59 protein-coding genes (2 of these 59 cut by a window edge) are annotated in these 57671 nt (G+C 38.0%); 22 read left to right on the top strand and 37 right to left on the bottom strand.

The window, feature by feature from the left end; all coding sequences use genetic code 11:
- From CZ487_RS05465 to CZ487_RS05425, 9 genes are all read right to left on the bottom strand, one after another.
- On the bottom strand, positions 1 to 296 hold the 5' portion of the coding sequence (locus tag CZ487_RS05465; RefSeq protein ID WP_077211129.1) for a M48 family metallopeptidase. Its footprint begins 979 nt before the window's first position; only the first 296 of its 1275 coding nucleotides appear in the window; the start codon lies at positions 294 to 296; its stop codon lies beyond the left edge, outside the window.
- A 143-nt stretch (positions 297 to 439) separates the two neighbouring features.
- Positions 440 to 745: an AzlD domain-containing protein gene (locus CZ487_RS05460; RefSeq protein ID WP_077211128.1), complete on the bottom strand. Its 306-nt coding sequence runs from the start codon at positions 743 to 745 to the stop codon at positions 440 to 442.
- Entirely contained in the window at positions 735 to 1466 is a 732-nt protein-coding gene (locus CZ487_RS05455) for an AzlC family ABC transporter permease (RefSeq protein ID WP_077211127.1), read from the bottom strand. Before CZ487_RS05455 ends, CZ487_RS05460 begins: the two co-directional genes overlap by 11 nt.
- A 161-nt stretch (positions 1467 to 1627) precedes the next feature.
- Positions 1628 to 2422, bottom strand: a complete 795-nt coding sequence (locus tag CZ487_RS05450; protein WP_077211126.1) for an ABC transporter ATP-binding protein — start codon at positions 2420 to 2422, stop codon at positions 1628 to 1630.
- Complete coding sequence (locus CZ487_RS05445; RefSeq protein WP_077211125.1) at positions 2397 to 3431, bottom strand: ABC transporter permease; 1035 nt, start codon at positions 3429 to 3431, stop codon at positions 2397 to 2399. Before CZ487_RS05445 ends, CZ487_RS05450 begins: the two co-directional genes overlap by 26 nt.
- A 93-nt stretch (positions 3432 to 3524) precedes the next feature.
- Positions 3525 to 4535 carry an ABC transporter substrate-binding protein gene (locus CZ487_RS05440; RefSeq protein WP_077211124.1) on the bottom strand — a complete coding sequence of 337 codons (1011 nt, stop codon included), beginning with the start codon at positions 4533 to 4535 and terminating at the stop codon, positions 3525 to 3527.
- 403 nt (positions 4536 to 4938) lie between these two features.
- Positions 4939 to 6492, bottom strand: a complete 1554-nt coding sequence (locus tag CZ487_RS05435; RefSeq protein ID WP_077211123.1) for a fatty acid--CoA ligase family protein — start codon at positions 6490 to 6492, stop codon at positions 4939 to 4941.
- A gap of 177 nt (positions 6493 to 6669) precedes the next feature.
- On the bottom strand, positions 6670 to 7659 hold the full coding sequence (locus CZ487_RS05430) for a lipoate--protein ligase (RefSeq protein WP_077211122.1): 990 nt from the start codon (positions 7657 to 7659) through the stop codon (positions 6670 to 6672).
- A 14-nt stretch (positions 7660 to 7673) separates the two neighbouring features.
- Positions 7674 to 8408 carry an MBL fold metallo-hydrolase gene (locus CZ487_RS05425; protein WP_077211121.1) on the bottom strand — a complete coding sequence of 245 codons (735 nt, stop codon included), beginning with the start codon at positions 8406 to 8408 and terminating at the stop codon, positions 7674 to 7676.
- A gap of 200 nt (positions 8409 to 8608) precedes the next feature.
- Between CZ487_RS05425 and yhfH the strand changes: the two genes are divergently transcribed.
- A complete protein-coding gene (yhfH, locus tag CZ487_RS05420) occupies positions 8609 to 8743 on the top strand; it encodes a protein YhfH (RefSeq protein WP_077211120.1) in 135 nt (44 codons plus the stop codon).
- A 285-nt stretch (positions 8744 to 9028) separates the two neighbouring features.
- Here yhfH and hemY read toward each other — a convergent pair whose 3' ends face one another.
- From hemY to CZ487_RS05390, 6 genes are all read right to left on the bottom strand, one after another.
- Positions 9029 to 10444, bottom strand: a complete 1416-nt coding sequence (hemY, locus tag CZ487_RS05415; RefSeq protein WP_077211119.1) for a protoporphyrinogen oxidase — start codon at positions 10442 to 10444, stop codon at positions 9029 to 9031.
- 29 nt (positions 10445 to 10473) lie between these two features.
- Entirely contained in the window at positions 10474 to 11406 is a 933-nt protein-coding gene (hemH, locus tag CZ487_RS05410; protein ID WP_077211118.1) for a ferrochelatase, read from the bottom strand.
- Positions 11407 to 11496: 90 nt separating this feature from the next.
- Complete coding sequence (gene hemE / locus CZ487_RS05405; RefSeq protein WP_077211117.1) at positions 11497 to 12543, bottom strand: uroporphyrinogen decarboxylase; 1047 nt, start codon at positions 12541 to 12543, stop codon at positions 11497 to 11499.
- Positions 12544 to 12736: 193 nt separating this feature from the next.
- On the bottom strand, positions 12737 to 14479 hold the full coding sequence (locus CZ487_RS05400) for an ABC transporter ATP-binding protein (protein WP_077211873.1): 1743 nt from the start codon (positions 14477 to 14479) through the stop codon (positions 12737 to 12739).
- Between the two features lie 55 nt (positions 14480 to 14534).
- Positions 14535 to 16304 (bottom strand): ABC transporter ATP-binding protein, encoded by a 1770-nt coding sequence (locus CZ487_RS05395; protein WP_077211116.1) that lies wholly within the window; start codon positions 16302 to 16304, stop codon positions 14535 to 14537.
- A 197-nt stretch (positions 16305 to 16501) separates the two neighbouring features.
- Positions 16502 to 17887: a cytochrome P450 gene (locus tag CZ487_RS05390; protein ID WP_237562806.1), complete on the bottom strand. Its 1386-nt coding sequence runs from the start codon at positions 17885 to 17887 to the stop codon at positions 16502 to 16504.
- Between the two features lie 260 nt (positions 17888 to 18147).
- Here CZ487_RS05390 and CZ487_RS05385 point away from each other — a divergent pair, with 260 nt between their 5' ends.
- The 3 genes from CZ487_RS05385 to CZ487_RS05375 all read left to right on the top strand — a co-directional run bounded on the left by CZ487_RS05385 (position 18148) and on the right by CZ487_RS05375 (position 20897).
- Positions 18148 to 18708, top strand: a complete 561-nt coding sequence (locus tag CZ487_RS05385; RefSeq protein ID WP_077211115.1) for a hypothetical protein — start codon at positions 18148 to 18150, stop codon at positions 18706 to 18708.
- Positions 18689 to 19705: an alpha/beta fold hydrolase gene (locus tag CZ487_RS05380; protein WP_237562805.1), complete on the top strand. Its 1017-nt coding sequence runs from the start codon at positions 18689 to 18691 to the stop codon at positions 19703 to 19705. The genes CZ487_RS05385 and CZ487_RS05380 overlap by 20 nt, the downstream gene beginning before the upstream one ends.
- A gap of 130 nt (positions 19706 to 19835) precedes the next feature.
- Complete coding sequence (locus CZ487_RS05375; RefSeq protein WP_077211113.1) at positions 19836 to 20897, top strand: lactonase family protein; 1062 nt, start codon at positions 19836 to 19838, stop codon at positions 20895 to 20897.
- Positions 20898 to 20946: 49 nt separating this feature from the next.
- Here CZ487_RS05375 and CZ487_RS05370 read toward each other — a convergent pair whose 3' ends face one another.
- Complete coding sequence (locus CZ487_RS05370) at positions 20947 to 21594, bottom strand: phosphatase PAP2 family protein (protein ID WP_077211112.1); 648 nt, start codon at positions 21592 to 21594, stop codon at positions 20947 to 20949.
- A 121-nt stretch (positions 21595 to 21715) separates the two neighbouring features.
- Between CZ487_RS05370 and CZ487_RS05365 the strand changes: the two genes are divergently transcribed.
- Positions 21716 to 22882 (top strand): M20 family metallopeptidase, encoded by a 1167-nt coding sequence (locus tag CZ487_RS05365; protein ID WP_077211111.1) that lies wholly within the window; start codon positions 21716 to 21718, stop codon positions 22880 to 22882.
- Between the two features lie 18 nt (positions 22883 to 22900).
- Here the strand turns inward: CZ487_RS05365 and CZ487_RS05360 are convergent, their stop codons facing one another.
- The 3 genes from CZ487_RS05360 to CZ487_RS05350 all read right to left on the bottom strand — a co-directional run bounded on the left by CZ487_RS05360 (position 22901) and on the right by CZ487_RS05350 (position 25664).
- The gene (locus tag CZ487_RS05360; protein WP_077211110.1) at positions 22901 to 23623 is read right to left on the bottom strand and encodes an EcsC family protein; all 723 of its coding nucleotides are present in this window, start codon (positions 23621 to 23623) and stop codon (positions 22901 to 22903) included.
- A gap of 96 nt (positions 23624 to 23719) precedes the next feature.
- The gene (locus CZ487_RS05355; RefSeq protein ID WP_077211109.1) at positions 23720 to 24931 is read right to left on the bottom strand and encodes an ABC transporter permease; all 1212 of its coding nucleotides are present in this window, start codon (positions 24929 to 24931) and stop codon (positions 23720 to 23722) included.
- Entirely contained in the window at positions 24924 to 25664 is a 741-nt protein-coding gene (locus tag CZ487_RS05350; RefSeq protein ID WP_077211108.1) for an ABC transporter ATP-binding protein, read from the bottom strand. Before CZ487_RS05350 ends, CZ487_RS05355 begins: the two co-directional genes overlap by 8 nt.
- A 605-nt stretch (positions 25665 to 26269) precedes the next feature.
- On the opposite strand from CZ487_RS05350, the gene CZ487_RS05345 reads away from it, so the two are divergent.
- The 3 genes from CZ487_RS05345 (at position 26270) to CZ487_RS05335 (ending at position 28778) form a co-directional block, all read left to right on the top strand.
- Positions 26270 to 26689, top strand: a complete 420-nt coding sequence (locus CZ487_RS05345; RefSeq protein WP_077211107.1) for an HIT family protein — start codon at positions 26270 to 26272, stop codon at positions 26687 to 26689.
- A gap of 281 nt (positions 26690 to 26970) precedes the next feature.
- Entirely contained in the window at positions 26971 to 28047 is a 1077-nt protein-coding gene (gene serC / locus CZ487_RS05340) for a 3-phosphoserine/phosphohydroxythreonine transaminase (protein ID WP_077211106.1), read from the top strand.
- A gap of 203 nt (positions 28048 to 28250) precedes the next feature.
- Complete coding sequence (locus CZ487_RS05335) at positions 28251 to 28778, top strand: tryptophan transporter (RefSeq protein ID WP_077211105.1); 528 nt, start codon at positions 28251 to 28253, stop codon at positions 28776 to 28778.
- Between the two features lie 29 nt (positions 28779 to 28807).
- Here CZ487_RS05335 and yhzF read toward each other — a convergent pair whose 3' ends face one another.
- Positions 28808 to 28999: a membrane protein YhzF gene (gene yhzF, locus CZ487_RS05330; protein ID WP_077211104.1), complete on the bottom strand. Its 192-nt coding sequence runs from the start codon at positions 28997 to 28999 to the stop codon at positions 28808 to 28810.
- Positions 29000 to 29165: 166 nt separating this feature from the next.
- On the opposite strand from yhzF, the gene CZ487_RS05325 reads away from it, so the two are divergent.
- A complete protein-coding gene (locus CZ487_RS05325) occupies positions 29166 to 29531 on the top strand; it encodes a YtxH domain-containing protein (RefSeq protein WP_077211103.1) in 366 nt (121 codons plus the stop codon).
- A 271-nt stretch (positions 29532 to 29802) separates the two neighbouring features.
- Entirely contained in the window at positions 29803 to 30375 is a 573-nt protein-coding gene (locus CZ487_RS05320) for an HTH-type transcriptional regulator Hpr (RefSeq protein WP_077211102.1), read from the top strand.
- Between the two features lie 2 nt (positions 30376 to 30377).
- On the opposite strand, the gene CZ487_RS05315 is transcribed toward CZ487_RS05320, so the two are convergent.
- On the bottom strand, positions 30378 to 30713 hold the full coding sequence (locus CZ487_RS05315; RefSeq protein WP_077211101.1) for a DUF1878 family protein: 336 nt from the start codon (positions 30711 to 30713) through the stop codon (positions 30378 to 30380).
- Positions 30714 to 30917: 204 nt separating this feature from the next.
- On the opposite strand from CZ487_RS05315, the gene CZ487_RS05310 reads away from it, so the two are divergent.
- A complete protein-coding gene (locus CZ487_RS05310) occupies positions 30918 to 31469 on the top strand; it encodes a DUF3267 domain-containing protein (RefSeq protein ID WP_237562804.1) in 552 nt (183 codons plus the stop codon).
- A gap of 422 nt (positions 31470 to 31891) precedes the next feature.
- On the opposite strand, the gene CZ487_RS05300 is transcribed toward CZ487_RS05310, so the two are convergent.
- On the bottom strand, positions 31892 to 31978 hold the full coding sequence (locus CZ487_RS05300) for a YjcZ family sporulation protein (RefSeq protein ID WP_077211100.1): 87 nt from the start codon (positions 31976 to 31978) through the stop codon (positions 31892 to 31894).
- A gap of 250 nt (positions 31979 to 32228) precedes the next feature.
- Between CZ487_RS05300 and CZ487_RS05295 the strand changes: the two genes are divergently transcribed.
- On the top strand, positions 32229 to 33134 hold the full coding sequence (locus tag CZ487_RS05295; RefSeq protein ID WP_077211099.1) for a peptidylprolyl isomerase: 906 nt from the start codon (positions 32229 to 32231) through the stop codon (positions 33132 to 33134).
- 32 nt (positions 33135 to 33166) lie between these two features.
- Here CZ487_RS05295 and CZ487_RS05290 read toward each other — a convergent pair whose 3' ends face one another.
- From CZ487_RS05290 to CZ487_RS05270, 5 genes are all read right to left on the bottom strand, one after another.
- Positions 33167 to 33352, bottom strand: a complete 186-nt coding sequence (locus tag CZ487_RS05290; RefSeq protein WP_077211098.1) for a sporulation YhaL family protein — start codon at positions 33350 to 33352, stop codon at positions 33167 to 33169.
- A gap of 121 nt (positions 33353 to 33473) precedes the next feature.
- Positions 33474 to 34418, bottom strand: a complete 945-nt coding sequence (gene yhaM, locus CZ487_RS05285) for a 3'-5' exoribonuclease YhaM (protein WP_077211097.1) — start codon at positions 34416 to 34418, stop codon at positions 33474 to 33476.
- Positions 34419 to 34528: 110 nt separating this feature from the next.
- The gene (locus CZ487_RS05280; protein WP_077211096.1) at positions 34529 to 37519 is read right to left on the bottom strand and encodes an ATP-binding protein; all 2991 of its coding nucleotides are present in this window, start codon (positions 37517 to 37519) and stop codon (positions 34529 to 34531) included.
- Positions 37520 to 37542: 23 nt separating this feature from the next.
- Entirely contained in the window at positions 37543 to 38763 is a 1221-nt protein-coding gene (locus CZ487_RS05275; protein WP_077211869.1) for a metallophosphoesterase family protein, read from the bottom strand.
- Between the two features lie 173 nt (positions 38764 to 38936).
- Positions 38937 to 39137 (bottom strand): cold-shock protein, encoded by a 201-nt coding sequence (locus CZ487_RS05270; protein ID WP_077211095.1) that lies wholly within the window; start codon positions 39135 to 39137, stop codon positions 38937 to 38939.
- Positions 39138 to 39415: 278 nt separating this feature from the next.
- On the opposite strand from CZ487_RS05270, the gene CZ487_RS05265 reads away from it, so the two are divergent.
- Together CZ487_RS05265 and CZ487_RS05260 are read left to right on the top strand one after the other, a co-directional pair.
- Positions 39416 to 40291, top strand: coding sequence for a manganese catalase (locus CZ487_RS05265; protein WP_077211094.1), 876 nt, complete (start codon positions 39416 to 39418; stop codon positions 40289 to 40291).
- Between the two features lie 153 nt (positions 40292 to 40444).
- Positions 40445 to 40630 carry a YhzD family protein gene (locus CZ487_RS05260; protein ID WP_077211093.1) on the top strand — a complete coding sequence of 62 codons (186 nt, stop codon included), beginning with the start codon at positions 40445 to 40447 and terminating at the stop codon, positions 40628 to 40630.
- Between the two features lie 76 nt (positions 40631 to 40706).
- Here CZ487_RS05260 and CZ487_RS05255 read toward each other — a convergent pair whose 3' ends face one another.
- From CZ487_RS05255 to CZ487_RS05230, 6 genes are all read right to left on the bottom strand, one after another.
- Positions 40707 to 41498: an enoyl-CoA hydratase gene (locus CZ487_RS05255; RefSeq protein WP_077211868.1), complete on the bottom strand. Its 792-nt coding sequence runs from the start codon at positions 41496 to 41498 to the stop codon at positions 40707 to 40709.
- Between the two features lie 151 nt (positions 41499 to 41649).
- Positions 41650 to 43263 (bottom strand): long-chain fatty acid--CoA ligase, encoded by a 1614-nt coding sequence (locus tag CZ487_RS05250; RefSeq protein ID WP_077211092.1) that lies wholly within the window; start codon positions 43261 to 43263, stop codon positions 41650 to 41652.
- Between the two features lie 142 nt (positions 43264 to 43405).
- Positions 43406 to 44920: a coproporphyrinogen III oxidase gene (locus tag CZ487_RS05245; RefSeq protein WP_077211091.1), complete on the bottom strand. Its 1515-nt coding sequence runs from the start codon at positions 44918 to 44920 to the stop codon at positions 43406 to 43408.
- 157 nt (positions 44921 to 45077) lie between these two features.
- Complete coding sequence (locus CZ487_RS05240) at positions 45078 to 45944, bottom strand: Cof-type HAD-IIB family hydrolase (protein ID WP_077211090.1); 867 nt, start codon at positions 45942 to 45944, stop codon at positions 45078 to 45080.
- A gap of 134 nt (positions 45945 to 46078) precedes the next feature.
- Complete coding sequence (locus tag CZ487_RS05235) at positions 46079 to 46432, bottom strand: YlbF/YmcA family competence regulator (protein WP_077211089.1); 354 nt, start codon at positions 46430 to 46432, stop codon at positions 46079 to 46081.
- A 68-nt stretch (positions 46433 to 46500) separates the two neighbouring features.
- Positions 46501 to 47646, bottom strand: coding sequence for a DUF445 domain-containing protein (locus CZ487_RS05230; RefSeq protein WP_084783130.1), 1146 nt, complete (start codon positions 47644 to 47646; stop codon positions 46501 to 46503).
- A gap of 118 nt (positions 47647 to 47764) precedes the next feature.
- Between CZ487_RS05230 and CZ487_RS05225 the strand changes: the two genes are divergently transcribed.
- The 6 genes from CZ487_RS05225 to CZ487_RS27040 all read left to right on the top strand — a co-directional run bounded on the left by CZ487_RS05225 (position 47765) and on the right by CZ487_RS27040 (position 53284).
- Positions 47765 to 49153, top strand: coding sequence for a YheC/YheD family endospore coat-associated protein (locus CZ487_RS05225; protein WP_077211088.1), 1389 nt, complete (start codon positions 47765 to 47767; stop codon positions 49151 to 49153).
- Positions 49150 to 50214, top strand: a complete 1065-nt coding sequence (locus tag CZ487_RS05220) for a YheC/YheD family endospore coat-associated protein (RefSeq protein ID WP_077211087.1) — start codon at positions 49150 to 49152, stop codon at positions 50212 to 50214. The genes CZ487_RS05225 and CZ487_RS05220 overlap by 4 nt, the downstream gene beginning before the upstream one ends.
- Position 50215: 1 nt before the next feature.
- Positions 50216 to 51586, top strand: coding sequence for a YheC/YheD family endospore coat-associated protein (locus CZ487_RS05215; RefSeq protein ID WP_077211086.1), 1371 nt, complete (start codon positions 50216 to 50218; stop codon positions 51584 to 51586).
- Entirely contained in the window at positions 51583 to 52773 is a 1191-nt protein-coding gene (locus CZ487_RS05210; protein WP_077211085.1) for a YheC/YheD family endospore coat-associated protein, read from the top strand. The genes CZ487_RS05215 and CZ487_RS05210 overlap by 4 nt, the downstream gene beginning before the upstream one ends.
- A 55-nt stretch (positions 52774 to 52828) precedes the next feature.
- A complete protein-coding gene (locus CZ487_RS05205) occupies positions 52829 to 53041 on the top strand; it encodes a YheE family protein (RefSeq protein ID WP_077211084.1) in 213 nt (70 codons plus the stop codon).
- A gap of 69 nt (positions 53042 to 53110) precedes the next feature.
- A complete protein-coding gene (locus tag CZ487_RS27040) occupies positions 53111 to 53284 on the top strand; it encodes a hypothetical protein (RefSeq protein ID WP_202617788.1) in 174 nt (57 codons plus the stop codon).
- A gap of 74 nt (positions 53285 to 53358) precedes the next feature.
- Here CZ487_RS27040 and CZ487_RS05200 read toward each other — a convergent pair whose 3' ends face one another.
- On the bottom strand, positions 53359 to 53619 hold the full coding sequence (locus tag CZ487_RS05200; RefSeq protein WP_077211083.1) for a metal-sensitive transcriptional regulator: 261 nt from the start codon (positions 53617 to 53619) through the stop codon (positions 53359 to 53361).
- Positions 53620 to 53787: 168 nt separating this feature from the next.
- Here CZ487_RS05200 and CZ487_RS05195 point away from each other — a divergent pair, with 168 nt between their 5' ends.
- On the top strand, positions 53788 to 54882 hold the full coding sequence (locus CZ487_RS05195) for an ABC transporter ATP-binding protein (RefSeq protein ID WP_077211082.1): 1095 nt from the start codon (positions 53788 to 53790) through the stop codon (positions 54880 to 54882).
- Between the two features lie 34 nt (positions 54883 to 54916).
- Here the strand turns inward: CZ487_RS05195 and CZ487_RS05190 are convergent, their stop codons facing one another.
- Positions 54917 to 55159 carry a hypothetical protein gene (locus CZ487_RS05190; RefSeq protein WP_077211081.1) on the bottom strand — a complete coding sequence of 81 codons (243 nt, stop codon included), beginning with the start codon at positions 55157 to 55159 and terminating at the stop codon, positions 54917 to 54919.
- 310 nt (positions 55160 to 55469) lie between these two features.
- Here CZ487_RS05190 and CZ487_RS05185 point away from each other — a divergent pair, with 310 nt between their 5' ends.
- On the top strand, positions 55470 to 55685 hold the full coding sequence (locus CZ487_RS05185) for an alpha/beta-type small acid-soluble spore protein (protein ID WP_077211866.1): 216 nt from the start codon (positions 55470 to 55472) through the stop codon (positions 55683 to 55685).
- Positions 55686 to 55767: 82 nt separating this feature from the next.
- Here CZ487_RS05185 and fumC read toward each other — a convergent pair whose 3' ends face one another.
- A complete protein-coding gene (fumC, locus tag CZ487_RS05180; RefSeq protein ID WP_077211080.1) occupies positions 55768 to 57147 on the bottom strand; it encodes a class II fumarate hydratase in 1380 nt (459 codons plus the stop codon).
- Positions 57148 to 57531: 384 nt separating this feature from the next.
- Positions 57532 to 57671, bottom strand: partial view of a YbjQ family protein gene (locus CZ487_RS05175; RefSeq protein WP_077211079.1) — the end only. It continues 175 nt past the right edge of the window; the window shows 140 of its 315 coding nt (coding positions 176–315); the start codon falls outside the window, past its right edge; its stop codon occupies positions 57532 to 57534.

Raw genomic sequence — 57671 nt, 5'->3', positions numbered from 1 at the left:
TATTTTGAAGACTGCTCAGACCACCGCTTAAATGCAGAGGATAAGCCTGTCACCAAAATCAACACATAAAAAATCCACTCAAACGGTGTACTAATGAAAAACAAGAAATTCCGATATTTAGAATACTCTTCACTCAGCATGAGCTCTCGTTCATTCAAGAAAGTCTCTGGGTCTGCTTTTGACCCTGTGTATTCAAAAGGCAGACTAGAATCTGCAAAGAAAAACAAATACCAATAAAAAAATAGTCCGTAAATGACATATGCTAAAATTCCATATAGACCAATTTTTCTTGCCATTTCACTCCCCCTCCTTGTTGTACAACCTCTATATCCATTTTAGTAAGTATCCCATCTATTTAGAACTATATGTTAGCATCTCTTAAAATTAACATTAGTAAACAAAAAGCTGGTTCTCTGTGAGAACCAGCTCCATGCAGGTATTAGAAAAAGTAAGAATACACCGATAATACGGCGATCGCCCCTAGGATGACTACAATAATATTTGCACCAAGAAAAGCAGCAATAAATGCCGCTGCAGCTCCAAGAATCCCGTACCAAATATCTTCTTGGATAAAAAAAATACCTGGAAATATCAATGCACCTAATGTAGCGTAAGGAACATTTTTTAAAATCCCCTGTAAAAAGGCTGGTAATTCCTTACCTTTAAATAACACGAAAGGAAGCATTCTTGGAATGTATGTAACAACAGCCATCCCTGCGATCATCCACACTATCTCAGGCTTCATGACCACTCCCCCTTTCTTTATGTCTCATTGTCACAATCATCTCTACTATAATAGCTGACAGCAAGGTGGAAAGAACAATCGCCCATCCGCTGGAAAGGAGTTCAGTACTCATAAATATAATATTGAAACATGCTGCTAACACAGCTAAAAAAACGACTTTCATGCTTTTCTTCATAGAAGGGACTAACAAACCAATGAACATCGCGTATAAAGCAACAGACATACTTTCCTGCAAAGTTTGAGGCAAACTGGAACCGATTAAAAAGCCTACACCTGAAAAGATCCCCCAGCTCGCATATGCAACCAAATTAAGACCAAACATATAACCGGTTGAAATGGTTCCTTCTTTAACGGCAGCAACAGAAAAGGTCTCATCCGTTATCCCGAACGCATACAGCGCCTTTACGAACGGTTTATCGTCTTCTGTTTTTTCATTTAAGGATGCAGACATAAGGAAATGCCGTATATTTACAATAAATGTACTGAGAATAATTTCAAAGATCCCTGTTCCAAGGGCCAGCAGACTTAAGCTCATATACTGTGCCGCACCAGCATAAACAGCAAGGCTCATTAGCAGGGTTTCCCCAATAGATAGTCCCGTTGTTTTTGCTAATAAACCAAAGGTTATCGCCACTGGAAAGTAGCCAATTCCAATGCTGATTCCTGATTGAAAGCCTCTCCGGAATTCAGTAGCCGATTTTTGCAGAATCATTTCAGACATGGTCGCATCACCTCATTCGTTTCATTAAATAATATGTAAAAAATCCCCAATAAATAATAGTATAGTAATCTTATAGAAAATATCAACCATAATTTAGCATTAAAAGAAAACACATGGAAAACCATGTGTTTGAATGACCAACTTTTTAATAAAAAAGTAATTTAAATCAACACAGCCCGATCGCTGTTCATTTTCTCTCCACGAATTCGCTGGAACTCTTCTAACAGCTTTTCAACCGTTAATTGCCGTTTTTGTCCTTCATTGGCTTGGAAAATAATCTGTCCTTTGTCCATCATAATTAAGCGGTTCCCAAGGTCCAATGCTTGCTGCATATTATGTGTAACCATTAGTGTGGTTAATTGGTACTCTTTAACGATTTCCTTCGTTAAATGCGTTATTAGCTCAGCTCTAGAAGGGTCTAATGCTGCAGTATGTTCATCCAAAAGAAGGATTTTAGGTTCAGTAAAAGTCGCCATTAATAATGACAACGCTTGACGTTCCCCTCCTGAAAGAAGCCCTACCTTTGCTTGGAGACGATTTTCAAGATTTAGATGGAGCATTTCTAGCTTTTCCTTGAAAAAATCGCGTTTCTTTTTGGAGACTCCTTTTCCAAGTCCTCTCGATTCTGTTCTAGCATAAGCAATCGCCAAATTTTCCTCAATGGTCATCGATGGAGCTGTTCCTGCCATTGGATCCTGAAATACTCGCCCAATCAATCTGGATCTTTTATGTTCTTTAATATTTGTTACATCATTTCCGTCAATTTTCACTTCACCGATATCAGGAGTGAGTTTTCCAGATATCATGTTCATTAAAGTGGACTTCCCTGCCCCGTTACTTCCAATGACGGTTACAAAATCCCCTGGTTCAAGCGCTAAATTGACATGATCAAGCGCAATCTTCTCGTCAGGTGTTCCCTCATTAAAAACTTTATAAATCTGATTTAACTGTAGCAAGATTTTCACCACTTTTCTCGTTAGCTTTTTCGTTTACGCTTTGTTTGAAAGATACCATTCTCTTTTTCTTTCTTTGTTTTTCACGCTGAAAATCAATAATTCTAGGAATAACAAGTGCACAGACCACAATGAATGCTGTGATTAATTTCATATCGCCTGTTTCTAAGAATTCTACTCGTAACGCCAATGTAATAATAATTCGGTAAAGGATCGCTCCGCCAATAACAGCTAGAGTAGCTCTAATAATATTCTTTGCTCCAAAGACAGCTTCACCAATAATAACGGAAGCAAGACCTGTAACAATCATCCCGATTCCCATTCCAACATCTGCAAATCCGCCAAACTGTGCAATTAGTCCTCCAGAAAGAGCAACTAAACCGTTAGAAAGACCTAGACCAAGAATTTTTAAGTTATCTGTATCTGCTGAAAAGCTTTTGATCATTGTTTCATTGTCACCAGTAGCTCTGATCGCCAACCCAATATCTGTCTTCAAGAAGAAATCAATCGCGAACTTAATAGCAAATGCAAGAACAAGCATAAAGATAAGAATTCCCCAAGTCTTAGGAATAAAACCAGCTAAGCCGATAGAAGTAAATAAAGATGAGATTCCTTCATCAATCTTTAGCCCTTTCCAGAAATCTGTGATCATTGTAATAACCGTTGATTCCTGTAACAAAGGAACATTTGATTTACCCATAATACGAAGATTAATAGAATAAAGAGCAATCATCATCAGGATCCCTGATAGCAATGGGTTAATCTTTCCTTTTGTATGCAGTAGTCCTGTAAAACATCCGGCAATAAAACCAGCAATCATCGCAGCAATCGTAGCAAGAAACGGGTTCGTTCCGCCAACAATTAGGATAGATGCTACAGCGGCACCTGTTACAAAGCTTCCATCTACTGTTAAATCCGGAAAATCTAGTATTCTAAATGATAAGTAAACACCTAGAGCCATTAATGCATATATAGCACCGGCTTCTAAGGAGCCAAAAATCGCAGTAAACATCGTATCTTCCTTTCTATAAAAACTTCAGTAGAAAATAACTGTTAAGAGTAGAATGAAGGGCTTCTGAACATCATTTTAGAAGCCCTTTTTGTTTTACTCAATAAATTCAGCTATATCGTTCCACTCATCTTTCAATTCAACATTCATTTCCTCTGCTGCTTTTTTATTAATAAGAAGCTTTAAGTTTTGCGGATATTGAACTGGAAGATCAGCAGTCGTCTTTTCACCCTTTAAGATTTGAACGGCCATCTGCCCTGCTTCATAGCCAATATCTTCATAATTAAATCCGTAAGCTGCGAATCCGCCTCTATCGACAGAGTCAAGCTCACCAACAAATAACGGCATATCATTATCATTAGCAACCTGCACTACTGATTCTAAAGCAGAAACCACTGTGTTATCCGTAATAATATAAAAAACGTCTGCTTTTCCAATTAAGGATTCAGCAGCCTGCTTTACTTCTGCAGAAGTCGAAACAGTTGCTTCAGCTAATTCTAAATCCGTTCCTTCCATCGCTTTCTTAATAAGATCGATTTGTGAATTTGAGTTTTGTTCACCTGAATTATAAACAACACCAATTGTCTTAGCCCCAAGTTGTTCATCGATAAATTTAACCGTGTTTGGAATAGCTTCAGGATGGTTATCAAGAGTTCCTGTAATATTTTCCCCTGGTTCATCCATTGCTGTTACAAGACCGGCTCCAACTGCATCTGTTACTGAAGTAAAAACAATGGGAATTTCTTTCGTTGCGTTCAGTGCACTTAGTGCACTTGGCGTAGAATTAGCAAATATCAAATCTACATTGTCTCCAACAAAGTTGTTGGCAATAGTTGCGGCATTATTTTGATCATTCTGAGCGTTTTGGATATCAAATTCCACTTCTAACCCAGCTTCTTCTAAAGCCTTTTGAAATCCTTCCGTTGCTGCATCAAGCGAAGGATGCTCAACAATCTGAGTAATTCCTACCGTATAAGCTTCTGTTTTTTCCTCACCGCCAGATGTAGTTGATTCCTGATTTTCAGGTTCTTCTGTCGATCCACATCCGCTTAAGAAAAGCGCACTCATTAAACCAAAAGCAGCTATTGATTTTACATTCTTCAACATTGTATTTATCCCCCTAATTTTTCTCTTTGTCGCTTTTATGCTTTTGTGTACTAAAATAATAATAATTATCTAGAATTATATAATTATTCACTAGTATATTTCAAGTATTTTCGCATAAAGTTTAAAATTTTTCGACAATAACTTTTGAAATAGGACAATCTGATATTTTTCCAGAAAAGTAATATTGTAACTTTTTACCATTAAAATCATATAAAAAAACCCTTTAGATTACTCTAAAAGACAATTCAACTCGTTTACCTTGAATAGAGAGAATTTAATAGATAATAAGGATACAGAAATTTGTGATTCTACCAATTAATTGGGTGGCAGATTCGTGAATTTTGTTAAGTAACCAAACAGAAGAGGGCAAAAAACAATGTTTATGCCCTCTCAAGATATTTCATTAACTGCTCACTACTTGTTCTTTCAATGCTCTTCTTAAGATTTTACCAGTTGTATTTTTAGGCAGCTCTTCTAAAAAATCCACGGATGAAGGAATTTTGTATTTAGCTAAATGCTCACTGCAGTAATTCAGCACGTCAGTTTCTGTTAAGTCAGGGTTTTTACTGACTACATAGCTTTTAACCACTTCACCTAAATTAGGATCAGGTACCCCGAGCACTGCTGCTTCTACAATGTCTGGATGCTGATAAAGCACCTCTTCAATTTCACGTGGATATACATTGTATCCCCCAACTAAGACAATATCTTTTTTGCGGTCAACGATATAAAAATAACCTTCTTCATCCATTGTTGCAATATCTCCAGTATAAAGCCAGCCATCCCTGATTGCCGCTTGCGTTTCCTCCGGCATTTTATAATACCCTTTCATTACATTTGGTCCGCGAACAATAAGCTCTCCTGCTGTCCCAACCGGCACTTCTTCACCTAATTCGTTCACAACCTTATTTTCTACGTTAACAATCGATTGTCCAATCGATCCTGGTTTTCTAGGTCTGTCTAACGGGTTGAAACAGGTAACTGGTGAGGCTTCTGATAATCCATACCCTTCGGAAATTCTCACATTAAACTTTTTCTCGAAATTTTTAAGCAACGCTACAGGCATGGCTGCTCCGCCTGAAATGCAGAGCCTCAAAGACTGCAGGTCCTGTGGATCTCCCTCTGGGTATTGAAAAAGGAAGTTATACATAGTCGGAACACCAGCAAATACAGTAGGCCGATATTCTTTTCCTAATCTGAAAATTTCTTTCGGACTGAACTTTGGATCGATTAAAATCGTTGCTCCACACAAAAGCGGAGCATTAAGAGCCACTGTCATACAGAACACATGGAACATTGGCAATGTGGTAATCACCCGATCCTCTTCATTCATACGTAAATAACTACCCACATCACTAGCATTAGAATAAAGGTTTTTATGTGTTAGCATGGCTCCTTTTGGCTTACCCGTCGTTCCCGAAGTATATAAAATGACAGCAGTCTCATCCTCTTGCAAATCTGGTCCTTGATAACTTAGCTCGCCAGTTGCGACAACATCTGTAAATTTTTTCAGTTTTGGATAAACAGATAGCTGTGTGATATCAAGATTGCTTTCCTTTCCCTGTGGTGTTTCGCAGATAATGTAATGCTCAACCTTAGGCAGCATATTATGCATTTTTTCTGCTAGAGGAACTAATAAATCCAATGCAATAATCGCTTTTACATCACCATTGTTTAAAATATAGCCAATCTCATCTGGTGTATAGATCGGATTGATAGGAATCACCGTTGCCCCAAGACGAAGGGCACCATACATTCCTATTACAAAAAAAGGAGAGTTCCCCAAAATCAAACCAACGTGATCTCCTTTTTTTACCCCGAGACTTTCTAACCCTGAAGCAAATTTCGTAATAGCACCATCTAATTCAGCATATGTACTCCATTGATCCATGAAGTGATACGCCGGTTTTTCAGGAAGCCTTTTTGCAGTTTCATGCAATTGCGAAGATAAATCCATTTCTCCATCCCCTTTACTTCTGAATGAATAGTCATTCATAGTACGTTTTTTAAAAAAATTTCATAAATAAATTATATTAGAAAAAGTCTGTCTATACAAGTGAAACCGTATACATACAAGAATTTTCGAAAAATTCTGTACTAAAACTCAAAAAAACAACGATGCCATAAGACATCGTTAGTAAAGTAAGTTCGCAAAATCCTCTTTCGTAATATTTCCAAAATAATGTTTTATGTCAATACCTTCTACTATGCGGTCTATTTCACCCTTTTCATAGCGGATGCCGACTAATTTTTGTTCAAGGTCCGCAACGTCTCCTACACCAAAAAAATCGCCAAATATTTTACAATTTTCAATAACTCCTTTATTTACCTCGAGACGGACATCAATTTGCCCTACCGGGAAGCGGTGCGAATTTTGATAATTGAATTTAGGTGATTTCCCATAATTCCAATCCCAATTTTGATAACGTTCTTTCGAGATCCTATGAATAGAATCCCAATCATCTTCCGTTAGTACATTTTCCTGTATATGTTCCTTCCCACCAAAAATCCCTTCTAATAAAATCATTCTAAAATCTTCAATCGAAATTTTTTCTTTGAGAAATTCTGAAATATTGGCCACTCTGCTGCGGATTGATTTAATACCCTTTGATTCAATCTTATCTTTCTTCACCTTTAGAGCTGATACAACATTTTCAATTTCTGAATCTAACATTAGAGTACCATGACTGAACATTCTTCCTTTAGTAGAAAACTGAGCATTTCCAGAGATCTTTCTTCCTTCCACAACAATATCGTTGCGGCCGCTAAGTTCAGCTTCAACACCAAGCTGCTTTAATGTCTTGATAACAGGCTCTGTGAACTTCTTAAAGTTATGGAAACTATCGCCATCATCTTTAGTAATAAAACTATAATTCAAATTCCCTAAATCATGGTAAACTGCCCCGCCACCAGAAAGCCGCCTTACCACTTTAATATTGTTATCTTCTACATATTCAGTATTTATTTCTTCAATAGTGTTTTGGTTTTTACCAATGATAATGGAAGGGCCATTTATGTAGAAAAGAAGATAATTTTCATTAATGTCCAGATTTTTTACCGCATGTTCTTCAATAGCAAGGTTAATACTTGGATCTGTAATCCCTTTATTATCTATAAATAGCATGATCTTTTCTCCTTTTAAATGTTAATCACTTTCCCATATTCCGCTAATGTAATCGGACCTTTATATTTCTGACCTGCTTCGTTTACAAGATTCTCAATATCACCATGATGTGGTAAATGAGTTAAGAGAAGTTGTCTTGACTTTGCGTTTTCAGCTAATGTGCCAGCATCAATACTGTTCATATGACCCGCATTTTTTCCATCCTGCCCGCTGTAAAAGTTACACTCACAGATAAGAAGGTCACAATCTGCACTAAAATCAACAAGTTCATCTTTGAATGATGTATCGGCTGTATATACAATAGATTTTCCATCTGCTTCAAATCTCATGGCAAAACATGCTGCAGGGTGGTTTGTCCTTAAGAAAGTCACCTTAAAAGGTCCAACCTGTAATGGAAGAGATGGGTCATATTCTACACCCTTTGTTACTTCTTTATAAGTCAGCTTTAGGAACTCCTGTTCATCCAGCCTGTGGCCATATACTGGCAAGCGTTCAGGTTTTTTTCCTAAGAATCCTTGAATGTATCGTGCGTGTTGTAACACCCCAATGTCAGCGATATGATCTGGATGATAATGAGAAAGAAGGACAGCATCAATTTTCTCTGGTTTCAAAAAATTTTGCAGCTTCGATAATACCGCACTTCCAAAGTCAATCATGATATGAAAGCCGTTGTGTTCTAGCAAATATCCAGAGCTCGCCCCATCTTTTTTAGGATATCCTCCCCAAAATCCAATGATCGTTAATTTCATAAATTCGCCTCCTTATGAATAGATTACACCTGTGCATAAATAATTATTGAGTCATTCGCAAAATTGTCAAAAAATAATTAAAACAATCGTTGACTTTATTAATCTGTTATAATACAATAAAAACAAGTTAACTGTTATATTACAAATTAAAAATAATACTATCTGTACTACACACCCAAATTATAAGGAGGCTATTTTCAATGATTGAAAGCATCGTAGAATTCTTTAAAAACTTACCTGCAAAAGAGTGTGCTGAGTGTGGAAACAAAATCGAAGAACAGCATGAATGCTACAGCAACAAGTGTGACAACTGCTTACACGTAACAAACCTTTAATTTTGTTAAATTCCTATTTTCATAGGTTTTATAATTACATGTTTGTGGATTCAGAATGCCTGATATTGCGTTTTGCTCCATAATCCCTTCCAAGTTTGAACCAGCTATCCTATCCAGATAGCTGGTCTTTTTTATGTTCTTGTTATGTAACAGTTTAAAAAACACCATTTGCCGCCGCTAAGAATGGCAGAAATCGTCTTTTTTTCTTATCCTTTAAATCCTTTAGAGACGTCACACTCTTTTAAAGTATAAAAAGAAGATCTTTTTAAGACCTTCTTTTTAAGGTTATAATGCTAAATAATTTAATACCTTAGTAACGGCCGCTTCCCCTTGGTCAATACAATCAGGCACTCCCAAACCTTCAAAAGAACTGCCTGCCAAAAAGACTCCAGGTAATTCCTTTTCTGTCTGTTCTAAACAATAGGATATTCTTTGCTTATGTCCTACCGTATATTGAGGCATCGCATCTTTCCATCTCGAGATGACCGCATATTCAGGTTCCATCGTAATATTCATTGTTTTATTCATATCTTCTAACACCAGTTTTATAATTTGATCATCAGATAAATCAACGATCGTATCATGACCTGCTCGGCCAACAAAACATCGAAGCAGTACCTTATCTTCAGGACATGAATGAGGCCATTTTTTATGAAGCCATGTACAAGCTGTAATCGAATAGTCACTGTTTCTTGATACAACAAATCCCGTTCCATCAATATCTTTCTTGATTGCTTCTTTTGGAAAAGCTAATGCAACATTTGCCACTGACGTAGCCGGCATTTTTTCAAACACTTGAAAAAATGAGTAGTCCCGGAAAATGTCTTTAAGAACATGGTGCGGTACGGCAGAAATCACAGAGTCCGCCTGAATCACTTCATTATTGTTGAATTTCAGGCAGTAGCGCTCTTGGTCTTTCCATACTTGTTCAACACGATGACCTTTTAAGACTGTGTGATCTTCAAGTTTATTCTCAACAGCTTCAATAAGGGACTGCAATCCATTTCTTGGAGTTAAAAACATCCCCATTTTCTTTTCTTTTTGTGCCCCGCTTTTTTTAGGTGCAGGAGCCATCTTTTTCATCCCTAAGACGAGACTTCGATATTTTTGTTCAGCTTGGTAAAATTGTGGAAAAGTTGACATTAAGCTCATTTGATCAATATCACCAGCATAAATACCTGATAATAACGGCTCAATTAAATTCTCTACCACTTCATCACCTAACCTGCGGCGAAAGAACTTCCCAAGTGATTGGTCTTCAGCAGGTTCTGACCTAGGCATAACAAAGTCACCCGCAGCTCTCATTTTACCTGAGAAGGAAAATAAACCTGTTGTAACAAAGGGGAGGATTTGAGTAGGAATACCCATAATGGACCCTCCAGGCATTGGATGCAGCCGGTTCCTTGCCAGCACAAAGGATTTCCCAGCGGTGTTGCTCACCAGTGTATCCTCAATTCCTACTTGTTTGGCAAGTCTAGAAGCACTTTGTTTTCTCGCTAAAAAAGAATCTGGCCCCTTTTCAATCACATAACCGTCCTTAACTACAGTTTGGATTTTTCCCCCTAATCGATGCGATGCCTCGATTAATAAAACCTCAAGCGGTAGTTTTTTCTCCCTTGCTTCTTTCTGTAAATAGAAAGCTGCTGTGAGTCCCGTAATTCCTCCCCCAAGAATTACAACCCGTTTCTTTCCCTCGGACACTTTTTATCGCCTCTTTATCTTAGATTCAATTACTTTTTAGACAGCAAATCTAAAATCACAGTTCCCATTGCTTCTATAAATAGCGGGTTTGTATTAGGCATTTCAGGTCTGTAGTAGCCTACTCCTAGTTCTTCTGTGACAACCTTACATTCGTAATCATTGTCGTACAGCACCTCTAAATGATCAGCTACGAAACCAACCGGCGTGTATACAAACGCTCTAAAACCATGCTTTTCGTACAGTTCTCTAGTTAGGTCTTGAACATCTGGTCCTAACCATGGCTCTGGAGTGTTTCCAGCACTTTGCCATCCTAAAAATACATGGTTTATCCCAGCACCTTCTGCGATCAGATCAGCAGTTTCTTTTAGCTGTTGTGGATATGGGTCACCTAATTGCAATATTTTTTCAGGTAAACTATGTGCAGAAACAATTAATGCAGCCTGTTCTCTTTCCTCTGCTGGCATTTTTTCAAACGTATCTTTCACTTGTTCTACCCAGAATTGTATAAATTTCGGTTCTTTGTACCAGCTCTCTACTGATTTTATTGCCGGCCCGCCTAATTTTTCAGCTTCCTCGGCTGCACGGCCGTTATAGGACTTGATGCTAAAAGTAGAAAAATGCGGTGCAAGCACAATACTTACCGCTTCTTCAATACCGTCATCATGCATTTGTTTTACAGCATCCTCAATAAAAGGAGCAATATGTTTTAAACCAATGTACATTTTAAATTCAATTTCATCTTGAACATCGTTTAAATGCTTTTCTAATTGTTTTGCCTGATTTACGGTAATTTCAGCAAGAGGAGATGTGCCCCCAATTGCTTCGTAGCGGTTTTTCAAGTCCTCTAACATCTCTGGCGACGGCTTTCTCCCATGCCGAATATGTGTATAATATGGCTCAATATCTTCTTCTTTATATGGAGTGCCGTATGCCATTACGAGCAGACCCATTTGCTTTTTCATAGTGTTTTTCCACCTCGATTTTTTATCTTCAAAAATTAATAATGCCAAAAAGCCTGATGTTTTTTCAAAGGAAATGCTCTATGCGAGGTGTTATTGCCCTAGTTTTCCAGCTGAATACTCATGGACAAATTTCGTTAATTTCTTTAACGTCTCAGGATTTACATCAGGGAATACACCATGACCTAAATTGAAAATATAGCCAGGACATCCCATTCCTTGATCAAGGATAACTTTTGCTCTTTCCTCGATAACCTCCCATGGAGCTAACAGAATTGCAGGGTCAAGATTTCCTTGAACCGTCTTTGTGATCCCCATCTCACGCGCTCGGCTAATTGGAAGACGCCAGTCAAGACCGACAACATCTAAGGGAAGGTCATGCCATTCCAGAGCAAGATGACTAGCACCAACACCAAACATAATAAGCGGCACATTTTCTGTACGCAGCTCCGTAAAGATTCGATGCATGATTGGTTTAATAAAATAACGATAGTCTTCTACATTTAACGCCCCTACCCACGAATCAAAGATTTGTACCGCCTTGGCACCAGCTTTAATCTGCGACTTCACGTACGTGATCGTTGTTTCAGCAAGCTTATCCATCAAAGCAAACCATGTATCTGGCTGAGCATACATAAGAGCCTTCGTTTTATTGTAATTCTTCGACGGCCCTCCTTCGATCATATAACTTGCTAATGTAAATGGTGCCCCGGCAAATCCAATTAAAGGGACTGAGAGTTGTTCTTCCGTCAATAACTTAATCGTATCAAGCACATACGGAACATCTCTTTCAGGTTGTATTTCTCCTAAGCTTTCAACATCATTGAAGGAACGAATTGGATTCGAGATAACCGGACCAATGCCCGCTTTTATTTCGACATCAACCCCGATTGCTGGCAGCGGCGACATGATATCTTTATACAGTATTGCTGCATCGACATTATATTGTTCAACCGGGAGCCTGGTCACATACGCGCAGAGTTCAGGCTGGTGTGTTATTTCAAAAAGAGAATATTTCTTCTTGATCTCACGATATTCGGGCTGCGATCTGCCTGCTTGCCTCATATACCAAACAGGAACATAGTCTGTTTTTTCCCCTCTGGCAGCTCTTAAAAATGTATCGTTTATTTCTTTCACCATGAAAACAAGTCCACCTTTCAAGACAATCCAATCCAAATTATTACTTATAGGAATATCCATTATTTATTAAAGTTTTTTATACTTATTCTAATATAGCCTCTGAACATGAAGTTGTACAGCATACCGCTAGATCTGTCAAAAAATAGTCGTATTTATAATAGTGTTACTTGATCAAATGAATTTATTTACTCTTTTATAACGAAAATTGATTGACATATGATTGATAATAAAAGCCTCGGCAATCCATTAATTCTTGATGATTCCCTCTTTCGATAATCACTCCATCATGAATGACCAATATCACATCAGCATCTTCAATCGTTTTTAATCGATGAGCGATTACAAAGCTGGTTCGGCCTTTCATTAGATTCGTTAAGCCTGTTTGGATCTCCACTTCTGTTTTTGTATCGATACTGGATGTCGCTTCATCCAAGATTAAAATATCCGAATTAGAAAGAATTGCCCTGGCAATAGCAATAAGTTGTTTCTGACCTTGACTTAAATTAGTCCCCCCTGGTGAAATCATCGTTTTGTATTTTAACGGCAAATGTTTTATAAAACGATGAGCAGACGCAGTTTTCGCTGCTTCAATCACTTCTTCATCTGACGCCTCAAGCCTTCCATAGCGAATATTTTCCATGATGGTCCCTGAAAATAGATAGGTATCCTGCAAGACCATTCCAATATTTTTACGTAAATCATTAATTTTATATTGCTTTATATTTCTTCCATCAATGGTGATTTCACCAGAATCCACATCATAAAATCTTGTTAATAAATTGATAACCGTCGTTTTCCCGGACCCTGTTGGACCAACAATCGCAACAGTCTGCCCTCGTTTCACCTGCAAATTAATATCCTTTAGTACAGGTTTGTCTTTTTCATAACCAAAAAAGACATGACTGAATGCTACCTCCCCATTGAAAGAGTCTACTCTAACTGCTTTCTCTGAATCACACAAATCAGGAACTTCATCCATAATCTCAAACACTCTCTCCGCCCCTGCTATCGCTGCTTGAAAGGTATTCAATAAAGTAGACATTTGATTAATAGGCCTAAAAAACTGACGAGAATACGTTACAAAAGCTGCAATCACCCCGATTGTCGCCATCTCATTTAAAGTTAACAGTGCCCCAACAGCAATGATTAATCCTAATCCTAAGTTATTAATAAAGTTATTTACTGGCCCAAGTGTGCCTGATAGAATTTCAGCTTGAGTTGAGGAATTTCTTAATCTTTCATTTACATGAGAAAACTTTCGAAATACTTTTTCTTCGTTACCAAATAAAGTGATCACCTCAAGACCTGATATCGACTCTTCTACTATTCCGCCAAGCTCACCTAGGTCTCTTTGTCTCTTAATAAAATTACTTCTACTATATTTTATAATGAACTTTGTTGAAAAAAAGATCAGTGGAACTATTACAAGTGAGACAAAAGCCAAGATTGGATTTAGATAAAACATCGCAATTAACACACCAATAACCGTCAATATGGTCGAAAATATTTGAACCACACTTTGACTCAGCGCATTATTCAGCTGATCAATGTCATTGGTAACCCTGCTCATTAATTCTCCATGTGTACGCTTATCAAAGAATTTAATCGAAAGTGCTTGAAATTGGTTGAACAGATCTTGTCTTAGGTTTTTGATGGTTAAAAGCGAGATATTAATCATTAAGTACGATTGCATCCACGTAAAAAAGGAAAAAGCAATATAAATAACAGCCAGGAGGCCAGCCATTTTCATCGTCCCGCTAACGTTTTTTGGAATAATGTAATCATCAACAATGATGCCAATAAAATAAGGCCCCAGCAAACCAAGCAAAGTTGTAACAAAAACGATTACAATTGCAGAAATTAGAGCCGTCTTTTGTTTTTTCATGTACTGCCATATCCGCTTTAACGTACCCTTGCTGTCTTTTGCTTTTACGATCGGACCTCCTAATCTTCCCCTCCCATGCGGGTGCCCGCCGAATCCTCCTGGAGAATTAGAAGGAGGAAGTTTTGCCGCTTGCTGACTCATGAAGAATCTCCTCCTTTCCACCCTGAGTTAGATATATTTCTTGGTAAACTGAGCAATTTCTCAGCAGTTCCTGATGGGTGCCGATTCCCACCATATTTCCATCCTCCATAACCAAGATTTGATCCATATTGATAATAGAAGAAATTTTGCTCGCAATCATAAATGTGGTTGTTTCGTGAAAATCAGTATGTAACGCCTTTTGAATTGCTTTTTCGGATAATGCATCAACAGCCGAGGTTGAATCGTCTAAGATGAGGATAGCAGGTCTTCTTAAAAGAGCACGGGCAATTGACAACCGCTGTTTTTGACCGCCAGAAAGATTGCTCCCTCCTTGCGTCAGTTTGTGCTCGTATCCTTCTTCCAGATTTTCAATAAATTCCACAGCATTTGCACTAGCCGCTGTCTGCTCTATTTCAGTACTGCTAGCGGATTCGCTGCCAAATGTGATATTTTCCTTGATGCTTCCAGAAAAAAGAATTGGTTTTTGAGGTACAAATCCAATCGATGCTCTTAAAATTTGCAGATCATACTCCCTAATATCTCTTCCATCAAGCAAAATTCGTCCTGAATCCACATCATACAAACGCGATATAAGTTTAATCATTGTAGATTTTCCACTGCCAATTGATCCAATGATCCCAATTTTCTCTCCGCTTTTTACCTTGAAGGTAATATCTTTCAGGACAAGCTCTCCATTTTTGCTATAGCTGAATCCAACATGCTGGAATTCAACATCTCCTAAGATTTTTTCAGGGCGGTGAGGATGGGCCGCTTCTTCTATCTCCAATTTCCTTGTTAATACTTGGGTAATTCGATCTGCTGAAGGGAAAGCTCTTGTAATCGCCATCAGTACATGGCTGCTGCCAATTAAAGCTGTTAATGTAATATTTAAATAGTTAATAAAGGCCAAAATAACTCCTACCTGCGTGGTGCCTTGATCCACTTTTATGACACCCATCCATAGTGCTGCGACGATTCCGATATTCACAACAAAAAGCATGACCGGCATTAAAGCCATCATCGTTTGGCTGGCACCTGTATTGACCGTTGTTAAGTCCTCATTCACTTGCGAGAAGTTCTTTTTTTCATATTCTTGTCTTCCAAAAGCTTTTACTACTCTTACACCTGCTAAATTTTCCTGCAATTTTGTATTCACTTTATCAATTGCTTCTTGTACCTTTTTGAACATTCTTCCAGCTTTATTGATAAAAAACCAATTAAATAAAACTAGAAGCGGAATTAACACTAGCAGTATTGGAAAAAACTCTCTTGCTGAGATGAACACAATCACGACACTTCCTATAAAAAGAAGCGGATTTCTCACTAGTACTCTTAAAGTTGACATGACCGCCATTTGAACGGATGTAATATCATTAGTGGATATCGTAATGAGCTTTCCGGTTCCAAAGCAATCTGCATCTTTCCCAGAGAATCTTTCAACTTTCCGAAAAACATCCTGCCTAATATCTGCAGCAAAATTGACAGCTGCCTTTGTGCTGTATACAGAAGAACCAATACCGCCTCCTAAACCAATAATGGCAGCTCCAATCATAATCAGCCCCATTTTAATGACGTAGGAAGAATCACCTTTCGCAATTCCCTCATCAACAATGAGCTGTAATATCATCGGTTGAACCAAGTCCATGGATACCTCAATTAACATAAAAACTGGCCCTAAAACCGCAAAGAGTTTATATGGTTTTAAATACCGAAGTAACTTTACCAGGGATGACATCTCTTTTCCTTCTTTCCCTTTTAAAATATATATAGCCCCCAGCCCAGAGGTTCGGATAAATTATAATGTTCTTTCCATCTCAATACAATTGATATAGCATTGCATAGGTTAATCTATTTAAATCCAAAAAGGGTGACCAAAAGGAATTTGGTCACCCTCTCAACTATGCACAAAAGTCACAATAAAACCGAAACATTCTACACTGAATCAGGATTACTTTTTTCTGTTTCTCGTTCATGCAGGATCATTCTGATTCCCGGCTTTGGCCTTAACGTAATCAACGGCTGCGTTTTTACTTTTTCTTGCTCAGTGGTTAACCTAAACTGATAGCGGCTGGCTAAACAGGCCAAGACAAGGACCATTTCCATAAAAGAAAAATGATTTCCAATGCATACCCGCGGTCCACCGCCAAATGGGAAGTATGCGTAAGCTGGCAGCTTCTTTAGCAGATCATTATCAAATCTCTCTGGGTTAAATTCATCTGCTTTTTCAAAGTATTCAGGACTGCGGTGCATTACATACTGACTCATGAGGACAGTTTCCCCTTTTTTAAAAAGATACCCGCCAATTTCCACGGTCTTGTCCACTTCTCTGCCAATTACATAGGCTGGGGGAAATAAGCGAAGTGATTCCCAGATTACGTTCTGTGTATACTTCAAGCTTGAAAAGTGTTCTGGTCTAATTGTTTTTCCTCTAATAACGGAATCTATTTCAGCATGCATCTTTGCTTCTTTATCTGGGTGCTGTGCCAGCAAATACAGCGTCCAAGACAAAGCATTTGCCGTCGTCTCATGCCCGGCCAAAAATATCGTCATCAGTTCATCACGGATTTGTTTGTCTGTCATGCCTGTCCCATTTTCATCATCTCGTGCAGCCATGATCATCCCCAGCAAATCTTCTTTTTGTATCCCCCCTCTCCTTCTCTGGTCGATAATATTAAAAAGGACTGCATCCAGCACTTTTGCGGCTTGTTTGAATTCGCGGTTTGATTTAGATGGTAACCATAACGGAAGTGGAATCGCCCTTCTCATTCGCTTAATGGCCAGCTTCATCACTTTTTCTACTGCTTCCCCCACCAATTCATAACCTTCTTTTAAGTCCATGCTGAACATCGTTTTGCTGATAACTCCCAGCGTAATATTCATCATCTCTTCCGTAATCTCAGTTTCCATTCCGTGTTTCCACATTTGTACATAATGCTGAGCAACATCTATCATATCCTGACCGTATGACGCTACATGTGTCTTCTTAAACGCAGGCTGAATCAACCTCCTCTGACGCATGTGTACATCTTTCTCACTAGTCAAAAGCCCTTCACCAAGAAGCGCTTTGAGTGATCGTATATCACTAGATTTAATAAAGTTTTTTTGTTTAGTTACAAGAACTTCCTTTATTAATTCTGGATCTGATAGCAGTATTACTTTCTGTGATGGACCAAGTTTAAAGCGAACAACCTGTCCATAATTTCTTGAAAGTTTTTGCATAAAAGATAATGGATCGCGCTGGAATTCCTTTAAACGACCAGAAAAGATTGAACCCCCGGGCGCTTGCGGAATGTTTCTCTTAGAAAATGAATCTATCAAAAATCTTTCCTCCTTCCACACCTGTTTTACGTAAACAGGAAGACATACTCGTTATATATTAATTAAATCCTCCATAATAAGTGTAAAAAATGATAAAAGAACCCCCGCCCTTTTTAAGGTGAGCGGGATGGGCGAATATCTTCCTCATTTTGTAAAAACCAATAGCAATCAATAGAATAGTTAACTGCACCATTTTAAGCACGCTTCACATTGCGGCGTATAAGATATAGTAAGTGAAATTTTGGAAAGGAAGGAGATATATGAAGAAGAAGCCTTTGAATCTAAGAAATTTAGCAGTACTTGGAGGCAGATACGAAAAAAAGCTAAATGAACTTATAAAGGACAAGCTTAACAATCATTCCGTGATTGATTTTGCTAATTCAGAAATGAAAAATCATGTAAAAATACTGAGGCATCTTCGTCAGTTAAATGAAGACGCTGCTCAAGCATTAAATCTTCCAACGAAAGAGGATATCGCGAATGTCGCAAAACTAAACATGCAGCTCGAAGAAAAACTGGATAAAATGGACGCTCAGCTTTCGAAACTCCTTGAAGAAGGCAGGACAAAAAAGAAAAAGGAAAAGAAAAAGAAAAAACATAAAGATAGCAAAAAATTTCACAAGCAAAAAAATAACCCTCAGAATGAAAATAATGGAGAAGCAGCAGAAGTAGAAACAGAAACAGAAAATTCAGGTAAGAAGAAAGCACTTTATGCACTATTAGCAAATCCTCTTGTTCCAACTGGTAATGAACAATATGTACGTGCTCTTGAAGATATCCTCCAAAGAAGGAGAAATAATCGTGACAAACATTCCTCGTAAGCTAAATTTTCGTTCACTTTGGAATAAAGATGATCTAAAAGTTGGACAGACGCCCAGATCAGCTATTTGGAAAAGAAATAAAGCAACCCTTTGGTATTATCCAGCCGCTGCTAAAAGTAAAAAACACCAAACTCCTCTCTTTCTTGTTTATTCTCTTGTCAATCAAGCATATATATTAGACCTTGGACCAGGCTCCAGTATGATTGAAGGCTTTACGAAACAAGGCTACGATGTGTACATGCTCGATTTTGGCAGCCCAAGGTACGAGGACAAACACCTTACACTCGGACACTATGTAATAGACTATATTCAAACTGGAGTACAAAGGGCCCTTACTCATTCATCTGCGGCAGAAATTACCGTCATTGGCTACTGTCTCGGAGGTACACTCGCAGTAATGTACGCAGCCCTGGCAAATGAACCTATTAAGAATCTAGTTTTATTCGCAGCTCCTATTGATTTCAGTAAAGTTCCTTATATGGACAACTGGCACAAGGCTCTTAAAGAAGGTGACTTAAAAGTAGATGAACTCATTGATGAATATGGAGTTGTACCTGCAAGAGTAATGGAATTATTTTTCCGAATAGTCACTGGTCCTGTTAATGTTTCTCCCTATTTAGCTCTACTTGGAAGAAGTGATGATCAAAAATATGTAGAAAGATGGAGAAGGTTTGATAAATGGGTGAAAGACCATGTTCCATTTGCGGGTACTGCATTAAAGGAGCTTATTCATGATCTTGTAATCGCCAATAAATTGATCAAAAACAAGCTGGTGATCCGTAAGAACAAAGTCAACCTCAAGAAAATAAAGGCTAATCTATTTGTTGTATCAACTGAAGGAGACCAGTTAATTCCAGAGGAGATGATTCGTCCATTAATGGACAAGGTCGGTTCCAAGGATAAGACTTATAAACGTGTTAAAGGCGGACATGTCACACTTGCTATTAAAGGCGGCATCCCCGATTTCCTAACAGATTGGCTGGAGAGCAGAACATGATTTAGAGAGGATCCCTATGATGGGATCTTTTTTGTTTTTTTAAATTCCCCGCCTGTCATCGGATGTTTTGTAAGTTCCTCCAATAATGGTATATACTCTTTGGTAAATCTTGAAGTTAGACTGGAGGAATATGATTGTGACTGAACACAAATATAAAGGCTATATCGGTACCTACACAAAAGGGGATAGCAAAGGGATTTATTCCTTTACACTAGATGTGAAAAATGCAGCAGTTTCTGACCTAAAATTAGCAGCCGAGTTGGAGAATCCTACCTATTTATCTATTAGCGCTGACAACCAACATCTTTATTCTGTCGTAAAAGACGGCGATCAAGGCGGCGTTGCGGCTTTTACCATTGAGGAAGACACAGATATGTTAACTGAATTGAACCGCCAGCTGAGCCCAGGAGCACCACCATGTTATGTGAGTGTAAGCCCGCAAAATCAGTATCTCTTTACAGCCAATTATCATAAAGGAACAGTTGAAAGTTACCCGCTGGGAGAAAACGGCGGAAATATACATTCCGTTTCATCTGTTATCGAACATTCTGGCTCAGGGCCAGATCCTAGACAAGAAAAGCCTCACACACATTATTCGGCCCTTACTCCAGATGAAAAGTATGTAGCAGTAGCCGAGTTAGGCACTGACAAAATCTATACATATGAGGTAAACGACGGAATCCTTAAAGAAGCGAACTCTCTATCTGTTGCTCCTGGAAGCGGGCCGCGTCATCTTACTTTTCATCCAAATGGGAAATACGCCTATGTTATGACTGAGTTCAGTTCAAAGGTTATTGTTCTATCCTACCGCAGTGAAGATGGCAGCTTTACAGAGCTCCAATCACTGTCTACCTTACCGGATGATTTTAAAGAAAATAATCAAGGCAGTGCGATTCATATTTCTTCTGACGGAAGATTCGTCTATGCCGGCAATCGCGGGCACAACAGCATTGCAGTGTTCTCTGTTGATGAACAGACTGGAAAGCTTCAATTTGTGGAACGTATCTCCACAGAAGGAGATTGGCCGCGTGATTTTGCATTAGATCCATCAGAAACGTTCCTGCTTGCATCAAATCAGGAATCAGGCAATCTTGTTTTATATTCTAGAGACACTGACAGTGGTAAATTAACGCTTTTAACAGCCGATATTGCTGTCCCACACCCAGTTTGTGTAAAGTTTCTGCATGCCTAGGGTCAGGTGAAAATTCACTAAAAGAGAAAGCCGATTTAGATGTTTCCACCTATACCGGCTTTCTCTTTAGTTTCTTATTAACCACTTCATATAATGTAATAAAAAGATACGTCCAGACGTATCCTAGAAAAAATCCTCCCCATACATCAGATGGATAATGCGCACCGAGAACATTTCTGCTTATTCCGACAAGCAGGATTAATAGACCAGCAAGGATTCCAACCAGCCACTTTAATGACTTTACCTTGCTATCCTTTATTAAAAAATAAGCAATAAGCATATATACGGTAAGACCGACCATGGCATGTCCGCTTGGAAAGCTTAAACTATGCAGATCTGTTGACGGAGCCGTAACCGGGCGAGGCCTCCCCGCCATCTCTTTTATCCATTTATTCACCTCATTTCCGATGGCAACAGCAAACACAAAGACCGCCATGCCAAGATAATCCCGTTTTTTCCACCAAAGAACAGCAAGAAATAAAATACCAATAACTCCGATTCCCATCGTTGACCCAAATCCACTGATCATTTCAAAAAACGGGGCTGCTCCATCAGGAACGATTTTTGCAGCCACTGCAGACCCCCATGCATCAAGACGTTCTATTGATCCGTCTATAACAGCATTAATGATCAAAATGGAAATCAGCAAAGATACTGCAGCACTAATAATAGCAATTCGAGATCTCCCAAACACCACTCCTTAACCTCCATTCTCTAAATCTATTAACTATATTATCAGAATACAATTGTAATGGAGAGGATATTTCCACTAAAGAACGAATGATATAATAAAATAAAAGCAAGAGGGAGAGAAGGCCATGATCAATAAACTATTTCAAAAATTAGAGGCAGGCTACGAAGAAATGGTAGATATTCGCCGATATCTGCACAAGCATCCTGAACTTTCTTTTCAAGAGATAAACACTGCTGGCTATATTAAAAAATACTATGAGGATCTTGGAATTGAAGTGAGAGGAAACGTCGGCGGCAATGGTGTTGTCGCGAAAATATATGGTGTAAAACCAGGTAAAACGATTGCACTTCGAGCTGATTTTGATGCCCTGCCCATTCAAGATGAGAAAGATGTTCCTTACAAGTCACTAGTACCAGGTGTCATGCATGCTTGCGGGCACGATGGTCACACAGCTACATTGCTAGTTCTCGCTAAAGCTCTTCATGAATTGCGTGATGAACTGCAAGGAACTTATGTGATGATCCACCAGCATGCAGAGGAATATGCTCCTGGAGGGGCAATTTCGATGATCGAGGACGGCTGTCTTGAAGGAGTTGACGCCATTTTCGGCACTCATTTATGGGCAACGGAGCCGACAGGTGTAATTCAATATCGGAAAGGTCCGATTATGGCCGCTGCCGACCGCTTCGAAATTACTATTAAAGGCCAGGGTGGTCACGGGGCACAGCCACACAAAACAAAGGATGCCATCGTCACAGCTTCACAGCTTGTCATCAACCTTCAGCAAATTGTCAGCAGAAAAGTCAATCCTGTTGATTCAGCTGTTGTCACGGTAGGATCCTTTTTATCAGAAAATGCATTTAATATCATCGCGGACAAAGCAACGCTGATTGGCACTGTTCGTACTTTTAATGAAGATACACGTACTTCTATTGAAAAAGAAATACAACGAATCGTCAAAGGTACATGTCTTACAACAGATACAGAATACGAGTTTGAATATTTCAGAGGTTATCCCGCTGTCGTTAACCATGAGGAGGAGACAGACTTCTTAATAGAATGCGTTCAAGATTTGCCTGAACCTATTGAATTAGAAGAGTCAGAACCCCAGATGACTGGAGAAGATTTTTCTTACTATCTTCAGCATGTAAAAGGTACCTTCTTCTTTACAGGAGCAAAACCAGAAGGTGTCGCAACTGCTTATCCACACCACCACCCGAAATTCGATATAAATGAGAAAGCAATGCTAATTGCTGCTAAAACACTTGGGATAGCAGCATTGAAATATTAAACCAAAACCCCAAAGCCATTAATACAGCTTTGGGGCAGATTTTAATATCCGTAATCGGTAGCTATTTATGGCCACCTCTCCTAGATGCTCCAGCAAATTATAATTTGCATATGCACCCACTACCGCACCAATTCCCGGTATCAGCTGAAGCATTTTAACAAAATCAATATAGTCGCGATATTCCTGCTGAAATTCGCGCCAATCTAATTCCATTAATTCTTGTTTGTTTTCCTCCCAATTTTCTATGAGGTAAAAGGTTTCTTTTCTTTTCTCATCACTTGAAAAAGCCAGCTTAAAGACATGGAGAATGAAAAGGCGTTCTTCATACTCCCTTGTATCATAACCATAAATTGCTGACGCCTCAAACAGGAACTTCATCTTTATGGAGAGCAAGAGAGGAAAATCAGCCAACCCTAATAGAATCCCTCCTGCACCTGTTCCAGCCCCTTCAATCGCTGCCGTTTTACGATAGACATTCATCTTTTCCTTAAGCTTCTGATCCCGTTCTTCTAATGTCCTTACGCTTCTATCCATATTGGTCGTGATATTCGAACCGACTAACGTTGCCTTTACCATATTTCTTATACTGTCCGTTATAATTTGGTGAGCCTTCTCCGGTATCAATTCATTGATTTTGACTTGTGCTTTTTTAGACATGCGGTTAATCAAACTCGAACGCTTCAATATTTTTCTTTTCCATTCCAATATTTCTTCATATGCTTTACTTTCGTATTCATTCATTCATCAACATTCCTTTATGCTGGTTTCTATAATTAGCATACGTATTACCCCTTATTATAGTTTCAGAATAAAAAACCCCTCCTAGGAGGGATTCCATTAATTTTTCAACTTTTTGCTGCTATATACATAAACAAACATATAGCTAAAAACAATTCCTGCTGCAATCGCAAGACCTGCTGTCATCACTTCCCCTTTAAAGATGATCGGGATGGACAGGACAACTGCTTGTACGATGAGAATGATTGAAAGGAGTTTCTGAAAAGATTTTCTTTTCATGCTTTCTTGTACGGGGTATAACCTAATCCATATTTTATTTTGATGATGATTCCAAAGCGGCAATAGTTGAAACCCCGTCATAAATAAAAATAAAACAAGAAATAAAATTTGCCCGTATCCAAATGTAATCCAATATAAAACTGCTGCCCCAATAACTGTTAATCTTAAGTAAAGACCAAAATAGTCTCCGCCGCGAATAAATGTTTGCACATAGATGTGCGTATAGACACTGTTATGATGATATGGCAGCTTCTCTGAGATCCAATCTAAGTATTTTCTGCGTTTTACACTGTTTTTCAACTTCGGGACATCCGTAAATAAATTTGCTAACCGATAGAAAGACATCATTCGTTTTTCTTCTTGATCAATTAAGAATTCCCACTTTAGTCCTTTTTTCTTTGATTGTTTAAAGTACACTCTGTAAATCGCTATATAGATCACCACGACCGGGATAAAGAAAAGAATATTCGCGTTAGAAAAAAGGAAATAAAGAAACACTCCATTCACACAAAAGCGTACAAACGAGTCAGTATTATGTACATTTTTTTCGACAAAGTACTGAACTCTCCAGCGAATTAACATATTTACTAATTTTGCTAAGCTTAACAGTATTAAGAACGGGAAGAACACTTTAAAGTTCCCATTGTTTACAGCTGCATACATCGGCATAAAGACAGCCAAACCAACCACAAGAATATAAATCTGCAGTATCAAACTTAGAATAATACTTTTTCTAAAGTAGAAATTTAATTTGTCTTCTAAAGGCAATAGAAAAATCCTGTCTGCTTCCATAAAAAACGTATAAATGGGACTATATGTCAACACAATGGCAAGCAGTACTGCCATAATCAAGGCAACCGGAAAATCCGGGCTTAATGTTTTTACCCATTCTTGATAATAAAAAGCAGCTGTTCCAATTAGAAATAAAAGGACAAGAACAATATGGCCATTGAATATGTATCGGAAGTACTTTCCAAGCTCCTTGCTTGTTGTACCAAGTCGTTCCTTCCAAAGCTTATGCTCATCAAACATAGTCTTCTTCCTTTGTTAATCTAATATACAAATCATCCAATGTGGCATCCGGCATGGCAAATTGATCCTGCAGCTCTTTTAATGTACCTTTCGCCCTTACCGAACCTTCATGCAAAATGACAAAACGATCGCAATACCGTTCAGCCGTAGCTAAAATATGAGTTGACATTAGGATACCAGCGCCATTCTCCTTCATTTTCTTCATTAAATCAAGCAGCGACTGAATGCCAAGCGGGTCAAGACCAACAAATGGTTCATCTACGATATATAGACTTGGCTGAACTAAAAAAGCACACATAATCATAACCTTTTGCTTCATTCCTTTAGAGAAATGGGCAGGAAACCATTTTAAGCGCTTGCTCATTCGAAATTCATTCAGCAATTGCTCTTTTCTTTGTTTAAATAGTTGTTCATCAATCCCGTATGCCATAGCTGTCAGCCTTAAGTGTTCATCTAATGTCAGTTCATCATAGAGAATGGGTGTTTCTGGTACAAACGTAAACTCCTTGCGATACGCTTCTTTATTATCAATAAAGGTCTTTCCATTAATCGTTATTTCTCCTTTATGCGGCTCCATCAGCCCAATCACATGCTTAATGGTTGTACTTTTCCCCGCACCGTTCAGACCAATTAACCCTACAATCTCGTTTCGGTCAACGTCGAAGGAAACATCCTTCAATACTGGGTTCCGTGTATACCCGCCCGTAACCTCTTTAATCTGCAGCAACTTCATCCACAACAACTCCTAAAAGTAGATAGTCTCATTTTAGCAAAAAGTATTAGTAAAAAATAGAAAAGCCCACTTTTGAAATTTTTTTATAAACAATTGTATATTTCTTTATGAGGTGGATATCATAATATTCGAAGGGGAAAACAAATAGATGATTAACAAACGGTCATCTAAAAATTGAAATGAGGTGTCTGTCGCAGACTATTTAATTTCAATATAAGCCGCTTCAAACGATCCAAATAAGGGGATGATTGTATTGCAACACTTTGCATTCAATCTAAGATCTGTAAAACACACATTTTAAAATAAATGAGGTGTTTACCAAAGACTATACCCGAGCTTTATACGTTGAGAAACATATAAAGAAGATAAGGGGATGGTACGCTTGAACTATAGATCGATTTCTCATTAGATAACATTCATTAAAAAAATGAGGTGTTTATCAAAGAGAAGGTACCCGAATTAAAGGACGTTTACTAGAAGAAGCTTCCCCTTCACGAGAGGCAGGATTCCACGCGGATCCTGCCTTTTATTTATATTCTTTCTTCGTTAGATTTATTTGTGGTAAAATATGGACAAGGACATTTTAATTTGAGAGGAGCAACGATATGAGTGACTGTATTTTTTGTAAAATTGTGAATGGTGAAATACCATCTGCAAAAGTATTTGAAAATGAAAATGTAGTGGCATTCCTGGATATCAGCCAGGTTACGAAGGGCCATACTTTAGTTATTCCAAAAGTGCATAAGGAAAATGTTTTTGAACTAACACCAGAAATTGCCCAGCAAATATTCGAAGTCGTTCCCAAAATCGCAAATGCTCTTAAAACTACATACAATCCAGTCGGTATGAACATAGTGAATAATAATGGTGAAAAAGCTGGTCAAACCGTCTTCCATTACCATGTCCACTTGATCCCCCGCTACGGTCAAGGAGATGGCTTCGGTGCGGTATGGAAGTCGAATCAAAGTGATTATTCACCAGAAGATTTTCAAAAGATGGCTAATGAAATCAATCATAACCTATAATAAGCAAAAAGCTTTTCAACCTTTTGAAAAGCTTTTTGTTATTGTAAGATATTTCTTATCATTTAATCCTTAAAAGAAGTTAAACTTAACGAAAGTATAAAAAAATTTGTGAATGTTTGAATTTTCATATTTACACTTCGTCATTTTTTGATACGATTGTAATAAATATAGTTCTTTCATTCATTACAGCAACAAAAGCACCTGCTCTCATAACAGCTTATTTCAGCTGTTGCCGCAGGGAGCTAGACACAGCAAAAAACATTTAAAGTGAGGTTTTCTTAATGAAACGAGCGTTAAACTTTAATGCAGGTCCTGCAGCATTACCAGAAGCAGTTCTACAAGAAGCACAAAAACATCTTTTGAATTTCAATAACTCTGGAATGTCTGTTATGGAACTTAGCCACCGAAGCAAGGATTATGAAGCTGTTCACGAAGGGGCGAAAGCAAATTTAAGAAATATTCTTAATATCCCTGATGACTATGAAGTTCTTTTCCTTCAAGGCGGTGCCAGCCTGCAATTTTCTATGGTTCCGATGAACCTTTTAACTGAAGATGGCGTTGGTTACTACGCACTTTCAGGATCATGGTCTGAAAAAGCCTTAAAAGAAGCTAAAAAGGCAGGAAGAACGACTGTACTTGCTTCCACAAAGGAAGAAAATTACAAGTCTATTCCGACGTTAAACTTGGATGAAATCAAGGATGATGCATCATACCTTCATATAACGAGCAATAATACGATCTATGGAACACAATGGCAGGAATTCCCTGAAGTGTCTGTACCACTAGTTGCAGATATGTCTAGTGATATCTTATGTAAGCCATTGAACATTGAAAAATTTGGACTTATTTATGCTGGAGCGCAAAAGAACCTAGGTCCTTCAGGAGTAACCGTCGTAATTGTTAAGAAAAGCTTATTGGATCGTAATCTTGATCACTTGCCAACTATGCTGAATTACCAAACTTACGCAAAGAATAACTCTCTTTATAACACACCGCCAACATTTGCGATTTATCTATTAAAGCTTGTTTTAGATTGGGTCCAATCCGAAGGCGGCATTGAAGTTATTGCAAATCGCAACAATCAAAAAGCAAAGGTGCTTTATGACGTAATCGATGAGAGTGAAGGTTTTTACAAAGGGCATGCTGAAAAAGACAGCCGTTCAAACATGAACGTTACCTTCACATTGCCAAGTGACGAAGATACGGCCAAATTCTTAAGCACTGCTAAGGAACAAGGATTTGTGGGTCTAAATGGTCACCGTTCTGTTGGGGGCTGCAGAGCTTCAATTTACAATGCTGTTCCTCTAGAGAATATTGAGAAACTGGCTGAATTCATGAAGTCTTTTAAATCAAAATAATCTCTTTGTCATATCAGGCCAATCGCATTCTATTTGCGGTTGGCCTTTTTCTTCTATTAAGCTGGCATTATTTTCAGAATAGATTAACTTTTAATCAATGTAGAAGTATGCTATAATAATAAAACTAAATCTTTTCGCTGCAGGCAACAAGTGCACTGCAGGAAGAGGAAAATTAGCTTAGATTAGCAGAGGAGAGAAGAGAAATGAATACAAAAAATCTTGTTGCACTAGCTTTATTGGTGGGAATGGGTGCAGTGTTGCATGCAGTCGTGCCGGGGATCGTTTTTGGAATGAAACCCGATATGATGTTAACGATGATGTTCTTAGGGATTATTTTATTTCCTGATCGGAAAAGCGTCCTTCTATTAGCGTTAGTAACTGGGATTATCTCAGGATTAACCACTACTTTCCCAGGCGGACTTTTTCCAAATATTATCGACAAAGCTGTGACTGCATTCGTATTTTTCGGACTATACTTAGCTCTGAATAAATTCCGCTCCAGTATTGTTAGCGTGGGAGTGCTGACAGCTGTTGGTACACTGATCTCTGGGGTTGTATTCTTAGGGTCTGCCTATTTGATCGTTGGTTTACCCGGACCATTTGCAGCTTTATTTGCTGGAGTGGTACTGCCAGCAACTTTGGTCAATACCATTGCAATGGTAGTCCTTTATCCTATCGCACTTACCATTGTGAAAAGGACAAAGCTTTCAGACCAGACAGTCAACGGCTAATAAAGAGAACCCTCTATGGGTTCTTTTTATTATAAAAAACTCGAAAACGCTATGCCGATTGCAAAGAATATGACTCCACCGAACGCAAGCCCGCCAGCTCTTTTTTTTAAAATTTTCTTAGGTGGATAAAATCCCGGTTTTGTGATGGAAATTATATGATAAAAGGCACCTAAAAATAACACGGTACTAAATGCAAATAAACCGAATGTTAAACCGGCCAAGCTCCTTCACTCCTTTAAGCGCAATTTAAAAAATGGGTATAATACATATATATGTTGCAAAATACCGCCATATGAAAGAGCTCGATTACCTCTTTATGGCTGATATAGCGACTTAATAAAAGCATATCCAGTCATGTTCACATAAACCGATCACGAGGTGACCATTATGAAAGCTAAATCCATTCTTTTGGGTATGATTGCAGGAGGCATAACTTCAGGTATTGCTGTTCTATTATCAGCGCCTAGTTCAGGAAAAGATACTACAAGGAACCTTCAACAATTTGTTAACAATTGGAAAATACAGTTAGAAGATGTAAAAGATGCCATAGTTGAAATGAAAAATTCTATCAAAACTGCAACTACCGAGAGCAAAGAAAACATTAATTTTTTTGTTCAAGAAATAAAGTCTTTAATTGCTGATTGGCAAAAAGAAATTGAGCCGCATCAAGAAAAGCTCATGAGTGAAATTGAGTCTATCCAGCTTTCCTTAGAGGAACTTGAAGCTGAAGTAAATGACAAGAAAAAAGTGTAAACGTTTACCATTAATAATCATTTCATCATTCTTGTAAAAAAATTTATCAAATAAAGAAGGATTTCGGGCAGTAAAAACAGAAAAGTAATATACTATAAAAATGCTAATTTTCTATAAAATAAGAAAAAACTTTTTAAGAAAGCTTGAATTCTACTTATCACGATAACTGCAAGATTTGATTTCTAAAAATTTAGTAAATTTTTATCTTTATTAATTTTTGTTTTATTGGCATAATGATAATATAGAAATTTAAAGTGGGTGAATATTGGGGATGTCAGAACAACAAAATTCTATGAAGGAAGCAATGATTTTTACGCAGAGAATTGCACAGTTAAGTAAAGCTTTGTGGAAATCCATCGAAAAGGATTGGCAGCAATGGATAAAGCCGTTTGACTTAAATATTAATGAACATCATATCCTGTGGATTGCCTATCATTTAAATGGAGCATCAATTTCGGATGTTGCTAAGTTCGGAGTCATGCATGTTTCAACGGCATTTAACTTTTCCAAGAAATTAGAAGAAAGGGGCTTGCTTAAATTTTCAAAAAAGGAAAGCGATAAACGAAATACTTACATCGAATTAACAGACGAAGGAGAACAAATTTTACTAGATTTAATGAAAACCTATGATCCTAATAAAAATGCAGCCTATTTAGGAGCAATGCCCTTAACAAGTTTATATGGGAAATTTCCAGAAATCGTCGAAGTCATGGCGATTGTCCGAAATATTTATGGGGATGACTTTATGGAGATCTTTGAAAAATCCTTCAAAAATATCGAAAGTGAGTTCACTGAAGTAGATGGAAAGCTTCGCAAAAAAGATCCATCTGAAGAACGGATATAGAATTATAAGTATTTTTTCAACTCTTGCATTAAAGGCAGAAACAATTTCTGACAAAGACAAGCTTGGATAACCTCTTCTGCTTCTAAACTCGGGTGTAATTCAGATGAAAACTTCTTATAAAGCGGATGAAAGTATACGAACCCCTCCGCTTTCTGTTCTTCAAGCTCTTTGCTCATAGATTCACATTGTTTGTAGAATTCTGTTACCTCTTGTTCAGTCAACGACTTTTCGACCACTAATCGAAAGAAATGTTTATCAGTATTCTGAATCATTCTCAATAGCAGAGATTGATGAAACTCTAACTTATTCAATCTGTCGTACAGGTTCTCATCATTCATTGTCAACCCTCTTTCAGTTTAGAAAATTGATGTAAACTTCCTTATTATCACGAGTGTCATTAATGCTATTATTTTACAAAAAAGATGGAAAAATTGAAATAAAAATACCTATTGATTTTTTTATTTTTTCATCGTAAAGTATCTTAGTAAGTTTAAGAAAATATATTTTTCCTTAACTGATAGCATTGAATCTCCTTTGGGAGGGTGATACTTTTGAATTGCTGGAAAACAGTCAATTTTACTAAACAGTATGGTTCACAGAGATTGCTTTTTATATCTTCAATGACAATGTTGATTACATTTATTTTACTTTATATACCAATTGCTTATTTTTTAGTACCTACATCCTTTTATGATAACCATTTTATCATGTTTGTATGTGGGTTGGGCCTAATGTATCCACTGCACAAATTCTTGCATTATTTACCCCTTGCGCATACTGGTTCAAAAGTTAAAAAGCACTTAGATTGGAAGTTTGGGTTTTATCCAATCATTAATATAAGAGTTGATGAACCGATTAATAAACAATTATTCTTATTTGCATTGTTTTTACCGTTCTTTTTTATAACAGCTTCATTGATGATCGGATGCTTTATTTTCCCAAACTACGGTCACTATTTTACAATATTAATAGCTTTTCACATTGGGCTTTCTGTACCTGACATTATTTGTGGTAAGAGTATTCTTTCCGCACCAAAGCATGCATATATTGAAGAAAACGATGAAGGTTTCGAAATTCTAGTCTCAAATTCTTAATGAATATAGGGCATCAATTACCGGTGCCCTTTTCTTATCTATAAAACTTAAAAGCATAAAATTTATGGTTTTATATTCCCCTATCTTTTTACTAAAAATTTTGTTATGGTAGGTTAAGAGAAATTGAACGTTAAGGGAGGGATTCGGTGATCATCTCCGCCTTTATAATCTTTGCGATGGTTATATTATTTAATATTAATAAATTAACAAATTCCCTATGTTTGCAAAAGGAGATACCAGAAGACAGGCAGCCAAAAGTTTTTCGTACCATTAACATCTTGGTTACCATCCTTCTTATATCCTCCTACATTGAGATTTTATTTGCGTAAATAAGAAATTTACATAGAGAAAGCGCTGGAACCTTCGTTCCAGCGCTTTCTTAAGTTTAGAGGGTGCTTCCCTCGTCCCTGCATTAGTCTAAATTAGAACCATGCAGCTCCAACAATGATTAATAAGATGAACAGCACTACGATCAACGCGAATCCTCCACCGTATCCGTGACCCATCATAACACCCCCTTCCACAGCATCTATCTAAACTTCATCACTCTCCGCACTGCTTAAGCAGCTGGCTTTTCAAGTAGAAGAACACCACTTGGTGTTTTCCCTATATCCTATGTAGTAGTCCCAGCTTTTGGGATAGAACATATGCCTATTTTTTTAAAATGAAGTGGATAAGCTTTTAAGCTGACTGTAAGTTATGTTATAGTATTGTTTGTGACATATACATAATTGAAAATTATATTTGGGAGTTGTTTATATGAAAAAGTGGATTCTTTCCCTGTCATTAATCTTGGGGATCACGACACTTGCTGCCTGCAATAACGGCGGAGATTCGGAAGCAGTGGCAGAAACAAGTGCTGGAAACATCACAAAGGACGAGCTATATGAAGCAATGAAGGAAAGTTATGGTCAACAAACACTGCAGCAACTTCTGTATACAAAGGTTCTTTCAGATAAATATGAATTAACTGATGAAGAAGTAGAAGAAAAGTTTACTGAAACAAAAGATCAACTCGGTTCTAATTTCCAAATGGCGTTAATGCAATATGGAATGACTGAAGAATCTTTTAAAGAAAGCCTAAAATTGGACTTGCTTGTTGAAAAGGCAGCAATCGCTGACATTGAGGCAACGGACGAAGAACTTCAAGAATACTACGATAACTACAAGCCTGAAATTAAAGCTCGACACATTTTAGTTGCTGATGAAGCTACTGCGAAAGAGGTTAAATCGAAGCTTGATTCTGGATCAAAGTTCGAGGATCTGGCTACAGAATATTCAACAGATACTGGCACAGCAGCTAACGGTGGCGATCTCGGCTGGTTCGGTGCTGGAGCAATGGTGCCTGAATTTGAGGAAACAGCTTATGCGCTTGAAATTAATGAAATTAGCGAACCAGTTCAGTCCCAATTTGGCTACCATATTATTCAAGTAACAGATAAAAAAGAGAAGAAAAGTTTCGAGGAAATGAAAGAAGAAATCGAGCATGATGTAAAAGTAGCAAAAATTGACACTGCTACTTTAAGCAGTACGCTTCAAAAGGAACTTAAAGCAGCAGATGTTAAAGTGAATGATGCTGACCTGAAAGGGATTCTACAAGAAGATGCTCCAGCAGAGGAACAAGCTGATGGAGCTGACGATACAAAAGAAACTGAAGAAAAGTAAAAAAAATGGGTTCCAATTTGGAACCCATTTTTTTATCCGAATGACCTTCTTTCTGCCCTCTCTGCCCTTTCCTTCTGAAGACGTTCCATGTATACTTCGCCTTCCCTTTCAATTTGTTCGAATTCGATTCTTCTTTCTTCCTTGCCTGTTTTCAATGCCATAAAGGCACTCATGATAATGCCTCCGACTATTAAAAAAATCCATAATGGGGTTTCCATACAATTACCTCCACTTTTTTTAGGTGTACAAGCTTTTTCTTTCAATTTATGCTCGATGCATTAAAATTATGATGATCTCTGAACGAAAAAAACATCTTCAAATTGAAGATGTTTTTTTCATTTATTTATGGAAAGTTGGCTTATAAAACGACCGATTGTCGAGCGCAAAAACTCTTTCCGTAAATTCCCCTGGCTTGACTCTTTCTAACGCCCGGTCAAGCATATTCATTTTTGCATCAATATTATCAATATAATGGAGTATTTCCGCTTCTTTTATTAAAGGAGGCTTTGGACTCCCCCATTCCGCTTTCCCATGATGTGACAGCACCAAATGCTTTAGAACCATTATCTCTTCTCCATTTATAGAAAGTTCTTCAGCCGCTTTTCCTATTTCATTCACCATAATCGAAATATGCCCAATTAAATTACCTTCTACCGTGTACGATGTCGAGATTGGACCGGAAAGTTCCATAACTTTTCCTAAATCATGAAGCATAATCCCCGCATAGAGCAAATCCTTATCCAAACTTGGATACAGTCCAGCAATTGCCTTTGCCAAATCCAGCATGCTGACAACATGGTAAGCCAATCCCGAAACAAATTCATGGTGGTTTTTTGTAGCGGCAGGGTATTCAAAAAATGCATTTTGATATTTCTTTAGCAGATGACGAGTAATTCTCTGGATATTTGCATTTTTCATTTCAAAGATATATTGCGTTATTTTATCCATCATTTCTTCCTTGCTTACAGGAGCGGTTGCAAGGAAATCTGAAATGGTTACTGTGTCTGTTGAAGAGGCTGGACGAATCTGCTTGAGCCGCAACTGCGTTCTTCCTCTGTAATTTTGCACATCACCTAATATCTTTACAATCTTCTCCGCACAATACATCTTCTCATCTTCGTCAGAAGCATCCCAAAGCTTAGCTTCGATCTCTCCAGTTTGATCCTGAAAAACAATCGATAAGAATGGCTTACCGTTGCTAGCTGTTCCTTTGGTGGAGCTTTTGATTAACATAAAAAGATCTACTTGATCTCCCACTTCATGATGAAGTATACCTTTACTCATATGTATACAGACTCTCCCTTCTATGACCCTAGTATAGCATAAAATAGATAACCTACGTTCCAAAAAATACCAAGAACTCCCGCAGTACCAATAAGCAGCTCTTTATCTTTTTAAATCACAACCGGAGGAAATTGTTCGTTCATAAAGATAATTTGATTTTTATCAAAATGTTTCAGTAAATGCTGATGGCATGTAAAAAAGAGAACTTGATTTCCTTCTAGATTCCTTAGCAATTTTATCACCCTTTGTGTACGATTATGATCAAAGTTAACAAAACTGTCATCTATAATAATCGGAAAAGAGTATTTTTTATAAATCGTTGTTGCCAAAGCAAGCCGTAGAGCCACATACACTTGTTCCGTTGTTGCTTGACTTAATTCATTAGCATCAAAGCGGGTATAATCCTTTCTTTCTATAACAAATCCATTGCTATCTTCTTTAGGGATAATACGGCAATAATTCCCCTCTGTTAAATAACTCAAATACTCCTCAGCTTTAACCAATAATTGCGGAAGTCTCTCATATTTAAAGACATCAACAGTTTTTCTAAGCATCTCTTTAGCCATTTCAATTTTTGCCCATACTTTTGCTTCCTGCTCAAACTCTGATTGCATCGCTTTGTATTGATGCAATAAATCAGTATAAATACCGCCGCTTTCTAACACATCAATACGATGCTTTACCTCTGCTAAAGCTTGCTGATCCTCCTGGATACTTTGTATAATATCGTCTATCCTTTCCTTTAACATGTGTATCTCGGCATCTACGTCAGTTATCTCCAAAAATGCATCTATTTCATCTTCAGTTAATCTGGTCAGTTTTATCCGCTTTGTTAATTCCTCGACTCGTTTTAATAAATTAAGCCTTTTCTCTTCCAACTTACCGGCACTTCTAAATTCCTCTTCTGTAGAAACCCCAGCCAACTGAAATAACGTTTGCATCTCTTTGTGAAGATAATTACGTTCCTTTCTCACTTCTTCTAAAATTGCCTTTGAATCCTTCATCCTAGCTTCTAGATCAACCTTCTTCAAGCTGCTTTCGATTTCTGCTTTTAGTTTACTCTTTAAAATAACGGCTGTTTCTTGAATAGATAACGACTGGTTGTGTAGGAACTCATGATTCAATTGCATAATACGATCTTTTATCTCATTAATTGCTTCGTTCTTTTTTTCAATTTGGGAGAGTTGATATTGGTAATCCCTTAACTTTTCTTTTAATTGGACAAGAAGCAAGAAGGCATCATGGACAAAATGCATCGCCACATCCTCAGGAAGAGAAAGTTCATTGCCTATGTCTTTCAATAGTTGATTATGCTCTTTAACACTTCTTTCCCAGTTTTCATATGCTTCAAGCACCCTTTCATACTGTCCATTTTGCTGTTCCCATTTTATTTTTAGTACACCGTATCTTTTTTGCAATTCATCATCCTTTAGCAGCTGCTCCTCAAGCAGCTCCACTTCCATGGGTGATATCGTCGTTTGTACAGACTGTAACTTCCGTTCTTGCTCCTTTAGCTTTAAAATCTCCTCACCTAATTCAGCAGAGACGCTTTTCTTACTTTTTTGCGAGAATAAGATGAAAGTAACGGTTACACCTATCAGGATTAAGACAGCAAGAATATATTGTGAATTCCAAATAGCCCAGCCGAATAAAACAAGAAATAACAGAGTAAAAACATTCATTTGAAGCCGGAATTGTTTTGCCCTTTCTTTCTCACTTTGTTTTGTTGAATCTAGAATACGAAGCTTATCCTGAACATTTATTAATTCTTTTTCAACCATCCCTTTATTTTTACTATTTTCTAACTGCTGTTTTTTAAGTGAACGTTCCTTCGGCTGCAGTAGTTCAGACTGCAGCTGCTTAATTTGAAGTTCGATCCTTTCAAGACTTTCCTTTTCTTCAAGAAACTTTTGATCTAATTCTGACTTCTTTACCTTCAGCTGCTGCTGTTTTTGTTGTGCCTCTGCCGTTTTTTCCTTCATCACCAGACTAATATTCGTGTTCAACACATGTTCATCTTCCAACGAAAGATGAAGTCTTTCCTTTATTTCATCTATTTCACTTTTGATTTTAGCTGCTTTATTCCGCCATTCGTTTTTCTCTTCAACCAGAATATCGAATAATGCCATTTTTTCTAATGTTTGATTGATCTCGACCTCTCTTTTAATCAATTCATAATTAACGGGGAGTTCCTTGTACTCATTTTTTAATATTTCTAGTTTTTCCTCCAGTCCCTCCAATTGCCCTTCTAAAGGTTTAATTAAGCCAATAAGCTGCTCTAGACGTGAAATCCCATCAACAGGAAAACTGCCTTCCACAAGCCCATTTAACTCTTCCTCAAGCATCTCTCTTTCTTTCACGATTAAATAAGCAGTCTTCCATTCCTCGACCTTCTGTAGTCTGTTTTTTAAGAATGACTCCCTTTTCCGTTTTTCCATTATATTTGCAGCAAGGCTGCCTTTATTTTCAATAAGAGTATTGTATTGTTCATTCTGCTGTTCAGCCTTTTTTAGCTCTGCATAAGCGTCTTTTAACTCTATCAGTTTTTCATTTAAGTAAGGCTTTTTTCCATTTGGTTTAAAACGCATTTCAAGTTCCTTTTGAAGCTGCTGCTCAACCATCAAAAGGCGATCTGACCCAATAGCACCGGTGGAAAATAAAAACTTTCCGAGATCCTCACTTTTCAAATGGTGCACATTTTGTAATCCATGAAGATTAAAAGAGAAAATCGACTGAAAAAGCGTTTTATCTATAGAAAAGAGAAGTTCCTTTAGCAGCTCCTCTCCCCCGCCGGTTCCATCCTCTAAACGTACCGAAACGTCACCGACAGCTCTTCCCTTAATTCGTTCAATAATTGCCCTGCCTCTATCCTCAAAGCTGACAATGAGCTGCCCGCCGTACTTTCCTCCCTTTTTGGGTTCATACCTTAACTCAGATTGCTGTTTTGTAGGAAATCCAAATAGAATACTATGTATAAAAGACATAATCGTCGATTTGCCAGCTTCGTTATGGCCGTAAAAAACACTGCTATCCCCTAATTCACGAATGACCACATTTTCGAGCTTGCCATACCCATATATATGAATTTCTTCAATCTTCATTTCTCCACACCTACTCTTCACTTTTAACGATTCAATAATTTTTGCAATAGAAATTCTTCTGCTTGCTGCTTTATATCTTCAAGCTCATCCTTCGTAAGCGGGGACAGGAATTTTCTCGCACCAGAGTGCTTGTATAGTGGTTCCAGACTTTTCTCTAAGTTCCCCCAATCGTCGATGGTATGGAAAAGTTCGCTATAAAAATCAGAATGGGCAGCTAATGATTCTTTGTCGTAGCTGATTTTTTCATCTATCTCGATATCAATAGGCCATACAAAAGACGCTTCTTCCAGTTCTTCCTCCTGTAATGTTTCGAGAAATTGTTGTATGGCTTCTAACGTAATATCATTCCTGCTAAAATCAAGGTTATTAAGTCTAAGCTGTACTAACTTAGCTTTCCCCTCTATTCTTTCGCTTTCTATAACATCCTTTGTTCCATAAAATAAATCATGTATCGATTCTAAAGCTGAACCATCAATTATAACTTCCTTCCACACTACATCATTGGTTTCGATAAATGTAAGTTCAGGCTGCGATTGATCCATGCTTACTAAATAACAGCCCTTAGGCCCCATTTCTTTTTTATTTCTGCCTTGAATATTCCCCGAATAAACAACTGGCGGTTCCTCATTAAGAATCATCCTTTTATGGATATGCCCCAACGCCCAATAATCAAAATCTTTTTCAATCAGTTCGTTTAATTGAAAAGGCGCATAGTTACCATGTTCTGAATTTCCCTCAAGGTTCCCATGGAGGATTCCTATATGAAAATCAGCATCAGCTAGTTTTTGATAATTTTCTATTTTCCGTTCTGTCACATGCCTCACAGGATAACTAAATCCATAAAGATGAACAGTTGTCCCCAGGCTATTTTTATATTTTTTGACCTCTACATGATCACCAAAGATATGAACATTTTTCGGCAGTTCAATACTCATTGTAATGCCTTGCAGATGGTCATGATTTCCATGAACAAGATAGACCTGAATGCCCGCTTCCTCTAACCGTACAAATTCTTTTTTTAGACGAACCTGGGCCCTCAAACTCCGGTTCTCATGATCAAATGCATCGCCGGCTACTATTACAAAATCAACACTGTGATGAATGGCTGCATCGACTAAATTTCGAAGTGCAGCAAAAGTACTTTCCTGAAGTCTGTTAAATATTTTTCGAGGAAGGCGCCTTAACCCAATCATCGGACTGTCCAAATGGAGATCCGCAGCATGAATAAACTTTAACTTTTTCATAAAAATTCCTCGCAAACCCTTTTTTTCTATTTTAACATCACCAAAAAGCGAATGCACGTTCTCTATATCATATTGAGATTATATGTGAATTGTTTTGAATAAAAATGAGGGGAGTTTAGGGGAATTGAAAAAGCAGACTCTGTAGAGAGTCTGCTTGTATGGTTGGATTATAATTAAGCTTTGTTTACGTTAGCTGCTTGAGGTCCACGAGCACCTTGCTCAACGTCAAAAGTTACTGATTGACCTTCTTCAAGAGTTTTGAAACCTTCGCCTTGGATAGCTGAGAAATGAACGAATACATCATCTCCGCCTTCGCGCTCGATAAATCCGAAACCTTTTTCTGCATTAAACCATTTTACTTTACCATTTTCCATTTTTGTTGCCTCCTAGTGCGATCAGCGCACAAATGTATTACTATTCTTGCTCTTCCAGGCGAAAATATAATTATTCTTCCCTTAAATATCTGAACAAAAATAATTCTTATTAAGAATAACAAACCATAAATAAAAAAGCAAGGTTTATCTCAAAAATTACTTAAAAGTAAAAATTCCCCATTACCTTTCTTTTGTTCTGCACGGACTTCACATCGCGAATATTTCATGCGATCGTTGGAATGATAAACATTATCTATTATGAGAAAGGAGAGAAAACAATGTTTTATCATATTAAAGAATTACAATATAATGCAAAACCTGATAAACCTGATCCTGTCTATGCGAAAAAACTACAAGAAATTCTTGGCGGACAGTTTGGAGAAATCACGGTGATGCTGCAATATCTATTTCAAGGCTGGAACTGCAGGGGTGAACAAAAGTATCGAGATATGCTCTTAGATATCGGTACAGAAGAAATTGCTCATGTAGAAATGATCGCGACCATGATCGCCCAATTACTTGATGGAGCTCCTGTTCAAGACCAAGAAGAAGCTGCAAAAGACCCCGTGATTGAGGCTGTTCTCGGCGGAATGAATCCGCAGCATGCGATTGTTTCAGGGTTAGGTGCTACACCTACCGATAGCGTCGGTTATCCATGGAATGCCCGTTACATGATTGCTAGTGGAAACCTGCTTGCTGACTTCCGAGCAAACTTAAATGCAGAGTCACAAGGCCGGCTTCAAGTGGTAAGGCTGTATGAATCAACAACTGATCCTGGTGTGAGAGATATGCTATCCTTTTTGATTGCACGGGATACGATGCATCAAAATCAGTGGATGGCAGCCATTGAAGAACTAGAATTAACCCAAAAAGCAATTGTCCCCAGCACCTTCCCGCAGGATCTCGAAAAGCAGCAAGTCTCCTATTCATTCATGAATTTTTCCAAAGGAGAAGAGAGCTCACAAGGGAGATGGGCCAGCGGTCCAAGTATGGACGGGCAATCTAGTTTTGAGTATATCGCTAATCCTGAAGCAATGGGACAGGTACCTGAATTAAAGCCGGCACCAGCCTATATTCATAATAGCCCGATCCCAGGCACTACTCCTCCACAGACTGACCAAGCGAATTATACCGATCAAACCAATCTTCATTAAAAAGAAAAAAGGCCAAAACCTGTCTCATGGTTTTAGCCTTTTTTCTTTTTAATGATGACCTCAAATAATAGTGAAAATATCCTTTGCACAATTATGAAAACTATGCAAAAATAATAGTAACTATCAGAATATTATAAATAGGAGGAAATATAAATGAAGGCCTATAAAATTACAGCTTTTGAATCTAGCGGAGAAAAAATCCTTGATGAAACATTTGAAGCAAAAGATGATCAAGAAGCAAAAGTTCGTGCAGAAGAAATTCTTAAAGAAAATAATGCTCTTGAAAAAGCTCATCGCTGTATATCACCTGATGCACAGCTTTTGTTATTTCGTTCATAATAAAAAAGCATTTATATGCGCTTAACCAAAGAAAGGACTTATTCATCAAAACGAACAAGTCCTTTTTTATTACAGCTTATTCCCCAATGAATTTTGGTTTTCTCTTTTCAATAAAAGCATTTACGCCTTCTCTGTGATCCTTGGTCTCTCTCATTTTAAGCTGGCCATGTTTTTCTAACTCTAAAATTTTTAAAAGCTGAGGTCTGTTTTTTTCAGCGAGGATTTTCTTTGTTTTGATCATGGCCTGAATCGGTTTGTTCAGCCATTCTTCAAGCTTAGCATCCAGTGCCTCTTTATAATTCGTGGTTAATTCATGAACCAAGTTCATTTCATAAGCTTCAGAAGCCTTCATCATTTTCCCTTCCCAAATCAGTTGCTTAGCCTTGTCTTCCCCTAATTTTCTTTCTAAAAAGAAGTGAGCTCCCCCATCTGGAATAAGACCAACACCAATAAAATTCATTGCTAATTTACTATTTTCATCCGCAATTATGTAGTCGGTAGCGAGTGCCAGACTTAGTCCCAATCCTGCTGCAGCTCCAGAAACAGCACTGATTGTGAGCATTGGCATATTATACATTGTTGCGACAAGCTCGCTGACATTGTCCATAATAGATTGGAAATCGCTTTCATCATTATCCTGACTAAGCATCGTTTTTAAATCGCCGCCGGCAGAAAACGCTCTCTCATTCCCTGTTAAAACAACGATAAAAATGTCATCAGAAATGCTGATCTCTTTTAAACAAAGTACTAATTCTTTAATCATTTCTGCGTCAATTGAATTTAAACTTTCAGGTCGATTTAATTGAATGGTCGCTACCTTCCCTTTGACAGTAACATTCAAGGTCTTCGGCTTATATTCGATGGTCATTTCCATCCCCTCCCTCTTTTCTAACTCTATTATATAAAGGAACGATAAGATAATAAAACCTTTTTCCGCATTATTATGAATTTTTTGTAGAAATTTGTCTTGCCGCAAAAAAGGATGACTCTCCCCATCGGGATCAGCCATCCTAAATCTTTTAATTCTTTTGCAGTTTTACTTGCACCTCATCCCTTAAAGCTCGTTTTAAAAACTTCCCAACAGACGTCTTCGGAATTTCATCCAAGAATAAAATATCATCCGGAAGCCACCATTTCGCAAATTGCGGCGTTAAGAATTCCATTAATTCCTCTTTGGTTACTTGACCCTTTTGTTTCAGTACCACACAGGCTACCGGACGTTCCTGCCATTTCTCATGAGGAATCGCTACAACCGCCGCTTCAAATACTGCTTCATGTGCCATTAAGGCATTTTCGAGATCGACAGATGAAATCCACTCTCCGCCACTCTTAATTAAATCCTTTGTACGGTCAACGATTTTGATAAAGCCTTCTTCATCAATTGTTACGACGTCTCCAGTATATAGCCAGCCATCGCGGAAAGCGTCTTTGGTTCGTTCATCTTTATAATATTCCGAGGCAATCCATGGTCCCCTTATCGCGAGTTCACCCATTTCCTTGCCATCCCACGGAACCTCTCCATCTTTACCTACAACTTTAATATCAAGACCCGGAACGAGAATTCCTTGCTTTGCTCGAATATCAAGTCTTTCTTCATAAGGAAGGTCCTCTTGATAACTCTTCAACGTCGAAATGACAACTAGCGGACTTGTCTCTGTCATCCCATAACCATGCATGAATGGAATATTATACTTCTGCTCAAACGCCCTTATGACTGCTTTTGGCGCGGCAGATCCTCCGCAGAGAACGGCTCTTAAACTGCTGATGTCATACTCTTTTTCTTCTAATTCTTTTAGCATTCCTAACCAGATGGTCGGCACCCCTGCTGTAAATGTAACCTTTTCCTGTTGTATTAGTTCTGCCAATATTTTAGGTGTGAAATTTGGTCCAGGCATGACTAGCGTCGTTCCAAACCATACCCCGGCGAACGGAAGTCCCCAAGCATTCGCATGAAACATTGGTACAACCGCCATGGCAATGTCTTTTTCGCTTAAGGCTGCACTATCAGCCATACCTAATGCCATACTGTGTAACACGATTCCGCGATGAGAATACACAACCCCTTTTGGGTTACCGGTGGTCGCAGATGTATAACACATTCCAGCCGGATCATTTTCATCAATATCTTCTGGATATTGATAATCATTGCTGCCTTGTTCAATCAGTTGTTCATAATGATACACAGGTGAAAGGGTTGTTTCAGGCAGCTCCTTATCGTCCGTCATGATGACATAGGCTTTTACGGACGATAGCTCATCCTTACACTGCTCGATAAGAGGAACAAAGTCTGAGTCAATTAGTAACACTTTATCTTCGGCATGATTAATTATGTAAGTGATATGCTGTGGTGCCAATCGGATATTAATTGTATGAAGAACTGCTCCACTGCAAGGGATAGCAAAGTAAGCCTCTAAATGCCTGTGATGATTCCATGCTAGCGTTCCAACTTTATCCCCTTTTTGAACCCCTAATTTTTGCAGACTGTCTGCAAGCCTCCTCGTTCTTTCAGCAATCTGCTTGTACGTAAAACGATCGATTCCGTTTGCTGTTCTGGAGATGACCTGTTTTTTTGGAAAGTACTTCTCTGCCCGCTTAATCATTTGCGTCATTGTTAAAGGTGTTGCCATCATCATTATCTTCCCCCTTTTTCTAAGCAAACGCTTTCATTATTGGTATACTAGTAAAATACTAGTATTAATACCTATTCTATTCTATATTTTTACTAAAATTCCTTTTATAATTTTCCTAATATTTAAACAACAAAAAAACCCTTACTTAATCTGTAAGGGCATGATTGTTTTTAAATAACTCATCTAAAATGTCAATTTTCTTCATTGTATAGGATTCAAAACTTTCGTTATATGTTTTTGGGTCCTTCGGATTAGCAAACTGAGTAATTTTCCCTGTTTTTGGATCAATAAATTTGCTCGCAGCACCACAGCCCAGCCCAATGATGGTTTGCTGTTCCTCCATGATCATAATATTATAAATGCTCTCTTGATTGGGTAGAGAGTAACCGACATTTTCCAGATTTCCAAGGATATTTTTTTGTCTATATAAATAGTATGGTGCGTAATTACGCTCCTTTGTCCATTCTTGAGCAAGGTCCATCATTTCTTCAATTTCTTTTCGGTCCGCTACCTTGTACTTTTCCTTGTTTTTGGTCATTTCGGATGCACGTTTAAAGGATAAGGTGTGGACCGTCAGCGATTCAGGCATGAGTTTTTCCGTCTCATTTAGTGAATGAGCAAACTCAGTCGTACCTTCTCCTGGAAGACCAATAATTAAGTCCATGTTAATATTGTTCATACCTAATGACCGGGCAAGATGGAATTTATCAATCGTTTCTTCGACCGTATGATGACGCCCAATCGCCTTCAGCGTTTCCTGTGTATAAGATTGCGGGTTAATGCTAATTCGATCAATATTCCATTTATTTAGTACCTTTAATTTCTCTGAAGTAATGGTGTCTGGTCTTCCCGCTTCGACCGTAATTTCCCGAATGCTTTTAACATCAGGGAATGAAGTATACATTTCTTCATAAAGCATGTCCATCTCTTCTGCGCTAATACTTGTGGGAGTCCCTCCACCATAGTAAACCGTGGTAATCTTGATGTCGTTTTCCTTTAACCATTGTCCGATCTTTCTCATTTCGAAATGAAGACCGCCTAGAAATGAGTTGACCGATCCTTGACGCCCATTAATAGCATAAGCCGGGAATGTGCAATAAGCACATTTTGTTGGACAAAATGGGATTCCAATATAAATACTTACTTCGTTTTGCAGATCGTATAAATCTGGGACAACAGCCAATTGCCGATCAACGATTTCCTGCATCAATTGGATTTTTTCCTCTGATATTAAATAATTCTCCTTTAACATCTTATGAGCTTCTTCTTTTGCTGTCCCTGCCTGCAGCTGTTTATGCAGAAGCTTTGTTGGACGAATTCCTGTGAGAATGCCCCATTTTTGGATCATCCCTGTCCAATCCTGGAGAATTTCTAAGAACACATGCGAAACGGTGCGCTTTACAATACGAAATTTCTCTTTCTCAGTCCCCTCAGCTGGAAGACTGTCGCTAAAACTCGCTGTAAACATTCTCCCGTCCTCAATCAACATGGAAGCAGAAACCAAAACCTTCTGATCGTAATCAATCTTAAACTCTATCGTGTGATGCATATCGCTTTCTTTTTGCAGCACCACTTTTGATTCTTCAAAAAACAAATTTGCAATCAACTCAAGCGGACGTTGAAACCGTTGATCGGATAAACCCTTTATCTGAATAAGCAAAATAATCACCTTTACATTTTGACTGTAGTTAAAGCATGCTAACATAAAAACAGTTAGCTCTCATAAGTGTACAAAAAGGGGTATGTACGGTCAAGAATATCAATTTCATGGAAAAAATAAAAAGCAGGTGCTATCTTCACCCGCCTTAATACCATCGTTATTTAATGATTTTCATCTTTTTAAGAAATTCAATTGGCTGCTGCTTGCGGAAATGTTCTTTTACCATGTAGCCTACACCCTGCTGGTTATTGGATCTGGTAATCCAGTCGGCCGCTTGTTTAAGCTCTACAGGTGAGTTACCCATTGCTACCCCTAGACCAACTCCGTCTATCAATTCAAGATCATCAATAGAATCTCCAATTGCTACCATCTCGTTTCGCTTAATTCCTAATTTTTCACCTAAATAAAGAAGTCCATTTAATTTAGACGCACCTTGAGGAACAATATCTAAGCGATAATCATCTTTTTGAGAAACGTCCACTTCCGAGAACATACTTACAATCGCTTTCCTGGCATCAGAAGCATCTCGATTCTCCTCGAAATACACTTCAATATTCGGGGGAGAGGTTGGATCCTCCATGATCGTATCACTAACAGAATCAACAAACTGCTGAGGGTAGAATAATGGGTCCCCAGAGTTAACGATTGTTTTGGCGAGAAGATTGTTGTTTAACTTTAATTTATTTGCTAATGAATACTTTTCATGTACGATTCGTATTTGGCACTGAAAACTTTCTAAAAACCTGACAATTTCAAACGTGATCTCCTCGGGAATTCTTCTAGCTAGGACAGGTTCGTTTAATGTGTCTGAAATATATGCACCGCGGTGGGTGACAAGGATCGAATCTAATTTCAATGCTTTTGCTACCTTTTTTGCCGATGAAAAGTTCCTTGAAGTTACGAGTGTAACGTAGATTCCCTTTTCCTGCACATATTCAACTGCTTCCTTCGTTGATTTATGAAGTTTCCCGTTTGATTGTAGTAATGTACCATCAATATTTAAAGCTAGCAGCCTGTAGATCATAATAAAGCCCCCTATTCATGATGTTTCTGTCCCTATTTCACTTTTATGAAAAAAACAGTTCGAATAGAACAGAAAGAAACCCGCTCAAATTTTGAACGGGTTTCTTTCTGTTCCTGTAGTATAAAGATTAATCATTATTGTCCTGGTGCACCATAAAGCTCTTCAAGCGGCTTCATAATAATTTGGTTTAATTCATTAATAATTACACTCATTCGCTGCTCAGCTTCCATTAGTCGGCCAATTGTTTCATGTTGTTGAACGAGTGCAACTGTTTTTTGCGCTTGTTCTACTTCATCTTGCGTAATTTCTTCGCCCATCATTTGCTTTTGCTGCAGCTGCATTTGGATGTTACGGAAATTTTCAAACATTCCTTTTGCTGCTTCATCAGCATTAACAGCTTCATACATTTTCTTTAGATCTTGAAACTCATTACTGTTTCTGATCACTCTTTCTAAATCATACGCTGCATCATGTAAATTTACTACCACTAACTACAACTCCTTTTATTAAACAATCCATTACACTATAACAAACTATGAATAGAATTGCACATTTGCTAACGTGTTAACAAAACCATAATTGCTTGGAAAAGACCTATCATCCCCCCAAGCAATGCCCCTAGGTAGGTGATCATTTTTAATTCTCTACTTGTAATTAATAACACCATTTCTTCTATTCTTTCGACTGAGAACGTTTCGACCTGCTCACGTACAACATCGGCTAAGCGAAGTCTTTCCATAATGACCCCAATGCGGTCAGACAGCCCATTGCTAATCAATTGCACAACGCGGGGAGTAACGTCTTGAATAATCCCTTCCTTAAATGGCTGAGAAAGTTTAGAAATAGGACTATTAAAAATTCGTTCTGCTTTAATCAGCTTCATGGCATACTGTTTAATCGTAGATATCAGCTGCTCGCGGCCAAATTGTTCCTCCACCTTTTCCGCTTTCCAGTCCAATACCTTTTCCCATTCTTTTGTTAACAGTGTTGTAATTAAGTCCTTTGTGCTCTCACTGCTTAAGAACTTAATAATTTCCTTCTGCACTTTTTCTGTAAGATTAACGTTTCCTAAAAACATCTGCATCATGTTACCAAGCACACCGCTTCGATTCTTCACAAAATCATCGATCATTCGATCAATTCGCAATTCACCTTCCACGCTTGAAAAGTAATCTGTCCCCTTCTGGAGAATATAAGAAGCGACTACAGGAATTTTTGTATCAACCTTATCTAGAAGTTCATCAGATAGAAGCTTTCTGATTGGTTCATCACGATATTTATCCATTAATTGATGGTACTTCTTCTCTAGTAAATCTTCCATCTGTCCTTCCAGTTTTTCTCGGCCATTTTTTACACCAATAGTGTCAAGCACTTGCTGAAGAGTCTCTTCCCTGCTTAGCAATTGTTCCAATTCTGTTTGAAATAGCTTTGTCATCTCTTTTTGGAAACTGTCATTCAAGAATTTTTTTTGAATACTCTCTGGGGTTAATAAGTGATTAACGACCATAATCCCCATCTGCTTCGCAAGTTCATCTCTTCTTTTTGGAATTAGTCCAGGTGTAAACGGAACCCTCCACCCCTTAATATAGATTGGCTCATAAGGGCGAAATAGCATTTTGATAGCCAGTGAGTTTGTCACGCCTCCAATTACAGCACCAATCACAACCATAAATACAATCGTAAAAAAAATATTCATTTCCATCTACCTTCCATCCAACAATTACGCACCAATAATCCTTTTCCTCATAAGATACTGATAACAGGCTATCGCCTATTTCATTATAAATGGAGCAAAGAGTACGAGCAAATGAGGAATCTTTATGACTGTTAGTTCTTATATCCCTATTACGATTGTACCTGTCAAAACGTTTCAAAATCATGACAATCTTATCTATTTAAATCCTTCCTTTATCAACTACTGGGGGATTAATCACAAAGAGCTCTTACGTCTTCGCATCGGAGTTAAAACGATGAGTTTTGAAGTAGTTCTCTCAACAAAAGTTCAAAAAAATGAAATACATGTTAGTGAGTCAATCCTTTCAAAATTCCCTTTGCCTATCAAACGAATGCGTTTCCTTTGTCAATATGACCTTCAGCAGAAGACGCTGCAAATTGGACCAATAATAGCCATGGTCACAGAAATTGATGACAAAAAAGGAAATCCTAACTTCCGATCTGTTCATTCATTTTGCGAAGAATTGCATCATCTCTCAGAAACAATAGGGGGATTTTTCTATATTTTTCATATTGGTAATTTTTCAGAGTCTGAGATACAAGGTTATTACTATTTAGATGGGGATTGGCAAAAAGGGATGTGTGTACCGCCAGACATCATCTATAACCGAGTTCACTCCCGCAGAGTGGAGAGCAGCTCCACTGTTCAAAAAATCTTAGCAAGAATTAATCAACTGCAAATCCCTTTTTTTAATGACGGCTTTTTGTCCAAATGGGATGTGTATGAAATCTTACAAGCAGAAGAACATTTACATCCGTATTTGCCAAAAACCTCGTTATTCTCTGCCGAAAAGCTTACTGCTTATCTTGAAAAGTACCAATCGGTGTTCATTAAACCGGTTAACGGCAGTAAAGGAAGAAACATCATTTCTGTGAAAAAGAATCAGAATGGATTGACAGCCCAATCTACGTCACATCATCTAGACGATATACTAGAATTTTCAACAGATGCTCAATTTTCTGAATGGTTTCAAAAACAGATAAAAAAAACTTCCTATCTTATTCAGCAATCAATCCCATTAGCCTCGTATAAAAATAGACCGCTAGACTTTCGTATTCTTTGTCATAGAAACCATCAAAATAACTGGAGTATCACTTCCACTGTCGCCAGAGTCTCGGGAGAAAAACAATTTGTTTCAAATTTAGCCCGCGGCGGAGAAATGATGAAGCCCAGCATTCCTTTAGCAGACCTTTTTGGAAGAAAACTAGCTTTTCAACAAATTGCACTAATGAAGGAACTTGCGCTTGAGACCGCGTATATTGTGAGTCAATCTTCTTCAGGACTTATAGGAGAATTAGGAATCGATATAGGAATAGATGAAGACGGGGAATTGTGGATAATCGAAGTGAATTCAAAGCCCTCTAAAGATGCTGAGAAGCAGGCTTCCAACATACGTCCTTCTGCTAAGGCCATTTTTGAGTACAGCAGCTCACTGTCCTTCAATCATAAAAGAAATAAGGGTGATTCCAAATGAATTGTATTGGTTTTTTAACACTTCATTTAAGGAATGAAGAAACGTATTTTACTGAGATAGCATTACGAGCAAAGAAATTTGGCTTCCGCTGCTATCGTTTTATTCCTTCGAATATAACACCGGAAACGGAGATGGTTGAAGGGGAAGCTTTTGATGCAGAAAATCATGTGTGGAGAAAAGAACAATTTCCAATACCTAATATCCTGTATGATCGCTGTTTTTACAATAGCGACTTTCACTCCACACGATGCATGGCTATTGTAAACTGGCTTAAATCTAAAGACAACATTCAATTCTTGGGCTTTGGACTTCCCAACAAGCTTGAGTTACATCGAATATTATCAAAAACCAAATTAGCGCCTTATTTACCGCCTACTAAAATGGCAGATTCTCCTTCCGCCATTCTGAAGGAACTTCAAAAAACAAAAAAAATTATCCTTAAACCAATTCATGGATCTCAGGGGAATGGTATCTACTTATTAGAATTTAAGCAGAAGTCAGTTACCGTACGCACGGATAAGAAGGATAAACAAATATCTTATACATTCAAGGAGGAAACTAGACTTCAAGCTTGGTTAACGAGGATCTTAGGGAAAAGAGAATTTCTTATACAACCATACTTGCACCTTACTAATCACCTTCATCAGCCATTTGATATCCGCTCATTGCTGCAAAAAAATGCACGGGGGCAATGGAAAATCATTGGTAAAGGAGTAAGAGTTGGCAGCGAAAACCGGATTATTTCAAACCTTAGTGGTGGTGCATCTGTATTAAATTACGATATATGGCTGGAAGCTCAAGGTAAATCTGCTAATTACGTCCGCAATGAAATCGATGAAATTTTACATGCTCTCCCTCTTATCCTAGAAACCCACTTTCCTCCTTTATTCGAACTCGGTGTTGATATTGGGCTAGCGCGCGATGGTTCTCTTTGGATACTGGATATCAACTCCAAACCCGGTCGTAAAGTCCTTTTAATTGACCAGCCGGAGAAGACGGATGACTTATACGAAGCACCTCTCCAATATGCTAAATCACTCACAGAAAGGAGCTCAATCTAACATGAATAAACAATACCCAATACAATGGTTAGATGAAGAAGGATTGACTTTTTACTACCCTGCCGAGCTAAAAGGTGTAAAGCAGACTGACATGCAAATTGCTTACGGTACTTTCTCTGTCACAGCAAAATGTTTGCCTCACCCAGAGGGAAGAAACAGGATTATTCTCACTAAGGAATTGGCAAAACAACTTAAAATTCCAAAACTTGCGGGCCCTCTTCACCTATTTATAAATGAAAAAACACTATATCTCGGACCGCTAATTGGCATTTTCACCTCAGGGTTTACCCCTTTTAAGGTGAGGCCATTAGGTGAACGCACATTATTTTTTTCAAAGCTCCTATCTGTAAAAAAGACCATCGGCGCCCATGCCTTTATATTTGGTGAAAATCATATCAATTGGGAAGATGGAACGATTAATGGACTTTTTTATCAAGAAAAAGGATGGGAAACGATCGAGGTTCCTTTTCCGAATGTTATTTATGACCGCCTGCCGAATCGCCGCAGTGAAAAAAGAGTAAGATTGGCGCAGGTTAAAGACCGCCTGCAGAATGACTATTTAATTCCATGGTATAATCCGGGTTTTTTTAATAAATTAGAGATCTTCGAAAAGCTGCAGCAAGACCAGAAGTGTGAAAAGTATTTACCTGAAACCCATCCGTTTACTTCTTTTTCATTAATTGAAAGAATGCTCGCAGATTATGGTCACGTATACCTCAAGCCAAAAAACGGCAGCCTCGGGAACGGAATTCATCAAATTATTTATAACGCTGTAGAAGGACATTATTATTGCCGTTATCAAGATAAACAAGGGGACAACAAACTTCGCAAGTATCAAACATTAGAGTCTTTGTTTTCTAATCTTTTTAAAAATAAACGGTTGACAGGTATGCTCGTACAGCAGGGAATTCATTCACTCCGGGTTGATAAGCGTCCAGTTGATTTCAGGGTTCATACCAATAAAGATGCTCTCGGAAATTGGAAAGTCACTGCGATTGCTGCAAAGATTGCAGGACTCGGCAGTGTCACAACACATGTCAAAAATGGTGGTGAGATCAAAACCATCCCAGAAATTTTCGAGTCTGCAGCACAGCAAGAAGAAATCATCGCTAAACTAAAAACAGCCTGCCTTGATCTAAGCTCTTGCTTAGAAAACCAAATGAACGGGATTATTGGAGAAATTGGTTTCGATTTGGGCATTGATCGTGAAGGAAATGTATGGCTATTTGAAGCAAACTCGAAACCTGGCAGATCTATTTTCAAACACCCGCAATTAAAAGAATATGATATGTTAACTCGGAAACTCTCTCTGGCTTTTTCTATTTTCCTCACAGAACAATCGATATCTAGACCTGAGGAAATTTTCAAATGATCTTCTATGACCCTTTTAGAAAAGAGTGGTATCAGCAGTTATCGAATGAAAATTATGTATTTGGAAAGACCGGGCTTGCTATCCCCTTTAAGAAAAACCTGAACGAGGGTTCTATTTCTTTTCAGATTTCCTGTCATGATGGTAACCTGCTCGGACCACTTATTGGGATTATGACTAGTCGAAAAAACAACAAAAGTTTAGCTGGAAATGGTCTGCTATTTAAAAATATTCAAAAGGAAGTCATCCAAAAAGGAGGATTATCCTTTGTGTTTACACCCGAGGGATTAGGTACAAAATCAATTGAAGGGTTCTGTTATTTACCCGATAAAGATGCTTGGATTAAAATCACAGTCCCCTTCCCTCACGTTGTTTACAATCGAATCCCTTTTCGGCAAGCAGAACAAACATCGGAATTCCAACTCGCAGTCAACATTTTTCGAGAAAAAGGAATTCCTTTTTTTAACCCTTCTTTCCTGAAGAAATTTGATTTATATAAACTGTTTAAAAATGATGAGGATATAGGAAAATACTTTCCAGAGACAATTCTGATAAATGATGAAGCTTTATTTAGATTATTTATCAGTAAACATCGAAACGTCTACTTAAAACCCAACACCTTATCAAAAGGGAAAGGTATTTATCGTTTAACAGTTGAACAGGATGGTTCCCTGAGTTTAGTTGGATTAAGCCATCAATATTCTTATCGTGATCTCAATGAATTTTTGAAGGAGCGCTTTGCTATATTAAGGAAAAAACACTATATCGCACAATGCGCCGTATCACCGGCACTTCTTAACGGCGAACGATTCGATTTTAGAGTACTATCTCACTTTCAGAACGGGGAATATTTGGTCACTGGAGTAGGAATCAGGCAAGCTGACAAACAAAATATTACTACGCACCTGCCAAACGGCGGCAGACTAGTTCCTTATTCAAGAGTACAAAATCAACAACATGATCATTTTTTTCAAGTGATTGTAAATAGATGCGGGGAATTACTATCAAATAAAAAAGGATTTTTCGGAGAATTTTCTATCGATGCTGGAATGACAGAAACCGGAAAGTATGTGATCTACGAAGTCAATGCAAAACCCATGAGTTTTGATGAAGAAGAAATAGAAGCCAGCCGTATCCAAAATCTTTGCACCTTATTTTTTAACCTTGCTGGGTTTAAGAATCCCTCATAAATGGATGTCATTTTAACGTTTTCAGAGTTAAAATGAACATAGGAGGGAATAGACGATGATCACACATTTTCAGTACAATTCGCTATACAGCAACAAACAAATGCCTGGCTGGCGTATTTCTTTTTACTTTAAAAAGAAAAAATTGAGCGGCATCTATCATCCAGATGGGAAAATTGAGTGGACTTCAGAACCGCCTTTGCAAGAAGACGAGGAACTGTTAATTAAACAGATTCATGAATTAATGCTTTTTCACGTCTACGATCAATAAGCTTTTTGAATGGATTCCTCTTTTAAAGGAAAAATAACATAAAACCTTGAAGAGGAGGAGGAATTCAAAATGAAAAAGGAAGACGTACAATATGAAGGCCGTGAGGAAAGGTATGTCGATATCGATCGAATGATTAACGAAGGACTTTCTGGAGGGTCTGTGCACAATCGAGAAGGAACAAGTAATATCGAAGAAGCTCCCCCGCTTCCAAAAGAAGAGGCACCGCCATATGAAGCTGATTAATAATGGACCATGAATAAAGACACCATCTAAATATTGATGGTGTCTTTTTACTACGCTCTTTACAAGGATTTATTTTATCTGCTTTTTACAATCATATTAACAGCTTCTTGAATAGCGTCTTCTGCATTTTTACCTTCTTCATCAGCTTCTCGAATGCACGTCTCTAGGTTTTTTGCTACTATATATCCGATAGCTCGATCTGTTGCAGAACGTACTGCTGATAATTGTGTGACAACGTCTTTACAGTGTTGCCCTTCCTCCATCATACGAATTACTCCACGCACTTGTCCTTCAAGACGCTTAAGACGGTTTTTTAACTCCTGTGTATATTCCACAATCCTTCCCTCCCTTTTTTGAAAAAATATCTCGTTCTTTTTATTTACGTTAGTGTATCTGTCGATAATTGTTATAATAAAAGAAAACAAAGTAATTATCAACTAACATAGAAGCTGTAACAAGTAAAAACGGGCTGTCTGCAGGCGTTTTAATTACGGAGGCAATCAATGGCTGAATTGAAATTAGAACATATTTATAAGATTTATGATCAAAAGACCGTCGCTGTAAAAGATTTCAATCTACATATACATGATAAGGAATTCATCGTCTTTGTCGGCCCATCAGGCTGTGGAAAATCCACAATACTACGGATGATTGCGGGGCTTGAAGATATCTCAAATGGGGATTTTTTTATAGATGGCAAACGAGTAAACGAAACACCTCCAAAGGATCGCGATATCGCTATGGTTTTTCAGCATTATGCCCTTTATCCCCATATGACTGTTTATGATAATATGGCGTTCAACTTAAAATTACGGAAGTACCCTAAAAAAGAAATTGATGAACGTGTGCAGCGTACAGCCCGCACTTTAGGTTTAGAAGAGCTTCTGCATCGCAAACCAAAAGCGCTGTCTGGCGGACAACGTCAGCGTGTGGCATTAGGAAGAGCACTCATACGCGAACCAAAAGTATTTTTGATGGATGAGCCCCTTTCAAACCTGGATGCAAAGCTTCGCGTTCAAATGCGTGCTGAGATTACGAAGCTTCATAGACAGATGCAAACTACGACGATTTATGTTACCCACGATCAAACTGAAGCTATGACCATGGCATCTAGAATCGTTGTTTTAAAGGATGGAGAAATCCAACAAGTTGGTCCTCCAACAGCGGTATATGAAAAACCTGAAAATGTATTTGTTGCTGATTTCATCGGATCCCCCGCTATGAACTTTTTTCATGGAGAGATTGATGGAAAACATTTAATGATTGGAAACCATTCCTTTTTAATACCAGATGCAAAATGGGCTGCCCTGCGAAAACAAAGCTACAACAATAAACCAATCATCTTCGGGATTCGGCCAGAACATATTTATCAAGAAGAAAGTGGAATACAATCCCCATATACAGCATTGTCTACTAAAATTGAAATGGTTGAAATAACGGGAGCAGAATCACTTCTCTATGGCATTTTGAACGGCCAAAATTTCGTTGCCAGGTTAAATACCCATACGGAAATAACAACAGAAACCAAGATCAATTTAATTTTCGACATGGACAAAGGACATTTCTTCGATAAGGAATCTTTACGAAGAATTACATAGGGGAGGAGGGCTATAGAGAATAAGCCCTCTTTTTTCATTCATTTACAAATTTGATTTCATCATAACCGCAATTTTGACATTTACATAAATGAGGGCACTGCCCAAGTCTTTCATCTGTAGGATAACCATCTTCCAACTTCATTTGGTCTATTGGCATATATGGACTATAGTCATCGTAGTAGTCCATTAATCTGCCACTATCCTCTAAACCATTTCCGCAGTTTGGGCAAGCCAATTGCAGGATTTCAAAGCCGTTACAGAGTGGACACATTCCCATATGAACTTCAACCTCATTCTTTCTGTTTTACTCCTAGTTTGCATATTTTTAACCTTGTGTATGTGATACAAAGTAATAATCACATGGGAATAATTTCCATTGTTTATTTTTGAATAAAAACTGATTATCTCTCCATAATAACAAGTAAACAGCACAGCAACTCAAACAAAAGCAACTCAACAAGCAGCATTAAAGCTTTAACTTTTACAACGATGGGTTAAACCTAGTTTAGGTGGCAAATTACTTGCCTGCTGGTGCAACTCCAGCTAACCCAACCAAAAACAAAAATTATGAAGGAGAGTGTACATCAATGGCAAACAACAATTCTTCAAATTCTAACCAACTTTTAGTACCAGGAGCTCAGCAGGCTTTAGATCAAATGAAATTCGAAATTGCTAGTGAGTTTGGAGTAAATCTAGGTGCAGACACTACTTCTCGTGCAAATGGATCTGTAGGTGGAGAAATCACTAAGCGTTTAGTTTCTCTTGCTCAACAACAAATGAGCGGACAATTCGGTGGACAATAATTAAGGTTCTTAGTTAGAACAATTTAATATGATATGGCTTCAAGCCCCCTTCAAAACGAAGGGGGCTTTTCCTTGTGTTCCCCTATACCATCTTACTTGGATCTACCCATTGTTCAAATTGCTCCTCCGTCACATATCCTGTTTTTAACGCTGCTTCCTTTAAAGTTGTATTCTCACGATAGGCAAGCTTCGCTATCTCTGCTGCTTTTTCATACCCTATGAACGGATTGAGTGCCGTGACTAGCATTAAGGATTCCTCTACATGCTTTTCAATAACCTGTTGATTTATCTCAAGACCCTTTAGGCAGTTATCATTAAAAGACTTCATTCCATCAGTGAGCAGCTCGATACTTTGGATTAAATTATAAATGATCATCGGTTTAAAAACATTTAGCTGAAAATTCCCTTGACTGGCAGCGAACCCGATTGCTGTATCATTACCGAAGACATGGCAAACGACCATCGTCAGCGCTTCACTTTGGGTTGGGTTAACTTTTCCTGGCATAATAGAACTTCCAGGTTCATTAGCAGGAATATTCAGTTCACCAATTCCACTTCTCGGGCCACTTGCCAGCCATCTAATATCATTCGCAATCTTCATCAAGTCTGCACCTAAAGCTTTTAATGCCCCATGTACATGGACTATTTCGTCATGGCTAGTCAATGCGTGAAATTTATTTTCAGCCGAGCGGAAAGGATATCCTGTCTGCTTTTTTAATTCATTTACCACTTTTGCTCCAAATTCTTTATGCGCATTAATACCAGTACCGACCGCTGTTCCTCCTATTGCTAAATCAAGCAAGTGCTGCATTGATTCATGAATCATTCTTTCATTCTTCTCAATCATCATCCGCCAGCCGCTGATTTCCTGGCCTACAGTAATAGGGGTTGCATCTTGAAGATGGGTTCTCCCTATTTTGACTGTACCCATAAAGGCCTTCTCTTTTTCTTGCAGAGTCTTTTTCATCTCAGACAATACAGGCAAAAGTTTTTCCGTTATCCGTTGATAACCAGCAATATGCATGGCCGTAGGAAAGGTATCATTAGAGCTTTGAGACATATTGACATCATCATTTGGATGAACAGTCTCATCCACCTTTTCATTTTTAAGTTTCTGATTAGCCCGATTAGCTATGACTTCATTTACATTCATATTCGTTTGTGTACCGCTTCCTGTTTGCCAGACCACTAACGGGAACTGATCGTCATAGTTCCCTTGAAGAATTTCATCACAAACGGCAGTAATCACTTTCATCTTGCTGTCAGAAAGTTTTCCAAGCCCATGGTTCACAATTGCAGCTGCTTTTTTTATATGAGAAAAAGCATAAATAACATCTAATGGCATTTTTTCTGAGCCTATTTTAAAGTTATTTCTACTCCGCTGTGTTTGTGCCCCCCAATATTTATCAGCTGGAACTTTAACCTCGCCAAGTGTATCTTTTTCAATTCTAAATCGATCCATGAGAATACCTCCTTCTTTTTGTAGTAATCACCAGCTAGGAAGGTAATAAATAAATTAAACATTTAACAAGATTCGTTAGTCCTCTATTATTAACACCTTTATAATCTATTCCCTTATTTAAGGTTATTCATGCAAAAAAAAAACTGCTTGCATATTGCAGGCAGTTAATCAGCTTTAACGATTGTATATCCAATATAATATCCAAGTACCATGATACTTGCTATAATTAATGTCACACTAAGTTCTCCCATTTGAGCCTTGCCCCCTTTAGAAGTTTTATTACTTCTAAAGTAACATAACTAAAGTCGAGCCTTCTGTTTGTTTTCGAATATTTTGTGACTATTAATTGAAATTTTTATGAACACTTTTAAGAGGCTTTTAAGATTATTCAACGATTACTGCTGTACCATATGCAATGATTTCAGATGCATTTTGCATGACTGCTGAGGTTTCAAGACGTACAGCAATAATTGCGTTTGCACCTTTTGCCTTAGCATCTTCGACCATTCGTCCAATTGCTTTTT

This window comes from Robertmurraya dakarensis (genome assembly GCF_900156875.1).
Lineage (GTDB): Bacteria > Bacillota > Bacilli > Bacillales > Cytobacillaceae > Robertmurraya > Robertmurraya dakarensis.
This window is presented reverse-complemented; position numbering and strand designations above follow the sequence as displayed.

What these genes read in the sequence shown, in the direction of transcription:
- CZ487_RS05335 (WP_077211105.1), top strand. Translation starts at nt 28,251, where the DNA reads ATGAATACAAAAAATCTTGTTGCACTAGCTTTATTGGTGGGAATGGGT.
- CZ487_RS05375 (WP_077211113.1), top strand. Translation starts at nt 19,836, where the DNA reads ATGATTGTGACTGAACACAAATATAAAGGCTATATCGGTACCTACACA.
- CZ487_RS05425 (WP_077211121.1), bottom strand. Translation starts at nt 8,408, where the DNA reads ATGAAATTAACGATCATTGGATTTTGGGGAGGATATCCTAAAAAAGAT.
- CZ487_RS05260 (WP_077211093.1), top strand. Translation starts at nt 40,445, where the DNA reads ATGAAGGCCTATAAAATTACAGCTTTTGAATCTAGCGGAGAAAAAATC.
- CZ487_RS05435 (WP_077211123.1), bottom strand. Translation starts at nt 6,492, where the DNA reads ATGGATTTATCTTCGCAATTGCATGAAACTGCAAAAAGGCTTCCTGAA.
- CZ487_RS05440 (WP_077211124.1), bottom strand. Translation starts at nt 4,535, where the DNA reads ATGTTGAAGAATGTAAAATCAATAGCTGCTTTTGGTTTAATGAGTGCG.
- CZ487_RS05270 (WP_077211095.1), bottom strand. Translation starts at nt 39,137, where the DNA reads ATGGAAAATGGTAAAGTAAAATGGTTTAATGCAGAAAAAGGTTTCGGA.
- CZ487_RS05240 (WP_077211090.1), bottom strand. Translation starts at nt 45,944, where the DNA reads ATGATCTACAGGCTGCTAGCTTTAAATATTGATGGTACATTACTACAA.
- CZ487_RS05315 (WP_077211101.1), bottom strand. Translation starts at nt 30,713, where the DNA reads ATGAATGATGAGAACCTGTACGACAGATTGAATAAGTTAGAGTTTCAT.
- CZ487_RS05430 (WP_077211122.1), bottom strand. Translation starts at nt 7,659, where the DNA reads ATGCTATTTATAGATAATAAAGGGATTACAGATCCAAGTATTAACCTT.
- CZ487_RS05395 (WP_077211116.1), bottom strand. Translation starts at nt 16,304, where the DNA reads ATGTCATCCCTGGTAAAGTTACTTCGGTATTTAAAACCATATAAACTC.
- CZ487_RS05250 (WP_077211092.1), bottom strand. Translation starts at nt 43,263, where the DNA reads ATGATGATGGCAACACCTTTAACAATGACGCAAATGATTAAGCGGGCA.
- fumC (WP_077211080.1), bottom strand. Translation starts at nt 57,147, where the DNA reads ATGGATCGATTTAGAATTGAAAAAGATACACTTGGCGAGGTTAAAGTT.
- CZ487_RS05355 (WP_077211109.1), bottom strand. Translation starts at nt 24,931, where the DNA reads ATGTTTGATGAGCATAAGCTTTGGAAGGAACGACTTGGTACAACAAGC.
- CZ487_RS05360 (WP_077211110.1), bottom strand. Translation starts at nt 23,623, where the DNA reads ATGAATGAATACGAAAGTAAAGCATATGAAGAAATATTGGAATGGAAA.
- CZ487_RS05205 (WP_077211084.1), top strand. Translation starts at nt 52,829, where the DNA reads ATGATCACACATTTTCAGTACAATTCGCTATACAGCAACAAACAAATG.
- CZ487_RS05365 (WP_077211111.1), top strand. Translation starts at nt 21,716, where the DNA reads ATGATCAATAAACTATTTCAAAAATTAGAGGCAGGCTACGAAGAAATG.
- CZ487_RS05460 (WP_077211128.1), bottom strand. Translation starts at nt 745, where the DNA reads ATGAAGCCTGAGATAGTGTGGATGATCGCAGGGATGGCTGTTGTTACA.
- CZ487_RS05445 (WP_077211125.1), bottom strand. Translation starts at nt 3,431, where the DNA reads ATGTTTACTGCGATTTTTGGCTCCTTAGAAGCCGGTGCTATATATGCA.
- CZ487_RS05455 (WP_077211127.1), bottom strand. Translation starts at nt 1,466, where the DNA reads ATGTCTGAAATGATTCTGCAAAAATCGGCTACTGAATTCCGGAGAGGC.
- CZ487_RS05220 (WP_077211087.1), top strand. Translation starts at nt 49,150, where the DNA reads ATGAATTGTATTGGTTTTTTAACACTTCATTTAAGGAATGAAGAAACG.
- CZ487_RS05290 (WP_077211098.1), bottom strand. Translation starts at nt 33,352, where the DNA reads ATGGAAACCCCATTATGGATTTTTTTAATAGTCGGAGGCATTATCATG.
- CZ487_RS05230 (WP_084783130.1), bottom strand. Translation starts at nt 47,646, where the DNA reads ATGGAAATGAATATTTTTTTTACGATTGTATTTATGGTTGTGATTGGT.
- yhaM (WP_077211097.1), bottom strand. Translation starts at nt 34,418, where the DNA reads ATGAGTAAAGGTATACTTCATCATGAAGTGGGAGATCAAGTAGATCTT.
- CZ487_RS05300 (WP_077211100.1), bottom strand. Translation starts at nt 31,978, where the DNA reads ATGATGGGTCACGGATACGGTGGAGGATTCGCGTTGATCGTAGTGCTG.
- yhfH (WP_077211120.1), top strand. Translation starts at nt 8,609, where the DNA reads ATGATTGAAAGCATCGTAGAATTCTTTAAAAACTTACCTGCAAAAGAG.
- CZ487_RS05265 (WP_077211094.1), top strand. Translation starts at nt 39,416, where the DNA reads ATGTTTTATCATATTAAAGAATTACAATATAATGCAAAACCTGATAAA.
- CZ487_RS05215 (WP_077211086.1), top strand. Translation starts at nt 50,216, where the DNA reads ATGAATAAACAATACCCAATACAATGGTTAGATGAAGAAGGATTGACT.
- CZ487_RS05295 (WP_077211099.1), top strand. Translation starts at nt 32,229, where the DNA reads ATGAAAAAGTGGATTCTTTCCCTGTCATTAATCTTGGGGATCACGACA.
- serC (WP_077211106.1), top strand. Translation starts at nt 26,971, where the DNA reads ATGAAACGAGCGTTAAACTTTAATGCAGGTCCTGCAGCATTACCAGAA.
- CZ487_RS05225 (WP_077211088.1), top strand. Translation starts at nt 47,765, where the DNA reads ATGACTGTTAGTTCTTATATCCCTATTACGATTGTACCTGTCAAAACG.
- CZ487_RS05185 (WP_077211866.1), top strand. Translation starts at nt 55,470, where the DNA reads ATGGCAAACAACAATTCTTCAAATTCTAACCAACTTTTAGTACCAGGA.
- CZ487_RS05325 (WP_077211103.1), top strand. Translation starts at nt 29,166, where the DNA reads ATGAAAGCTAAATCCATTCTTTTGGGTATGATTGCAGGAGGCATAACT.
- CZ487_RS05385 (WP_077211115.1), top strand. Translation starts at nt 18,148, where the DNA reads ATGAAGAAGAAGCCTTTGAATCTAAGAAATTTAGCAGTACTTGGAGGC.
- CZ487_RS05345 (WP_077211107.1), top strand. Translation starts at nt 26,270, where the DNA reads ATGAGTGACTGTATTTTTTGTAAAATTGTGAATGGTGAAATACCATCT.
- CZ487_RS05255 (WP_077211868.1), bottom strand. Translation starts at nt 41,498, where the DNA reads ATGACCATCGAATATAAGCCGAAGACCTTGAATGTTACTGTCAAAGGG.
- hemH (WP_077211118.1), bottom strand. Translation starts at nt 11,406, where the DNA reads ATGAAAAAGCAAATGGGTCTGCTCGTAATGGCATACGGCACTCCATAT.
- hemE (WP_077211117.1), bottom strand. Translation starts at nt 12,543, where the DNA reads ATGGTGAAAGAAATAAACGATACATTTTTAAGAGCTGCCAGAGGGGAA.
- CZ487_RS05280 (WP_077211096.1), bottom strand. Translation starts at nt 37,519, where the DNA reads ATGAAGATTGAAGAAATTCATATATATGGGTATGGCAAGCTCGAAAAT.
- CZ487_RS05275 (WP_077211869.1), bottom strand. Translation starts at nt 38,763, where the DNA reads ATGAAAAAGTTAAAGTTTATTCATGCTGCGGATCTCCATTTGGACAGT.
- CZ487_RS05190 (WP_077211081.1), bottom strand. Translation starts at nt 55,159, where the DNA reads ATGGGAATGTGTCCACTCTGTAACGGCTTTGAAATCCTGCAATTGGCT.
- CZ487_RS05195 (WP_077211082.1), top strand. Translation starts at nt 53,788, where the DNA reads ATGGCTGAATTGAAATTAGAACATATTTATAAGATTTATGATCAAAAG.
- CZ487_RS05210 (WP_077211085.1), top strand. Translation starts at nt 51,583, where the DNA reads ATGATCTTCTATGACCCTTTTAGAAAAGAGTGGTATCAGCAGTTATCG.
- CZ487_RS05320 (WP_077211102.1), top strand. Translation starts at nt 29,803, where the DNA reads ATGTCAGAACAACAAAATTCTATGAAGGAAGCAATGATTTTTACGCAG.
- CZ487_RS27040 (WP_202617788.1), top strand. Translation starts at nt 53,111, where the DNA reads ATGAAAAAGGAAGACGTACAATATGAAGGCCGTGAGGAAAGGTATGTC.
- CZ487_RS05350 (WP_077211108.1), bottom strand. Translation starts at nt 25,664, where the DNA reads ATGAAGTTGCTGCAGATTAAAGAGGTTACGGGCGGGTATACACGGAAC.